Source organism: Nocardia sp. CA-151230, assembly GCF_050942175.1.
In the GTDB taxonomy this organism is placed as follows: Bacteria; Actinomycetota; Actinomycetes; order Mycobacteriales; family Mycobacteriaceae; genus Nocardia.
Genome location: NZ_CP192061.1, coordinates 6071867 through 6129537 on the forward strand (window position 1 = coordinate 6071867; position 57671 = coordinate 6129537).

12 protein-coding genes, 1 tRNA gene and 2 pseudogenes (2 of these 15 running past the window's edge) are annotated in these 57671 nt (G+C 68.1%); 4 read left to right on the forward strand and 11 right to left on the reverse strand.

Features of this window, described 5'->3' with window-relative positions:
- The 3 genes in view from ACQP1O_RS28835 to ACQP1O_RS28845 are tightly spaced (at most 52 nt apart) and all read right to left on the reverse strand, a layout consistent with a single transcriptional unit that may run on beyond the window.
- Positions 1-618: the 5' portion of an SDR family NAD(P)-dependent oxidoreductase gene (locus ACQP1O_RS28835; protein WP_433561582.1), read on the reverse strand. Its footprint begins 20733 nt before the window's first position; the window shows 618 of its 21351 coding nt (coding positions 1-618); it begins with the start codon at positions 616-618; its stop codon lies off the left edge, out of view.
- Positions 619-670: 52 nt separating this feature from the next.
- Positions 671-16465, reverse strand: a complete 15795-nt coding sequence (locus tag ACQP1O_RS28840) for a type I polyketide synthase (protein ID WP_433561583.1) — start codon at positions 16463-16465, stop codon at positions 671-673.
- Positions 16462-30195 (reverse strand): type I polyketide synthase, encoded by a 13734-nt coding sequence (locus ACQP1O_RS28845; RefSeq protein WP_433561584.1) that lies wholly within the window; start codon positions 30193-30195, stop codon positions 16462-16464. The genes ACQP1O_RS28840 and ACQP1O_RS28845 overlap by 4 nt, the downstream gene beginning before the upstream one ends.
- A gap of 966 nt (positions 30196-31161) precedes the next feature.
- Between ACQP1O_RS28845 and ACQP1O_RS28850 the strand changes: the two genes are divergently transcribed.
- A tRNA-Pro gene (locus ACQP1O_RS28850) sits at positions 31162-31238 on the forward strand.
- 730 nt (positions 31239-31968) lie between these two features.
- On the opposite strand, the gene ACQP1O_RS28855 is transcribed toward ACQP1O_RS28850, so the two are convergent.
- Entirely contained in the window at positions 31969-32238 is a 270-nt protein-coding gene (locus ACQP1O_RS28855; protein WP_433561585.1) for a hypothetical protein, read from the reverse strand.
- Between the two features lie 602 nt (positions 32239-32840).
- Positions 32841-33014 (reverse strand): hypothetical protein, encoded by a 174-nt coding sequence (locus tag ACQP1O_RS28860; protein WP_433561586.1) that lies wholly within the window; start codon positions 33012-33014, stop codon positions 32841-32843.
- Positions 33015-33573: 559 nt separating this feature from the next.
- Here ACQP1O_RS28860 and ACQP1O_RS28865 point away from each other — a divergent pair.
- On the forward strand, positions 33574-33828 hold the full coding sequence (locus ACQP1O_RS28865) for a trypco2 family protein (protein ID WP_433561587.1): 255 nt from the start codon (positions 33574-33576) through the stop codon (positions 33826-33828).
- 584 nt (positions 33829-34412) lie between these two features.
- Here ACQP1O_RS28865 and ACQP1O_RS28870 read toward each other — a convergent pair.
- From ACQP1O_RS28870 to ACQP1O_RS28895, 6 genes and pseudogenes are all read right to left on the reverse strand, one after another.
- Positions 34413-35099: a DUF6875 domain-containing protein gene (locus tag ACQP1O_RS28870; RefSeq protein ID WP_433561588.1), complete on the reverse strand. Its 687-nt coding sequence runs from the start codon at positions 35097-35099 to the stop codon at positions 34413-34415.
- The gene (locus ACQP1O_RS28875; protein ID WP_433567828.1) at positions 35096-39079 is read right to left on the reverse strand and encodes an amino acid adenylation domain-containing protein; all 3984 of its coding nucleotides are present in this window, start codon (positions 39077-39079) and stop codon (positions 35096-35098) included. Before ACQP1O_RS28875 ends, ACQP1O_RS28870 begins: the two co-directional genes overlap by 4 nt.
- A pseudogene (locus ACQP1O_RS28880) lies at positions 39080-42310 on the reverse strand (amino acid adenylation domain-containing protein); the annotation flags it as partial.
- Between the two features lie 51 nt (positions 42311-42361).
- Positions 42362-52273, reverse strand: a pseudogene (locus ACQP1O_RS28885) (amino acid adenylation domain-containing protein); the annotation flags it as partial.
- Positions 52274-52653: 380 nt separating this feature from the next.
- Entirely contained in the window at positions 52654-53523 is an 870-nt protein-coding gene (locus ACQP1O_RS28890; protein ID WP_433561589.1) for an SDR family NAD(P)-dependent oxidoreductase, read from the reverse strand.
- Between the two features lie 30 nt (positions 53524-53553).
- Positions 53554-55188 carry a GMC oxidoreductase gene (locus ACQP1O_RS28895; protein ID WP_433567829.1) on the reverse strand — a complete coding sequence of 545 codons (1635 nt, stop codon included), beginning with the start codon at positions 55186-55188 and terminating at the stop codon, positions 53554-53556.
- 104 nt (positions 55189-55292) lie between these two features.
- Between ACQP1O_RS28895 and ACQP1O_RS28900 the strand changes: the two genes are divergently transcribed.
- Both ACQP1O_RS28900 and ACQP1O_RS28905 read left to right on the forward strand, forming a co-directional pair.
- Positions 55293-56576: a cytochrome P450 gene (locus ACQP1O_RS28900; RefSeq protein WP_433561590.1), complete on the forward strand. Its 1284-nt coding sequence runs from the start codon at positions 55293-55295 to the stop codon at positions 56574-56576.
- A 166-nt stretch (positions 56577-56742) separates the two neighbouring features.
- Positions 56743-57671, forward strand: the 5' portion of a protein-coding gene (locus ACQP1O_RS28905; RefSeq protein ID WP_433561591.1) for a fatty acyl-AMP ligase. It continues 817 nt past the right edge of the window; only the first 929 of its 1746 coding nucleotides appear in the window; it begins with the start codon at positions 56743-56745; its stop codon lies off the right edge, out of view.

The following is a 57671-nucleotide window of genomic DNA, read 5'->3' on the forward strand; positions in this document are numbered from 1 at the left end:
CGCGGAATGCATGGCCACCAATGACGACGAGCACGCCGTGTCCACGGTGACCGACGGCCCTTCCAGGCCGAACACATATGAGACCCGCCCGGAGGCAATGGATCCCGAATTCGCATTGGCCGGATAGTCGTGGTACATCATGCCGACCCACACGCCGGTCCGGCTGCCCTTCAGTGAGCCGGGGTCGACACCGGCCCGCTCGAACGCCTCCCATGAGGTCTCCAGCAGCAGGAACTGCTGCGGATCCATGAGTGCGGCCTCATTGGGACTGATATTGAAGAACGCGGGGTCGAATTCCCCTGCGGAATGCAGGAATCCGCCCTCGCGGGTGTAGGTGCTGTTCGGTGTATTCCCGGTCGCGTCGTAGAGGCGATCGATATCCCAGCCACGATTTCCGGGGAACTCCGAGGTCGCGTCCGTCCCCTCCGCGACCAGATTCCACAGCTCCTCAGGCGAACTGACCCCGCCCGGATACCGGCAGGCCATACCCACAATCGCGATCGGTTCGCGAAGAGCCGCGTCGAGCTTGCGATTGCGGGCACGCAATCGCTCCGTCTCCTTGAGTGAGACGCGCAATGCCTGAGCGAGCTTCTGAGTATTGTCTTCGGGCTTCGTCATTAGTGTGCTAGCTCTTCCTAGGGTCAGCGTGACTCGTCGGCGAATGTCGCCGTCAGTCTTCTGAGGAGTTGTTGTAAGCCAGGTCGATCAGGTCGTCGATATCGAGCTCGTCGATCGATTCCTCGGTGATGCTCTGCTCGATGTCGCCGGGGCTTTCCTGCCCGCCGGCGAGTTTCATGAGGGCATCCAGCAGGCCCGCGTCGCGCAGGCGGGTGAGCGGAATCGTCTGGAGAGCTCGGCGAATATCGTTCTCCGACAGATCTGTCGATTGGCCGGTGTGGTGCTCGTCGGTGAACTCGTCGGCCAGGTATTCGGCCAGCGCCTGCGGCGTCGGGTAGTCGAATACCAGCGTCGCCGGCAACCGCAGGCCCGTCACGGCTTTGAGGGCATTGCGGAACTCGACCGCGGTGATCGAATCGAAGCCCAGCTCGCTGAAGGCCCGGTCGGCCGCGATCGCATGCGCGTTCTGATGACCGAGTACGGCCGCGACCTGACCGCGCACGATTTCGGCGAGCACACCGAGGCGTTCGCTCTCGGGGGTATTCGCCAAACGAGTCCGCAGTGCCGCGGGTGCGTCCGAGGCCGCTCGGCGGCGCGCGGGAACCAGGCCGGACAGCAGTGCCGCGGCGAACCCCGCGTTGCGGAGGCTCTCCAGATCCAGACGGGCGAGGATCGGAGCCGCCGTATCGATTCCGGTGGCCGCAGCGAACAATGCCAGACCCTGATCCTCCGACAGCGGCAGCATGCCGGAACGGGACATGCGCTGCCGGTCGACATCGCTGAGCTCCGTGGCCATACCGCCGTCGGCGCCCCACAGACCCCACGCCAGCGACTGACCACTACGCCCGGATGCTCTGCGGTGCAATGCCAAGGCGTCCAAGCAGGCGTTGGCCGCGGCATAGTTGCCCTGACCGGGGTTGCCGAACGCACCGGCCGCCGAACTGAACAGCACGAACGCCGTCAACGGCAGATCGGCGGTCAGCTCGTGCAGGTGCAGGGCGGCGTCGACCTTGGGCCGCAGCACCGTGTCCATGCGATCCGCGGTGAGCGAGCCGATGGCGCCATCGTCGAGCACACCGGCCGTGTGGAACACACCGGTGAGCGGGCGGTCCGCCGGGATACCGGCCAATACCTGCGCGAGCGCGCCACGGTCGGTGACATCGCAGGCGACGAACTCGACCTCGGCACCGAGAAGCTCCAGTTCCGCGCGCAACTCTGTTGCGCCCGGGGCGGATGCACCGCGCCGGCTCAGCATCAGCAGGTGACGGACGCCCCGGGTGGAGACCAGATGCCGTGCGAACAACCCGCCGAGGAAGCCACTGGCTCCGGTGATCAGAACGGTTTCGTCCGGACCGAGAGCGGAACTCGGCGCTGAAGCGGTCGACGCAGCGGCTCGGGCGAGTCGCGCGACATGCACCTGCCCGCCACGGACGGCGGCCTGGGGCTCCCCGGAGGCCAGAATTCCGCCGAGCAGCCCGTGCGGGTCGGAATCGGTGTCTACCAACACGATCCGGCCAGGGTTCTCCGCCTGCGCGGAACGCACCAGACCGCCCACGGCGGCACCGGCCAGGTTCGTAATGTCCTCCCCGGCAACCGAAACCGCGCCGCTGGTTCGAACCACCAGCACCGACCCGGTGAACCGGTGATCGGCGATCCACGACTGAAGTGCTTGCAGCACACTGTGAGTCGCGGCACGAACGCCGACGGGATCATTGCTCGCCGGGCAATCCAGTACTACCGCGGCCGGAACCTCGTCACCGAGATCCACCCAGGACACAGCGCTGACCTCGGTCTCGGATACCGAGAGCGGTGTCCAGTCGATCTGGAACAGCGCGTTGCCGGCGGTGGATGCGCCGGTGGTCAGCTGTGCGGGATCGATCGGCCGGGAGGCCAGATGCCGCACCGACGCCACCGGAGCGCCGGTCGGATCCGCCAGATCCACCGCCACCGCATGCTCGCCGACGCGGGTCAACCGGACGCGCAACGCGCCCGGTTCCGCCGCGTACACGGTGACGCCGGACCACTCGAACGGCAATGCCGGTCCGCTTCCCTCCCCGGACAGGTAGCCCGCCGAACGCAGTGCGTGCAGCGCGGCATCGAGCAGCGCGGGATGCAGCCCGAAACCCTTGGCGTCCTGCGGATCCGGAAGGGCGACCTCGGCGAACACGTCATCGCCGCGCTGCCATGCCGCCTGCAAACCCTGGAAGAACGGACCATAGCCGTACCCGGCATCGAACAGCTCGTCGTAGACGCCGTCGATGGGCAGGGGCTGCGCACCGACCGGAGGCCACGAGGTGAGGTCGACAGCGGTTGCCACCTCGTCCAGTGCAAGTGCGCCTTCGGCATTCAGCGTCCACGACGTCGCGGAATCGACGTCGCCATCGGGGCAGGAGTAGATCCGCACCGCGCGACGGCCGGTCTCGTCCTCGGCCGCGACCACGATGCGCACCGCGACGCCGCCGGATTCCGGCAGCACCAGCGGAGCCTGAAGCACCAGGTCCTCCAGACTGGTGTGGCCCACTCGCTCCCCGGCATGCAGGGCGAGTTCGACCAGACCGGTACCGGGGAACAGCACGGTGCCCAGGACCCGGTGATCGGCCAGCCACGGATGGGTCTCCACCGAGAGGCGACCGGTCAGGATCACCGCGCCGGAGTCCGGTTGTGTCACCATCGCCGAAATCAGGGGGTGCCCGGTAGCCGCCAGACCCATGGCCCGGGCGTCACCGGCACCCGCGAACCCCTCGCGCATCCAGTAGCGGCGGCGCTGGAAAGCGTAGGTGGGCAAGTCGATTCGCTCGGCTCCCGTCCCGGCGTACACACCGGCCCAGTCGACCGGCGCGCCGGCCACGAACAGCGTGGCAACCGCGTTCAACACGGCCGCCGCATCGGCATGGTCGCGCCGTGCCAGCGCCACCACCGTTGCGGCCGAGCCATCCCCGTCATCGAGGGTCTGGGCGACCATCGGGGTCAGCACAGCGTCCGGTCCGACCTCGACGAACCGCGACACACCCATACCCGCCATCGCCGTAACCGCATCAGCAAAGCGGACGGTCTCGCGAACCTGATCCACCCAGTACGACGGATCCGACATCTCATCACCGATCCGGACACCGCTCACCGTCGACACCAACGGGATGCCCGCACGGGCGAACACCACACCCTCGATCGCCGAAGCAAACTCAGCCAGCATCGGCTCCATCAACACCGAATGGAAAGCATGCGAAACACGCAACCTGTGCGTACGCCAACCCTGCCCGGCACAACGATCAGCGACAGCCACGACAGCGGCCTCCACACCGGAGAGCACCACCGACGACGGACCATTCACCGCCGCGATCGACACCTCACCAGCGGGCACGTCACCGGCCGCCAGCAGCGCCCGAACGTCGGTCTCGGACGCACCCACGGCGACCATCGCCCCACCGGCGGGCAACGCCTGCATCAACCGGCCACGGGCAGCCACCAGCACACACGCATCCGCCAGAGACAACACCCCCGCCACATGCGCGGCAGCCACCTCACCGATCGAATGACCCGCCACCACATCCGCACGCACACCCCAGGATTCGAGCAGACGGAACAACGCCACCTCGAACGCGAACAAACCCGCCTGCGCAAACACCGTCTGGTCCACGAGGCCAGCACCGGCCAACGCCGCATTCAACGAAACCGACTGCCCCAGCAGCGGATCCAGCTCGACGACGATCGCGTCGAACACCTCGGCGAACACCGGATACGCCGCACGCAGCTCGACAGCCATACCGGCCCACTGCGCACCCTGACCCGAGAACACCACACCCGTCGAACCCGCGACCACACGACCGGACACCACACCGGGGGCCTGCACACCGGCAGCCAGTGCCCGCGCTCCCGCGAGCAGACCATCACGGTCCTCGGCCACGATCACAGCGCGGTGCTCGAAAACGGCGCGCGTCGATGCCAGCGAAAAGCCGACATCGATCGGATCATGTTCGGCCGCATGCGATGTCAGACGGGCGGACTGATCGGCGAGCGCCTCGCCGCTGCGTGCGGAGAGCATCCACGGCACCACAGTCGGCACCGAATCCGCCACGGGAGCCTGTTCCACCGTGGGCGCGGTCACCGGGGCCTGCTCCACGATGACGTGCGCGTTGGTGCCGCTGATCCCGAACGAGGACACACCCGCACGACGCGGACGATCCACCTCCGGCCACGCCACCGACTCGGTCAACAACCGCACATGGCCCCCGGACCAATCCACCTTCGTCGAGGGCCGATCCACATGCAGGGTCTTGGGCAGCACGCCATGGCGCATCGCCATGACCATCTTGATCACACCACCCACACCGGCAGCAGCCTGGGCGTGACCGATGTTCGACTTCAACGACCCCAGCCACAACGGACGATCCGCCTCACGATCCTGCCCGTACGTCGCCAAAAGCGCTTGAGCCTCAATCGGATCACCCAGAGTCGTACCCGTGCCGTGCGCCTCCACCGCATCCACCTCGACCGGCGAGACACCGGCATTCGCCAGCGCCTGGCGAATGACACGCCGTTGTGAGGGACCGTTGGGCGCGGTCAGACCATTCGACGCGCCGTCCTGATTCACCGCCGAACCGGCGATCACCGCGAGCACCTGATGACCATTGCGCTGCGCGTCGGACAACCGCTCCAACACGAGAACACCAGCGCCCTCGGACCAGCCCACACCATCGGCCGCGTCGGCGAAGGACTTGCACCGCCCATCCGGGGACAGACCCCGCTGACGGCCGAACTCGAGGAACATGTCCGGGGTGGCCATCACCGCGACACCACCGGCCAACGCGAGATCGCACTCCCCCGACCGCAGCGACTGCGACGCCAGATGCAGTGCCACCAGCGACGACGAGCACGCTGTATCCACAGTGACCGCAGGGCCTTCCAGGCCGAACACGTAGGACACCCGGCCCGAGACCAAACTGCCTGCGGCGCCGCTACCGGTACCGGTCGCCTGGGCGTAGTCGTGGTACATCACGCCGGTGAACACACCGGTCGAGCTGCCGCGCAGCACCGCCGGATCCACACCGGCGCGCTCCAGCGCCTCCCACGACACCTCCAGCAGCAACCGCTGCTGCGGATCCATCACGGTGGCCTCATTGGGGCTGATCCCGAAGAAGTCCGCATCGAAATCCGCTGCGGAGTGCAGGAATCCGCCCTGTCGGGTATAGGTCTTGCCCGCCTTGCCGGGTTCGGGGTCGTAGATACCCTCGATATCCCAGCCGCGGTCCATCGGCATGTCGCCGGTGGTGTCGATACCCGAGGTGACCAACCCCCACAGGTCCTCGGGCGAGGCGACGCCACCGGGGTAGCGGCAGCTCATCGCCACCACCGCGATCGGATCATCACCGGTACGGACCCGGCTGACCGCGACCTCCTCGACGGCTACGCTGCCGGTGAGCTGGGAGTCGATGAACTCGGCGACGATCTGCGCATTGGGGTAATCGAAGACGAGCGTCGCGGGCAGTTGCAGACCGGTCGCGGCATTGAGCTTGTTGCGGAACTCGATGGCGCTCAGCGAATCGAAACCGAGCTGCTGGAAAGCCTGCTGGGGTTCGACAGCTGCCATGGAGGCGTGCCCGAGAATCTCGGCGGCCACCGATCGGACGAGGTCGAGCTGAGCGTTCCTGCGATCGGCGTCCGACAGTCCGGCCAGCGTGCGCAGGAAGGCCTGGCCCGCCGCCGGAGTCCGGCGCCGGACCGGGGCCGGGACGAGCGCGCGGACCAGGGCGGGAATCTGCTCGCCCCGGGTCCGGAGCACGGCCTTGTCGACCCGCAGCGCCACCAGCTGGGCGGTATCGGTCAATACCGCCGCATCGAACAGCGCCAGACCCTCGGCCTCGGAGAGCGGCGGGAAACCCTGCCGGCGCATCCGGTCGAAGTCGTCCTCGGACAGTTGGGTCCCGAGTCCGCTCGATCGCGCCCACATTCCGTAATCCAGGGACGTGGCAGGCAATCCCAGGCCGCGGCGATGAGCCGCGAGCGCATCCAGGAAGACATTCGCCGCGGCGTAGTTCGCTTGGCCGGCAGCCAGCACCAGGCCGCCCGCGGACGACACCAGCACGAACAATGACAGCGAGAGATCGCGAGTGAGCTCGTGCAGATGCCAGGCCGCGTCGACCTTGGGCCGGAAGACGCCGTCGATGCGATCCGCGGTGATCGACTCGATCACACCGTTGTCGGCGGTTCCCGCCGCGTGCACCACACCCGTCAGCGGATGCTGATCCGACACACTGTCCAGCAGTGCCGCGAGCGCGTTTCGATCGGACACATCGCACGCGGCGACGGTGACCTCGGCACCGAGCTCGGCCAGCTCCGCACCCAGCTCGGCAGCCCCAGGCGCATCCAGGCCACGCCGAGACGTCAGAAGCAGATGGCGCACACCGTGTTCGGTCACGAGGTGCCGGGCGATCACCGCGCCCAGACCACCCGTGCCACCGGTGATCAGGACCGTGCCCGGTGCGACCGATCGATCGATCGCACCGGGTGCGTGACCGTGGAGACGCGGCACCAACACGCTCGCTCCCCGGAGGGCCACCTCCGGCTCCGTCGCGACAGCGGCGGCCACGGCCGCCACAGCGGACGGATCACCGTATTCATCCAGATCGAGAAGCTGGAAACGACCCGGGTTCTCCGCCTGCGCGGCACGCAGCAGGCCCCAGACCGGCGCCTGCGCCAGATCCACGGACTCTGAATCATCCACGGACACTGCGTGTTTGGTGAGCACCACCAAGCGGGAACCGGCGAAACGAGTGTCGGACAACCAACCCTTGACGGCGTCGAGGACACTGGTCGCGACCTGCCGTGCGGCGTGCGGCGGCACATCGTCGAAATGAGGGCATTCGAACAATACGATCCCGGGAACAACCGAATCGGGATCGGCATCCAGATCGGCGATCAATCCCGCGAGGTCACGATGATCGACAGTCGTCGGCGACGGCGCGACCGCGACCCAATCCACCCCGAAGAGGGCTTCCGACACCCGGTCCGCGCCGAGGCGTTCAGCCGATACCGGCCGAGAGACCAAGGCCCCCACCGACATCACCGGTTGTCCCTGCTCATCGGCGAGCTGCACAGCGAACCGGTCATCTTCACGCGCAATGCGCACCCGCAGCGCGGCAGCACCGGCCGAGTGCAGCACGACCCGGTTCCAGGAGAACGGCAGCACGGCGCCGCCACCGCCACGGCCGTGAACGATCCCGACATGCAAGGCGGAGTCGAACAGTGCCGGATGGATCCCGAAACCCTTGGCGTCCTTGGGGTCCGGCAGCGTGACCTCGGCGAACAACTCATTGTCGCGCTGCCAGGCCGCCCGCAATCCTTGGAAGAACGGGCCGTAGCCGTACCCGATGTCGAGCAGCTCGTCGTACACGCCATCGACGGGCAACGGCTGCGCACCGGCCGGAGGCCAGGAGGTGAGGTCGAAGTCGGCCGGCACCTCATCCGGGGCGAGAACACCTTCGGCGTGGAGCGCCCACGGGCCCTGTGCCGTCTGCTGCGAATGGACGGTCAGCCGTCGACGACCGGCGTCGTCGGCGGCGGACACCACCACCTGTACTGCGACACCGCCGTCGGCCGGCAGCGTCAGCGGGGTGTGCAGCACGAGTTCCTCCACCACCGCGCAACCCAGCAGACCAGCGACGTGGCCGGCCAGCTCGACGAAGCCGGTGCCCGGCAGCAGCACGGTGCCGAGCACGCTGTGGTCGGCCAGCCATTCGACGGAGTCCAGCGACCAGCGGCCGGTGAAGCTCACCGCACCCGAGTCCGGGTGCGGCACCAGGGCACCGAGCAGGGGATGATCCACCGCGTCGAGCCCGACCGAGGTGACTCCGCCCAGTTCGGCAGCGAGCCAGGACTGGGCCAGCATCTGCCGGGCATCGAGCCAGAAGCGCTCGTGCTGGAAAGCATAGGTGGGCAGGTCGATTCGCCGAGCCCCGGTACCGGTGTAGAAACCGGCCCAGTCCACCTCCGCACCGGAGACGAACAGCCCGGCCACCGCACTCACCACGGTCGCGGCGTTCGCGTTGTCACGCCTGGTCAGCGCGATTGTGGTTGCGGTATCGAGAGTTTGGGCGATCATCGGGGTCAGCACCGCATCGGGGCCGACCTCGGCGAACCTGCCCACGCCCAGGCGGGCCATTGCGGTGACCGCGTCGGCGAACCGCACCGTGTCACGGACCTGACCGACCCAATACGACGGGGCCGACATCTCGTCGCCGACCTCGGCGCCGGTCACCGTCGACACCAACGGAATACGCGGACTGCCGAAGGTCAAACCCGCTATTGCCGTGGCGAATTCGGCCAGCATCGGCTCCATCGACGCCGAATGGAAAGCATGCGAAACACGCAACCTGTGCGTCCGCCAGCCCTGCTCGGCACACCGCTCGACGACAGCGACGACAGCGTCCTCGACACCGGACAACACCACCGATGCAGGACCGTTCACCGCCGCGATCGACACCTCACCAGCCAGCAACGCCAACACATCGGCCTCGGACGCACCGACCGCGACCATCGCCCCACCAACAGGCAGCGCCTGCATCAAACGGCCACGCGCCGCCACCAGCACACACGCATCCACCAGAGACAACACCCCGGCCACATGCGCGGCAGCCACCTCACCGATCGAGTGACCGGCCACGACATCGGCACGCACGCCCCAGGATTCGAGCAGACGGAACAACGCCACCTCGAACGCGAACAAACCTGCCTGCGCGCATACCGTCTGGTCGATTAGATCACCGTCCGCCAAAGCATCGCTCAGCGAAACCTGCTGCCCCAGCAGCGGATCCAGCTCAGCAACGATCGCGCCGAACGTCGCGGCGAACACCGGGTACGCCGCACACAGTTCGGCGGCCATGCCGGCCCACTGCGCGCCCTGACCCGAGAACACCACACCCGTCGAACCCGACACCACGCGGCCGGTCACCACACCGGGTGCCTGCTCACCGGAAGCCAAGGACCGCACGCCCGCGAGCAGACCATCACGGCCCTCGGCCACGACCACCGCACGGTGCTCGAAAACACTGCGCGTCGACGCCAGCGAGAAACCGATATTCACCGGATCCTGTTCGACCGCAGACGATGTCAACCGCTCGGCCTGAGTGGCGAGAGCCGCGCTACCGCGCGCCGAGATCACCCACGGCAGCACTCCGCCGGCCGGGACGGTCTCGACCGCAGCCGGTGCCGGGTCCGCCGCCGGAGCCTGCTCGACGATGACGTGCGCATTCGTGCCACTGATACCGAACGAGGACACACCCGCACGACGCGGACGATCCACCTCCGGCCACGCCACCGCCTCGGTCAACAGCCTGACATGGCCCTGGGTCCAATCGACCTTGGTGCTGGGTGCATCGACGTGCAGCGTCTTGGGCAGCACACCGTGGCGCATCGCCATCACCATCTTGATCACGCCACCCACACCCGCGGCAGCCTGCGCATGACCGATGTTGGACTTCAACGAGCCGAGCCACAGCGGACGATCCGCCTCACGCTCCTGCCCGTACGTGGCCAGCAGCGCTTCGGCCTCGATCGGATCACCCAGAATGGTGCCGGTGCCGTGGGCCTCCACCACATCGACGTCGACCGAGGACACCCCGGCATTCGCCAGCGCTTGGCGGATCACCCGACGCTGTGAGGGACCGTTGGGTGCGGTCAGACCATTGGACGCGCCATCCTGATTCACCGCCGAACCGGAAACCACCGCGAGAACGTCATGACCATTGCGGCGGGCGTCGGACAGCCGCTCCAGCACCAGCACGCCGGCGCCTTCGGACCAGGCGACACCGTCGGCGGTGTCGGAGAAGGACTTGCTCCGCCCGTCCGGGGCCAGCCCGCGCTGGCGGCTGAACTCCACGAACGTTTCCGGCGTCGCCATCACCGCGACACCACCGGCCAATGCCAGATCACACTCCCCCGACCGCAGCGACTGCGCGGCCAGGTGCATCGCCACCAGCGAGGACGAACACGCCGTATCCACGGTGACCGCCGGGCCCTCCAGCCCGAACACATACGAAACCCGTCCGGAGGCAATGGATCCCGCGTTCGAGTTGACCGGATAGTCGTGGTACATCATGCCGGTGAACACCCCGGTCGAACTGCCGCGCAGTTCCGCCGGATCGACTCCGGCCCGCTCCAATGCCTCCCAGGAGGTTTCCAGCAGCAGGAACTGCTGGGGATCCATCACCGCGGCTTCATTGGGGCTGATGCCGAAGAATGCGGGATCGAATTCGCCTGCGGCGTGCAGGAATCCACCCTCGCGCGTGTAGGTGGTGTGCGGCGTCTCGCCGGTGGGGTCGTACAGGCGGTCGGTATCCCAGCCTCGGTTCACCGGGAACTCCGACGTCGCGTCGGTCCCGTTCGCGACCAGATTCCACAGCTGCTCGGGAGAACTCACGCCGCCCGGGTACCGGCACGCCATGCCGACGATCGCAATCGGTTCATCGTCGGCGGCCTTGGTGGCGGTGACGGCGATATCGCGCCCGGTGCCGGTGAGCTCGTCGGCCAGATAGGCGGCCAGGGTGCGCGGTGTCGGGTAGTCGAAAACGACTGCGGCCGACAGTGACAGGCCGGTCGCGGTCTTGAGCCGGTTGCGAAGCTCGACCGCGCTCAGCGAATCGAATCCCAGATCCTGGAAGGCGGAATCGGGTTCGATCGCGGACGCGCCGTCGTGACCGAGGACGGCCGCGATGTGGGTGCGCACGGTCGCGAGTACCGCCTGCCGCTGCTGATCGGCATCCAGACCGGTAAGTCGTTGCCGGAGACCGGATGCCGCCGCCGAGGTCGCCGCCGCCGGACGCCGGACCACCGCCGGCGCCAGTTCCCGCAGCAGTGGCGGCAGGAGTCCCGCCTCTGCGCGAGCGCGAATCGCGGTGGTGTCCACGGCCGCGATCACCGCCAGCGCCGTGTCCCGCGCGAGCGCCGTATCCCATCCGGCCAGCGCCTGCTCGTCCGGCATCGCGGTGAAGCCGCCGCGGCTCATCCGGGCCACATCGGTCTCACCCAGGTGCCCGGTCATGCTGCTCGAGCGCGCCCACGGACCCCAGGCCAGCGATTGCCCGGCCAGTCCCCGTGCGCGCCGGTGCGCCACCAGGGCGTCGAGGAAGGTGTTCGCGGCCGCGTAGTTGGCCTGCCCGGGTCCGCCGATGGTGCCCGACACCGAGGAGAACACCACGAACGCAGCCAGATTCAGATCCGTTGTCGCCTCGTGGAGGTGCCAGGCGGCGTCTGCCTTCGGTGCCAGGACCGCGTCCAGCCGTTGCGGGGTCAGGGACGCGATGATCCCGTCGTCGAGCACGCCCGCGGCGTGGATCACGGCGGTCAACGGCTCGGGTGCGTCGGCCAGGAGTCGGCCCACCGCGTCGGGGTCGGTGACGTCACAGGCCGCGACTCGCACCTGTGCGCCCAGGTCGTTCAACTCGTCGCAGAGCGCTGTCACGCCCTCGGCCTGCGGACCGCTGCGGCTCACCAGCAGCAGCGACCGGACGCCGTGCTCGACGACCGCGTGCCGGGCCACCACCGCACCCAAACCGCCTGTGCCGCCGGTGATCAGCACCGTTCCCGCGCCGAAGGCGGACTCCTCGCCCGGCGTGGGGGACATGGGTGTGGGCCGGGTCAGTCGAGCGTTGTGTGTGACACCGGCGCGCACGACCACCTGGGGTTCGTCCACGGCCAGGGCGATGGCCGCGAGTCGCTCGTCGAGACCGGTGTCCGCGTCCACCAGGACAATTCGGCCCGGATCCTCCGTCTGCGCGGTACGCACCAGGCCCCACACGGCGGCACCCGCGAGATCGGTGAGGTCTTCACCGGGCAGCGCGACCGCGCCGTGCGTGGCGACCAGCAGGGTGCTCGAGGCGAACCGGTCCTGATCCAGCCACGCCTGCACCACCGCGAGGATTCGTGCGACCTCGGTGTGGGTGGCGGTCACCACGTCGATGCCGGTGTGTTCGCTCCACCCGGACCCGGCCTCGACGATCACCACCGGGGGTACCGGTGACTGCGGATCCAACCGATCCCACCGGCCCGCAACGACATCCGCCACCGTGGACTCGGACGCGATCGGCGACCACACCAGTTCCAGCACCGCATCGGCGATGCCGCTCGCACCGGCGGCGGCCAGCTGTGCCAATGGCATCGGGCGGGGCGTCACCGAGCCCGACAGCACGGGTTGTCCCTGCTCGTCGTCCGCCGACACCGATACCGACGATCCGCTCGTGGTCAGACGCACGCGCAGCACCGACGCTTCGGCCGCGTACAGCGACACCGACTCCCAGGAGAACGGCAGCACCACCTGGCCCGCCGCGACCGCGAACGGTGAATCCGGCCGTCCTGCGGCATCTTCGGACACCTCGGCCAGCAGTCCTGCCTGCAAGGCCGCGTCCAGCAGTGCCGGATGGATCCCGAAACCCTCGGCTCGCATCCCGGTGTCCGTATCGATGGCGACCTCGGCGAACACCTCGTCACCGCGTCGCCACAGCGCCCGCACCCCCTGGAAGGCCGGGCCGTAGTCGTAACCACGCGCCAGCAGGGCCGTGTACGCCGCTGAGACATCGAGACCGGTCGCCGCGGCAGGCGGCCACGTCTGCGATCGGGGTTCGGTGGCGTCGTCGCGAATGGTCAGGACGCCCCGGGCGTTGAGTACCCACTCTCCGTCGCGATCGTGTTCGGCGCGAGAGTAGATCGATACCGGACGCCGCGTGAGCTCGTGTTCCGGACCGCCGACGACGACCTGGATCTGTACACCGCCGGTCGCGGGCAGGACGAGGGGCGTCCGCAGCGTCAGTTCCTCGATCGCCGGGCACCCGGCTTCGGCACCGGCGCGCAACGCCAGCTCCACGAACCCGGTCCCGGCCAGCAGGACCGACCCGGCCACCGCGTGATCGGCCAGCCAGGGGTGGGTGGCCACCGACAACCGGCCGGTCAGCAGCACGCCACCGGATTCGGGTTCCGAGACCACCGCGCCCAGCAGCGGGTGCTGCACCGCGCCCAAACCCGCGGACTCGACACCGGCGGTGCCCTGCGCAGCCTCGAGCCAGTAGCGGCGGCGCTGGAAAGCGTAGGTGGGCAATGATACTCGCGACACCGTCCGAGCGGCGAGCAACGCCGTCCAGTCGACCTCGACGCCGACCGTGTGCGCGTGGGCCAAGCAGGTGACGAACTGCTCGACCTCGGCCCTGCCGCGGCGGGCTCCGGCGATCACCGACGACTGGGATTCGAGGTCCTCCGGCAGGGATTGCCGGGTCATGGCCGTCAGGACCGCATCGGGACCGATTTCCACGAATCGGCGCACACCCGCGGCCGCGAGGGTCTCGACGCCCCGGGCGAACCGAACGCTCGCCCGCACCTGCTGGACCCAGTACGCGGGCTCGAGTACCTCATCACCGGCGATCCGGCCGGACAGATTCGAGACCAGGGGTATCTGCGGGCGGCGATAGGTCACTTCCCGTGCGACAGTGGCGAACTCGGCCAGCATCGGGTCCATGCGGTGGGAATGGAACGCATGCGACACCCGCAACCGCGAGGTCTTGCGGCCACGGTCGGTGAACCACTGCTCGAGCGCCGTCACCGCGTCCTCGTCACCGGAGACCACCACGGCCGCAGGCGAATTCACGGCGGCGATGGACGCACGGCCCGCATGGTCGGCGAGCACCTCGGACACCTCGCGTTCGGTGGCCGCGACGGCCAGCATCGCGCCGCCCTCGGGCAGCCCGCCCATGAGGCGGCCGCGCGCCGCCACCAGCCGGCACGCGTCCGGGAGCGACCACACACCGGCGATGTACGCGGCGGCCAGCTCGCCGATCGAATGGCCGATCAGGAAATCCGGTGTCACACCGAAGGATTCGAGGAGTCGGCACAGCGCGACTTCGTAGGCGAACAGCGCGGGCTGGGTGAACTCGGTCCGATCCAGCACGCCGGTTTCGGCAGCGCCGACCTGCCGGCCGGTGAACATCACCTGCTTCAGCGAACCGCCCAGGAGCGGATCGAACTGCGCACACACCTCGTCCAACGCGGCGGCGAACGCCGGGAACGCCTCGGCCAGTTCACGTCCCATTCCGGCCCGCTGTGCGCCCTGACCGGTGAACAGGAAGGCTGCCTTGCGCGTGATCGCCTGCGCCGCCGTCACGCCCGCGGCGGTGCTCGCCGATCCGTGTTCCGCGAGCGCTGCCAGTCCGGTCAGCATGGCGTCCCGGTCGCCGGCGACCACCGTGCCCCGCCAGTCCAGCCGGGCGCGGGTCGTCAACAGCGAATAGGCGATCTCGTCGATGGTCAGGTCGGGGTGTGCGGTCACCCACTGCCGCAGTTTGCCCGCCTGCGCGCGCAGGCCGTCCTCGGTCTTCGCCGAAACCAGCCAGGCGGAGACATCGGACGCCACGGCCTGCGCACCCTGATCGGGGGCCTCGTCCGCTGGTTCGGCGGTGGCCTCCTCCAGAGCGGGGGCCTCTTCCAGGATCAGGTGCGCGTTGGTGCCGCTGGCGCCGAAGGAGGACACGCCGGCGCGACGCACCCGCTCCCCCACCGGCCACGGTTCGGCCTCGGTGAGCAGTCGAACCGAGCCCGCCGACCAGTCCACGTGCGGGGTCGGAGCGTCGACATGCAGTGTCGCGGGCAGCGTTTCGTGCCGCAGCGCCTGCACCATCTTGATCACGCCGCCGACACCGGCCGCGGCCGAGGTGTGCCCGATGTTCGACTTGAGCGAGCCCAGGCGCAGCGGAGCTCCGACGCGACCGCGACCGTAGGCGGCGATCAGGGCCTGCGCCTCGATCGGGTCGCCGAGAGTGGTCCCGGTGCCGTGCGCTTCGACCGCATCGACGTCGGCGGGCGTCAGACCGGCATTGGCGAGGGCCTGCCCGATCACCTTTTCCTGCGACGGACCGTTCGGTGCGGTCAGGCGATTGCTGGCGCCGTCCTGGTTGATCGCGCTGCCGCGGATGACCGCGAGGACGGGGTGGCCGAGACGGCGGGCATCCGACAGTCGCTCGACCGCGAGCATGCCGAGGCCCTCGGAGAATCCGGTCCCGTTCGCCGCCGCCGCGAAGGCTTTGCACCGCGCGTCCGGGGACAGCGCGCGCTGCCGGCCGAAGGCGATCAGCAGGGCGGGGTCGGACATCACGGTGACACCGCCGACCAGGGCGAGCGAGGTGTCGCCCTGCCGCAGCGCCTGGCACGCGAGGTGCAGGGCGACCAGCGACGACGAGCACGCGGTGTCCACCGAGAGCGCCGGGCCCTTGAAACCGAAGGTGAAGGCGACCCGGCCGGAGAGGATGCTGGAGGAAACACCCAGGTAGGCATGGCCTTCCGCCTCGGCGGTCAGGCCCGGCGAACCCACGCGGGGGCCGTAGTCCTGATGGATCACGCCGGCGAACACACCGGTGTCGCTGCCGCGCAGCGACACCGGATCGATGCCCGCGTCCTCCAGGGCCTCCCAGGCCGCCTCCAGGAACAGGCGCTGCTGGGGATCCATCGCCAGGGCCGCGCGCGGGCCGATCCCGAAAAATCCGGCATCGAAATCGCCTGCCGCATCCAGGAATCCGCCTTCGCGGGTGTAGATGGTGCCCGGCGTATCGGGGTCGGTGTCGAACAGCCGCCCGAGGTCCCAGCCGCGGTCGGCCGGGAAGGGCCCGATGGCGTCGGTGCCGGAGGCGACCAGATCCCACAGCTGCGCCGGAGTTTCGACCCCGCCCGGATAGCGGCAGCTCATGCCGACGATCGCGATCGGTTCGCCGGCCCGGTCTTCCAGATCCTGGATGTGCTTCTTGGCGGCGCGGAGGTCTCCGGTGAGCTTGCGCAGATACCGGCTGAGCCGTTCCTCGTTGCTGGTGCCGGGGTTGCTCATGCTGGGCCAAACTCCTCGTCGATCAGATCCAAGAGCTCACTGTCGGATAGCGCAGTGTCGGAATCGAATTCGAGATCGTCATAGCCGCTGCGCGACCACGTGCCACCCAGGTGGGCGACGAGGCGCTCGTTGACGCCCCGCAATCCGGTGACGATCTCGTCGTTGTCGCTGCCATTGGCGATGATTCGCTCGAGCAGAGCCTCGAGCCGCGCCAGGTCGTCGGCCGTCGCCGACGCCGGTTGCGCCGGCGCCGTCACCACGGTCTGCGCCAGCAGGTAGTCGGCGACATCACCCGCCGTCGGATAGTCGAATACCAGGGTCGAGGGCAGCGACAGCCCCGTCACCTTCGCCAGCCGGTTACGGAATTCGACGCCGCCGAGGGAATCGAATCCGAGTTCGTTGAAGCCCCGATCGGGTCCGATGTCGTCGGCCGAGCCGTAGCCCAGCACCGCCGCCACATGCTCCCGCACCAGGTCCAGGACGAACCCGCGGCGCTTCGCCTCCGCCACACCGTGCAGACGGTCCCCGAGCGACTGCACACCGCTCGGCGCGGAGACCGACCTCGCGCGGGTGCGAACGAATCCGCGCAGCACCGCGGGCACCGGACCGGAATGCGATTCCATGCGCAGTTTGTCGGTATCCAGCTGCACCAGCACCGACACCGGTTCCGCCGTGGTCAGCGATTCGTCGAACAGACGCAGGCCCTCGGCACGATCCAGCGGGGCCAGCCCCAGTCGCTCCAACCGGTTCATGGCGGCGCGATCCAGGACGCCGGTCATGCCGATGTCCTGCTGCCACGGCCCCCAGGCGAGCGCGAGCGCCGGTAGTCCCGCGGCGCGGCGCTGCACCGCGAGGGCGTCCAGGAAGCTGTTCGCGGCAGCGTAATTCGCCTGCCCGGCCGAACCGATCATGCCGGCGATCGACGAGAACATCACGAACGCCGACAGCTTCATGTCCCGGGTGAGCTCGTGCAGAGTCCACGCCGCCTCGGCCTTCGGTGCGAACACCCGGTCGATCTGGTCACCGGTGAGCGTGTGGAACGCGCTGTCGTCGAGCACGCCCGCGGTGTGGACGACACCGGTGAGCGGATGCTCCACCGGCACGGCGGCCAGCAGCTCCCGCAACGCGTCGCGATCGGTGACATCGCAGGCGGCGATCCGCACCTCGGCACCGGATCGGGACAGTTCGGCCGCGAGTTCCGTTGCGCCGTCCGCACTCTCGCCACGACGCGAGACGAGCAGCAGGTGTCGTACCCCGTGTTCGGCGACCAGGTGACGGGCCAGCAGCGCGCCCAGTCCCCCGGTACCGCCGGTGATCAGCACCGTCCCGGGACCGAACGACACCTGCTCGGCCGCCGCGGATGTCAGCGCCTGTAGTCGCGGCACCAGGACACCATTGCCCCGCACCGCCGCCTGCGGTTCTCCGGTCGCGATCACGGCTCGGATCGAATCGGCCGAAAGGTGCTGCACACCAGCGGATTCCTCGACGTCGAGCAGCACGATCCGCGCCGGATACTCGGTCTGGGCGCTTCGTATCAGACCCCACACCGCGGCCGATCCGGTATCCGGTGTCTCTCCGGGCAGCGCTGCCGCCCGGCCGGTCACCACGACCAGCTGCGACCGCGCGAATCGCTCGTCGGCCAACCAGTCCCGCATCACGCGCCGGGCGGCATCGACCCGATCGCGCGCGGAGGGCTGCGAACCATCGTGCAGCGCAGCGGCTTCGGACCACACCACGACGTCGGGAACGATCGGAGCCGAGGCGAGTGCCGCCAGATCCGGGTACTGCTCATCGATTCCGGCCACCTGCCCGGCCCCGAGCACGGCCGTGCTCGCGGCCGGGGCATCGTGGGGCACCTCCGCGGGCGCCCAGCGCAACCCGTACCGTGCCGCGCGGCCGCCCGGCAGCGCGGCCCGGAACTGCTGGACGTCGTAGGAGCGCATGAGCACTTGGTCGATGCTGACCACCGGGTTGCCGTCCTGGTCGACGGCCACGACGGAAATCGCCTCACTGCTGCGCTGGATGGCCATCACCCGCAGCCTCGTCACCGTGGACGTGGTGTGGAATTGCGTTCCGCCCCAACGGAACAGCAGTTTGCCCTCGGAGGCGTCGCCCTGGTGGTCGGGCCAGATCAGGCAGGCGAGTCCGGCATGCATCACCATGTCGAACAGCGCCGGATGCAGCTGGAACCGGTCGGCTGGGGTGTCCTCGGTCAGGGTGACCTCGGAGAAGACCGTGTCACCGCTGCGCCAGGCGGCCTCGATACCGAAGAACGCGGGTCCCCATTCCAGTCCGGCAGCACGCGCCACCTGGGCCGGAATCCACTCGGGGTCCACCGGTTCGGCGTCGGCGGGCGGCCAGGAACCGGCGCGCACCATGTCCACCAGCCCGATGTCGATCAACTGCCGGGCGCTCAGCACGCCGCTGGCATTGCGGGTCCACTCGCCGTCGGCGGCGTCGCCGGTCAGGCGGTAGTGGAAGGTGAACGATCGGCGTCCCTCGGCGTCCGGTTCCCGCACCAGGACCTGGAGTTCGACCTCGCCGTCCGCCGGCGGCAGGATCGGCGCCTCGAGGGTGAGCTCCTCCACGGCGTCGCAGCCGATTCGGCGGCCCGCGACCAGCAGCATCTCCATGAGCGCGGCGCTCGGGACGAGCACCACGCCGTAGGTGGTGTGGTCGGCGATCCAGGGATCGGTGCGCAGCCCGAGCCGCCCGGTGAACAGCCACTCGTCACGGTCGGCCACTCGCACCACATCGGTGAGCAGCGGATGGTCCGAGGAAACATTGCGGGGCTGGTCGAGACTGGGTTCGAGCCAGTACCGCCGATGGTCGAAGGCATAGGTGGGCAGGGCGATTCGCGCCATCGGGCGGGCGGTGAACAGCTGGTTCCAGTCGACCGCCACCCCGGCGTTGTGTGCCTGGGCGAGCATCGTCAGGAACTGTTCGGCCTCGTCGTGGTCCCGGCGGGCGGCCGCGGCCACCATCGATCGGGCCTCGGCCTCTGCGGGGAGCGTCTGCCGGGTCATCGCCGCCAGCACCGCATCAGGGCCGATTTCGAGGAACCGCCGCACGCCCGACGCCGTCAATGTCTCGACACCGTGGGCGAAGCGGACCGCGGCGCGCACCTGTGACACCCAGTACCCGGGCGCCAGGATCTCGTCGCCCGCGATCCGGCCGGAGACGTTCGACACCAACGGAATCCGCGGTGCATCGAACGTCACGCGCGCGGCGAGGGTCTCGAACTCGGCCAGCATCGGCTCCACCCGAGGCGAATGGAACGCGCGCGACACCCGCAAACGGTTCGTCTTGCGTCCCTGCTCGGTGAACCGCTGATCGATCTCGTCGACGGCGTCCTCGTCACCCGAGACCACCACGGCCGCAGGCGCATTCACCGCGGCCACCGATACCCGGTCACCGAATCCGGCGATCATGGCACCGACTTCGGTCTCGGTCGCGGCGACCGCGAGCATCGCACCGCCCGCGGGCAGCGCCTCCATCAGTCGCCCGCGGGCCGCGACCAGCTCGCAGGCGTCGTCCAGGGACCACACACCGGCGACATACGCTGCCGCCAGCTCGCCGATCGAGTGCCCGATCACCAGGTCGGGGACGAGACCGAACGACTCCAGAAGCCGGTACATCGCCACTTCGAACGCGAACAGCGCGGGCTGGGTCAGGCGGGTCCGATCCAAGATGCCGGTCTCCGCGGCGACTCCGTGATCGTCGATCAGGTGTCCGGTGAACATCACTTGCTTCAGCGAACATCCGAGCAAGGGATCGAACCGGGCACACACCTCGTCCAGGGCCGCGGCGAACACCGGGAAGGCGGCGGAGAGACCCGCGCCCATGCCGACTCGCTGCGCGCCCTGACCGGTGAACAGGAAGGCGGTCTTCCCGGAGCCCACCGTGCCGGAAACGACTCCGGCAGAGGCGGATCCGGCTGATAGCTGCGCAAGCCGCGCCACCAGCTCGTCGCGATCACCGCCGAGGACCGCTGCCCGCCACTCGTGCCGCGCACGTGTCGTGACGAGCGAGTAGGCCACGTCCGCCACATCGGCGTCGGGGTGATCGATCAACCACCGGCGCAGCTTCGCCGCCTGGGCGCGCAGGGCGTTCTCGCTCTTGGCCGACACCAGCCACGGCAGCACCGTGCGGGGGTTGTCGGCGGCCGGTGACGAGACGACCGGTGCGGCGGGCGCTTCCTCCAGGATCAAGTGGGCGTTGGTGCCGCTGACTCCGAACGACGACACGCCGGCCCGGCGGGCCATTCCCCCGGCGGGCCAGGGCTCCGGGCGGGTCAGCAGGCGCACCGCCCCGGCCGACCAATCCACATGCGGGGACGGAGTTTCCGCGTGCAGGGTCGGGGGCAGGGTCTCGTGGCGCAGCGCCTGCACCATCTTGATCACGCCGCCGACACCGGCGGCCGCGACGGTGTGACCGATATTCGATTTGATCGATCCCAGGCGCAGCGGCTCGCGGTCGCCGCGATCCTGCCCGTAGGCGGCGATCAATGCGTTGGCTTCGATGGGATCGCCCAGCGGGGTGCCGGTCCCGTGCGCTTCCACCGCATCCACGTCCGCGGGTGTGAGCCCGGCATTGGCGAGGGCCTGCGCGATCACTCGCTCCTGCGACGGGCCGTTCGGCGCAGTCAGGCCGTTGCTGGCACCGTCCTGATTGACCGCGCTGCCGCGGACGACGGCCAGGATGTCGTGGCCCAGTCGCCGCGCGTCCGACAGCCGCTCCAGGACCAGGACGCCCACGCCCTCGGCGAAGGCCACGCCGTCGGCTGTGGCGGAGAACGCCTTGCAGCGGCCGTCCGGCGACAGCCCGCGTTGCCGCGCGAAATCCACGGAGAGATACGGGGTTGCGGCCACGGTGACGCCGCCGGCCAATGCCAGCGAGGTCTCGCCCTGACGCAATGCCTGACACGCCAGGTGCAGCGCGACCAGTGAGGACGAGCAGGCGGTGTCGATGGTGACCGCCGGTCCCTCGAGGCCGAACACGTAGGCCACGCGGCCGGAGACGACGGAGTGGGTGGTGCCGGTCAGCCGGAAGCCCTCCAGGTCGCCGGTGACATTGTCGACATAGCCCGAGGCGCACGCTCCCGCGAACACGCCGGTATCGCTGCCGCGCAATGTGATCGGGTCGATGCCGGATTCCTCCAGCGCCTCCCAGGAGGCTTCCAGCAGCAGCCGCTGCTGTGGGTCCATCGCCAGGGCCTCGCGCGGGCTGATTCCGAAAAATCCGGCGTCGAAATCTCCTGCGTCGTCGAGGAATCCGCCTCCGCGGCTGTAGACCGTTCCGGGCTTGTCCGGATCCTGGTCGATCAGGCGCTCGAGATCCCAGCCGCGATCGTCCGGGAATTCCGTGGTGGCATCGGTTCCCGATCGGACCAGGTCCCACAACTGCTCCGGGGTGTGGACGCCGCCGGGGAATCGGCAGCTCATGCCGACGATCGCGATGGGCTCGTCCACACGGGCGCGGCGCGAGACGCGGGTCGGCCTGGAACCGGACTCGGTTCCCTCGATCTTGCTGTGCAGCAGGGCGGCGACCGCTGCGGCGGTGGGGTGATCGAAGACCAGGGTGGACGGCAGTTGGACACCGGTGGCCTTCGACAGCCGGTTGCGGAATTCGACGCCGCCGAGCGAGTCGAATCCCAGGGCGTCGAATCGTTCGGTGGGACTGATGTCTTCGGCGGAACCGTGTCCGAGGACCGCTGCGGCGTGCTCGCGGACCAGGTCGAGCACCACTTCGGCACGTTCGGCCTCGGGCACCCGGCTCAGGCGCGCGCCCAGCGAACTCGACGGGGCCGCAGCCTGAGTCGTGGTGCGGGGCAGGAAACCGCGGAATACCGACGGCACGGCACCGTTGCCCGCTTCGCGGCGCAGTTCGGCCGGGTCGAACCGGATCGCGGCCAGGTGCGCGGCGGCGCGGCCGGTGGCCGCATCGAACAGCCGCAGGCCTTCGTCGTGCGCGAGCGGGTGCAGGCCCAGCCTTTCCCAGCGGGCGAGGGCACTGCGGTCCAAGCCACCGGTCATGCCACCGGCGGAGTTCCAGGGCCCCCAGCCCAGGGAAATCGACGGCAGCCCTTCGGCGCGGCGACGGTGCGCCAGGGCGTCGAGGAAGGCATTGGCCGCCGCGTAGTTGCCCTGTCCCGCCGAACCGATCGTTGCGGCGACCGACGAGAACAGCACGAAGGCGGACAGGTTCCGGTCGCGGGTGAGATCGTGCAGATGCCATGCGGCGGCGGCCTTCGCGGTGAACACGCGCCGCAGTTGCTCGGCGGTCAGGCCCGCGAGGGTGCCGTCGTCGAGGACACCCGCCGCGTGGACCACGCCGGTCAGCGGATGATCGGCGTCGAGGGAATCCAGCAGCGAGACGAGGGCTTCCCGATCGCCCACATCGCAGGCCGCCACGCGGACGGCGGCACCGGCTTCCGACAGCTCGCGGACCAATTCGGGTGCGCCATAGGCAGTTTCGCCGCGCCTGGACACCAGCATCAGATGGCGGACGCCGTGCGCGGCAACCAGATGCCGAGCCAGCAGTGCGCCGAGGCCACCGGTGCCGCCGGTGATCAGGACGGTGCCGGTGCCGAACGAGGATCCGGGCTCGGCGTCGTGGTCGGCTCGTGTCTTCGCCAGCCGGGGCACGAGCAAGGCTCCGGCGCGCACCGCGACCTGCGGTTCGCCGGTCGCGATCACTGCGGCGAGCAGCGTCTGGTCGACAGCAGGCGCGTCGGCCGACGGGTCGGTGTCCAGGAGAACGAATCGGCCCGGGTATTCGGTTTCGGCGCTGCGCATCAGGCCCCAGACGGCTGCCGCGGCGAGATCCGGTGTCTCGCCGGTCAGCGCGGCGCCGTTCGCGGTCACCACGACCAGTCGGGAGTCGGCCAGACGTGGTTCCGCGAGCCAGGACTGCACCGTCGCCAGCACCGATTCCAGGTAGCCACCGACGGCCGCGGGATCGCCGGCCGCGGCGCCTTCTTGCGGACGCCAGGCCACGATATCCGGAACCGATTGTGCTGCAGCAAGTTCCGATGGTGTCGGCGAGCAGGTGTCGATTCCGGTGACGGGTGCCGAACCGAGCACCGCCATCCGGTCCGCGGCGGGGCCCGGTGTCGCGGGCGCCGTCGGCGTCCACTGGATGTCGTAGAGGTCGGCGTCGTCCGCGGCGAGGGTGCCGCGCATCTGTTTCACGTCATAGGGCCGCATCACGACCGCGTCCACGGAGACCACAGGCCGACCCGAATCATCAACGGTCGCAACGGAGATCGTCTCCGGGCCGCTCTCGACGGCGATGACCCGCAGCGTCGTCGCCTTGACCAGCGGCTGGTGCAGTCGCGCACCTCCCCAGCGGAACAGCAATCGGCCGATATCGGGGTCGCTGTCCTGATCGCGCCAGATGAGCCCGGCCAGCCCGGCATGCATCACCAGGTCGAGCAGGGCCGGATGCAGATCGAATCGCTCCGGCTCGGGCGCGGCGGCCGTATTCAGGGTGATCTCCGAGAAGACGGCCCCGTCCCGCTGCCAGGCGGCGTCGACACCGAGGAATGCCGGGCCGTATTCGAGTCCGGATCCCTTCGCGATCCGCTCGGGAATCCATGCGGTGTCGAGGGTTTCGGCGTCGGCCGGCGGCCATGCCTCGTCTCGCAGCTGGTCCAGCAGGGCGTCGTCGCCGTCCCAGGCGGGGGCCAGGACACCGCTGGCGTTGCGGACCCATTCGCCCGCGCGGCCGGCCTTGCGGAAGTAGAAGCTGAACTGGCGGCGGCCGGTCGAATCCGGCTCCTGCACCGATACCTGGAGTTCGACCTCATCGGTTTCCGACGGGAGGATCGGAGCCTCCAGGGTCAGCTCCTCGACGACGCCGCAATCGATCCGGCTGCCTGCGACGAGCAGGAATTCGATCAGGGTCGCGCTGGGCAGCACCACGGTGCCGTAGGTCATGTGGTCGGCGACCCACGGGTCGGTGGGCAGCGAGAACCGGCCGGTGAAGACGAACTCGTCCTTGCCGGCCACCGGGAACACACCGGTGAGCAGGGGGTGGGCAAGGGGGTCGCCGGTGGCTTCGCGGCGCGGCGGCAACCAGAATCGCTGGTGCTGGAAGGCATAGGTGGGCAGGGGAATTCGCCGGGGCGACCGGCCACCGAGCAGCGGCGTCCAGTCCACCCGCCCACCGGCGGTGTGAGCGTGCGCCAGCATCGTCGAGAACTGTTGGGGCTCATCGTGATCCCGGCGCACGGCCGCGGCCACCACCGACGCGGACTCGGCGTCCTCGGGAAGGGTCTGCCGGGTCAGCGCCGCCAGCACCGCGTCAGGGCCCACCTCCAGGAATCGGCGCACCCCCGAGGCGATCAGTGTCTGGATACCCGGCGCGAATCGCACCGCGTCCCGCACCTGGCGAACCCAGTACTCGGGTTCCATCATCTCGTCCCCGGCCAGCTGACCGGACACGTTCGACACCACGGGAAGCCGGAGCGGGTGGTAGGCCAGATCCTGTGCGAGAGAATCGAATTCGGCCAGCATCGGCTCCATACGATGGGAGTGGAAGGCGTGGCTGACCCGCAGCCGCGACGTCCTCGCACCACGATCGGCGAACAGAGCCTCGATCTCGGCGACGGCGTCCACGTCACCCGAGACCACCAGGGCCCGCGGCGCATTCACCGCGGCGACCGAGACGCGGCCCGGATAGCCGGCGACGACCTCGTTCACCTCGGATTCGGGCGCTCCGACGGCCAGCATCGCGCCGCCCTCGGGCAGCGCGCCCATGAGGCGGCCGCGCGCCGCCACCAATCGGCAGGCGTCCTCGAGCGACCACAGACCCGCGACGTACGCGGCGGCGATCTCGCCGATCGAATGACCGATCACCACGTCCGGGGTGACGCCGAACGACCCCAGCAGGCGGTACAGGGCCACCTCGAAGGCGAACAAGGCGGGCTGGGTGAACTCTGTGCGGTCCAGGACGGCAGTGCCACCGTCGGCGGAACCGTTGAACATGACGTCCCGGAGCGAGCACTCCAGCAGCGGATCGAAGTGGGCGCACACCGAATCCAGCGCGTCAGCGAACACCGGGAAGGCCTCGTACAGCCCGGCTCCCATGCCGATCCGCTGAGCACCCTGCCCGGTGAACAGGAAGGCCGTCGTCCCCGCGCCGACGGAACCCGCGACGACACCGGCGCCGGTCCCCGATTCGGCGAGACTCGCCAGCCGCTCGAGCAACTCGGCGCGATCACGACCGAGGACCACACCGCGGGCATCCAGCTGCGCCCGCGAATTCGCCAGCGCCTCGGCCGCATCCGCGATATCGATTTCGGGGCGCTCGGACAGCCAGGCAGCCAGTCGGGCGGCCTGCGCGCGCAGACCTGCCTCGCCCTTGCCGGACACCAGCACCGGGATGAGCGGTGCGGTACTGCCCGGCTGGTCCTCGGCGGCCACAACCGGTGCGGTAGGCGCTTCCTCGAGGATCACGTGGGCGTTGGTGCCGCTGATCCCGAACGACGACACACCCGCCCGGCGAACCCGATCGCCCGCGGTCCACGGTTCGGCGTCGGTCAGCAGGCGCACCGCGCCCGCGGCCCAATCCACGTGTGGCGACGGCGTTTCGGCGTGCAGCGTCCGCGGCAGGCGCTCGTGCCGCAGCGCCTGCACCATCTTGATCACGCCGGCCACACCGGCGGCGGCCACGGCATGGCCGATGTTGGATTTCAGGGAGCCGATCCGCAGCGGTTCCCGCTCGTCGCGATCCTGTCCGTAGGCCGCGATCAACGCCTGGGCCTCGATCGGATCGCCCAGGGCCGTGCCGGTTCCGTGCGCCTCCACGGCGTCCACGTCGACCGCGGTGATGCCCGCATTGGCGAGGGCCTGGGCGATCACCCGCTGCTGCGACGGACCGTTCGGCGCGGTCAGGCCATTGCTCGCGCCGTCCTGGTTGACGGCGCTACCGCGGACCACGGCCAGGACGTGGTGGCCGAGCCGCTGGGCGTCCGAGAGTCGCTCGAGGACGAGCACACCCGAGCCCTCCGACCACGCCACACCATCGGCGGCCGCCGAGAACGCCTTGCATCGGCCGTCCGGCGACAGGCCGCGCTGGCGGGCGAAGTCCACGTACAGATGCGGGCTGGCCGCGACGGTCACACCACCGGCGAGCACCAGCGAGCTGTCGCCCTGGCGCAGCGCCTGGCATGCCAGATGCAATGCCACCAGCGACGACGAGCACGCCGTATCCACCGTCACCGCCGGGCCCTCCAGGCCGAACGCGTACGCGACGCGGCCCGAGATGACGCTGTGCGACGTACCGGTCAGGCGGAAGCCCTCCAGGTCACCGGTCACCCGGCCGGCGTATCCGGACGAGCAGGCGCCGGCGAAGACACCGGTGTCGCTGCCCCGCAACGACACCGGATCGATGCCCGCGTCTTCGAGTGCCTCCCAGGAGGTTTCGAGCAGCAGCCGCTGCTGCGGGTCCATCGCCAAGGCCTCGCGCGGGCTGATGCCGAAGAATCCGGGATCGAAATCACCTGCACTGCTGAGGAATCCACCATGGCGGGTGTAGACCTTGCCCGGCTTGTCGGGGTCCGGGTCGAAGAGCCGGTCCAGGTCCCAGCCGCGATCCTCGGGGAATTCACCGATCGCGTCCCGGCCCGCCGCGAGCAGGTCCCACAGGTCCTCGGCGGAACGCACACCGCCGGGGAATCGGGCGGCCATGCCGACGATCGCGATCGGTTCGTCCGTATTCGCGCGCCGCGAGACCCGGCGCTCCCCCCGGTCTGATCCGGTGACCCGGGCCTGCAGCAGCGCCGCAACCGCATTCGCGGTCGGGTGGTCGAAGATGAGCGACGACGGCAGGGGCACACCGGTCGCGCGCGTCAGGCGGTTCTGCAGCTCCACGCCGCTGACCGAGTCGAAGCCGAACTCGGTGAAGGGCAGGTCGGGGTGAATGGATCGGGCCGACTCGTGGCCGAGGATCGCGGCCGCCTGCGCACGGACAAGGTCGAGAACGACAGTGCCGCGCTGATACACGGGGGTCGCCTGCAGTGTGCGTGCCAGCGGGCTGTCATCCCACGCCTGCTCACCGCCCTCGGGCGTGCGGTCCTCGGCGACCTCGACGATGTCGGTCGAGCCACCGGACATGGCCGGCGCACCGGCCCAGAAATTGCGGCGCTGGAAGGCGTACGGCGGCAGGTCGATCCGCGCCCCGCCGGAGACCAGCGCACCCGGATCCACCTGCACGCCGGCGCAGTGGGCCTGTGCCAGCGACGCCAGGAAGCGCTCCGGGCCACCCTCGCCACGCCGCAACGAGCCGACAACAGCGACGCTCTCGGCCGCACCGGCGGCCTCGGCGGTCACGCCGATACCCATTGTGAGCACCGGATGCGGGCTCGACTCGATGAATCCGTTGACACCGTCGGCGATCAGCGCCGTGACGGCGTCGGCGAATCGGACCGGCTCGCGCAGGGAGCGATACCAGTATTCGGCGTCCAGTTCCGCGGTATCCACCCGGTCGGCGGAGACCGTGGAGAAGAACGACACCGACCCCGATTGCGGGCGGATCGGCGCCAGTTCCGCGAGCAGACGATCACGCAGCCGCTCGACCGCCATCGAATGCGAGGCGTAATCCACCGGAATCGGGCGGGCCCACACACCATCGCGGGCGCAGGCGGCGAGGAAGTCCTCCATCGCGGCGACGTCGCCGGCGATCACGGTCTGTGCCGGACCGTTCACCGCCGCGAGCGAGAGCCGATCCCCGTACACCGCCAACCGTTCCCGGACCGCATCGGCACCGAGTCCGATCGAGGCCATACCGCCCTGACCGGCCAGTTCCTCGGCGACCGCGCGCGAGCGGAGCGCCACCACGCGCGCCGCATCGGACAGCGAGAGTCCGCCGGCGATATAGGCGGCGGCGATCTCGCCCTGGGAGTGGCCGATCACCACGTCCGGCTCCACGCCGGCCGCGCGCCACATCCGGGCCAAGGAGACCATCACCGCGAACAGCACCGGCTGCACCACGTCCACGCGATCCAGCGGGGGCGCGCCGATCTCGCGACGCAGCACCGCGGTCAGCGACCAGTCCACGTACGGCGCAAGCGCCACTTCACAATCCGCGATCGACTCCGCGAACGCGCCGCCCGCGTCCAGCAGGCCCAGCGCCATACCCTCCCACTGGCTGCCCTGCCCGGGAAAGACGAACACGATGCGGCGCTGCTCGGCCCGCCCGATGGCGGGCTCGATCGTCGCGGCGGGCGCGGTCGGGTCGGCCAGGGCTGCCAAACCGGCCAGCAGCTCGGAGCGATCCCGACCGACAACGCTTCCGCGCCACTCCATCTGGGCGCGCGTGGCCAGCAGCGAGTACGCCACATCGACCGCGGTCGAATCGGAATGGCGTAGCAGCCACTCCCGCAGCCGGGCCGCCTGCGCACGCACACCGGCCTCGCTGCGGGATGACACCACCCACGGCACCGCACCGGCCTCGCCGCCCGCGGCGGACCCGACGGCGGGCGCCTCCTCCACGATCACGTGGGCATTCGATCCACCCATGCCGAACGACGACACAGCCGCTCTGCGCACGTCGGTCACGGGCCAGTCCTCGGTGCCCGTCACCACCCGTAAACCCAGTTCCGCGAGCGGAATTCGCGGATTCGGCGTCTCGAAGTTCAGGCTGGCCACCAGTTCCTGGTGACTCAGGCAGAGCACGGTCTTGATCAGGCCCGCGATACCGGAAGCACCTTCCAGATGCCCGATATTCGTCTTGACCGATCCGACGGCCAGCGGGGCGTCCTGCGCCCGGCCCGCGCCGTAGGTCTCACCGAGCGCGGCGGCCTCCACCGGATCACCGGCGGGTGTTCCGGTGCCGTGCAATTCGACGTACTGCACCGACGGCGCCTCGACGCCCGCCGCGGTCAGGGCATCGCGAATCGCCGCGGCCTGCGCATCCCGGCTCGGGGCGCTCAGCACTCGGCGCTCATTGCCGGTGTTGATCGCGCTGCCGCGGATCACGCCATGAATCCGGTCGCCGTCGGCGATAGCCTGCGCCAGGGGCTTCAGCAGCACCATGCCACCGCCCTCGCCGCGCACGAACCCGTCGGCCCGCGCATCGAAGGTGTAGCAGGCACCCAGCGCCGACTGCGCGCCGAACTGTTCGATCCGCTCACCGCTCGTCGGCGACAGAATCAGGTTCAGGCCACCGGCCAGGGCCACGTCGCTCTCGCCGCTGCGCAGGCTCTCACAGGCCAGATGCACCGCGACCAGCGAGGATGCCTGGGCGCTGTCGACCACGATGCTCGGGCCGCTGAAACCGAAGTAGTTCGAGATGCGGTTCGCGATGATGCCGCGTCCCACACCCCACAGCGAGTGGCGGCTGACCCCAGGGCCGCCCCGCGAGGCCAGAATTTCAGCGAAATCGCTTCCGGTGCAGCCGAGGAACACACCGCACCGCCGGGCCTCGCGCGCCGTGGCGGCCAGGCCCGCGTCCTCGAGCGCCTCCCAGCTCAGCTCCAGCGCCAGCAGCTGCTGCGGATCGAGTGCCCGCGCCTCGTTCGGCGAGACCCCGAAGAAATCCGCGTCGAACTCCCCTGCGGTGCCGACGAATCCGGCCCGCTCGGTAATACTCCCCCGGCCCTCGGGAGCCGCGCCTATCGCGGCGCGCCCCTCCGTGAGCAACTGCCAAAAACTGTCGAGATCGGCCGCCCCCGGCATCCTGCAAGACATACCCACGATAGCGACGGCAAACGCCGATCCGGTCACCTCTGAAAATCCTTCCTCACGGCACGCACCCTCTTCGCGCCCTCATCCACCGCCGGACAGTCGAAGACGACGGCGGCCAACAAGTTCCGTTCTTCTACCCTGGCCAACCCGCGGTTAAACGCCATCGCACAGAGCGATCGGTGTCCGGATCCAGTCGACGACATGCCGACGACACAGATGATTCCTCTTTCGACACAACGGATTTCGATGCGACAGCGACCTAGAGAAGAGCCCGCATGATATGGGGTGCTTCCGCAGGGACCCTGGCCGAGGAGATGTTTCAGACCAGGTCAACTGACCCAGCTGTGCCGCCAGGCTCAGTGCAACAATTGATCAGCAATGATGCTGAAGACTGCCACGCTACGTGGCCATGCCAACCGAATGAGGCATGTGTACCAGGGGTTTTCGAGCGGCGGGGGTCATCGTACTGAACAGTAGTTCGAACGATCTTGACTTGTCAATCGTCCAGTAGCCCCCGAAACCACCGGCAGCACAGGCGAGGCAACCCACCCCACCCAGACCCCGAGAGCGGCAATGAAAACCGCACCCTTTTGCACTTTATTACCCTGCCGCACAAACGATTTCGAATACATGTCGAAGCGATTGCCGTCCCATGACCGGTGCCGCAGACAGTCAGGTCCCCACCGATACGTCGAGCACCTATGCCGCACCCCTCCGACGCATGGAACCGACGTAGTTCGCGAAGGCGTCCGACCACCTTCGCCAGCGAGGGATCGTGAACCGAAGCGTCGGATCACCCTCGGCTCGGTATGCCCACCCGATGCCGAGGCAATCCCGGACCACGCGGTGCGTCGAACCCGAGCATCAGATGAACCCGATCCTGCGACCGCTCGACCCCCGGTCAAGCGCGTCCCACTACCCCGCCACACGCCAAGTACCAGCCGATTTGGATGTTCAGGGGGGTCCTGGGGTAATCTCATCGAGCACGAGCGAGAGCGAATGCAACGGGCTGTGGCGCAGCTTGGTAGCGCACTTGACTGGGGGTCAAGTGGTCGCAGGTTCAAATCCTGTCAGCCCGACCAAGAAATCCCCTCCGACCTGGGTCGGAGGGGATCTTTTTTTGCCGACGAACTCTCGAATTCGGCCGGATCTCACAGAAATCTCACGTTTCGGCCGATCGCCCCGCGCCCACTGCTCGAGAACCTCGCGATCGTCCTGTGCCGTTTCGGGGATGCGATGTAGTGAGCCTTCGCCACCGCGTTGGTGTTGCCCAGTTGTCGCGCGGCACGCTCGGGATCGCTGTAGGTGTTGTCGACTGCCATGCCGACCCCACGCCGGAACATCCGCGGAGTGACACAGGAGTAGTTCTCCCCACGTGCGGCACGCCAGCTGCGCCCGAAGTTGTCAGGGTTGCGAAGGGAACCGTTGCGCGCGGGAAACAGGACCCCGTGGGGGGATTCGGTTGTCCGGTGACCTCGAGATCTTTCAGCTCCTCGAGGCAGCTGGCCACTACTGCCACCGCTGTGACTACTGCTTCTGGCCCCTACGAGCCTGCACCTGGCGTCCCGATACGACATGCGCCGACGCTCACGCCGCTACGCCGCGGACCGGGTCGCGGCCAAACACGCGGGGCAGTCGTCACGATCGGTCACACAGAAACCGCGACACCACGTTTGTGGGCCTCGAGGTCACGACGAACCACACCGAATTCGCGACGCCGAAACTGGGCGGTGGTGCGCACCGCCTACACGGCCATCCACGTCGGCGTCCGTGTGCGAGTGTCGGCGCCGGCAGTCGCATTGGAACGCTGTGCTAGTCCCAGTCCCAATCGAAGAACTCGAACGGCAGTAGCTTGTGGAACCATCCCGGAGGGATTCCCCAGCCCGGCGGGAAGAATCCCCAGCCCGGCGGGAAGAAGTGCTTACTTTCCCAGCCGTGGTCCCAGTGCTGATCGACAGGGGCGGGGGTGTAGTTGGTGACCACATCGGCCTGGACCGGCACGGTCACGGCGGTGACCGGAGCCACCGCAATCGCACCGGCGAGGACGGCCCGAGCCACCGTTTGCCTGGTCATTGCGAACATTGCTGATCCTTCTAATGATCCATTCAACTCGATTGCACCAGGGCCATCCCCGTGCAACGTGCGTGGATGATTACTCGGTCGACTGCTACCGAATCAGCAGTGGAAATACGGGCCGATCCATCCGCAGCACGGCGAATAGCTCAGGCAGCGCCACAACCATAACCCCGGCGGATTCTTCCGAGCAATTGATCGCTGCCTTTCTCTGGGGTTCCGGTAGCAATCGCCGAGACTCCAACGAAGTTCGGGCATATCCCCTGGTAGGGGGATCCGGCGGTCGCGCCTGTTCGGACCCGGCCCCACGACCGATAGCACCCTCAGCTGCGGTAACTTCGATATCCGCCCGATTTTCGGCGAGTACTACGGTGATCTCAAGGGGCAGCGGCCCTGGCGCAGCGCACAGGGATTTCGTCATGAGGACTGCACCTGCGGGGCCGGGTTCTACCGGTGGGAACCGGTCGGGTGGCTGGAAGTGCTCGGACGCCCCGATCCTCGGTAGCCACTCCGGCAGAGACACGGCGGGGCTCCAGTTGCCTGGAGCCCCGTCGTCGTCTGAGTTGAGGGTTATCGGAGCGGAATCCATCCGAGAGCGAGGTTTCCGGAGGTCACTGCTTCGCCGAACCCGGGCCGTGCGGCGAACGCCCGATCGGGGATGTAGGCGGTAGCTCTGGCAGTTCGACCGGCCACACATTGCGGCCGATCGCGTGCAGCGTGCTGGAGTCCAGCCTCGACACGATCGGCTCGTCCACGACGAACGGGTATGAGTTGGACTTGCTCATCGGGTCCAATCCCCTTGAATCCGAGATAAGGGCCAACCGCCGACCGACTCGGCCTCCGGCCGTAGTATGCGCGAGTTTGCCAACAAAAACTGTTTGCTCGCACCATCATTCAGTCACAAGGGCACGACCGGTCAGAATGACAGCCGGATCTCACGCCTACATGTCGAGAGCGCCGATCAATGTCGTTCTGCTGCTCAATAATTCGGCGATGGGGATGCAAGGAAAGCGAACGGTCGACATCGGCTGTTCGCCCGCAGCTTCGGCGACGGCCCCGCACCGGAGATCGTGCCGCCCGGTGAGAGCGGCCTCATCCGGTAGCGGCCCCCATCCCGGGCCGGGCCACAATCGCGCGTCGTCGTCCCTGCCGCGGGCGTATACGGGGTAGCCGATCAGCCGGGACCGGTATTCAGGTAGTCGGAATTCCGAGTGGATAGGCGGGTCGTCGTCACCGATTGCGATCCGGCGCGTCTCGACGTACGTCGGGGCAGCGGTCGAATATTCTTGGGTTCGACCCCCGGACCCGGCTTGAGAAGAACCGTCAAGCGAGAGGCAGCGCGGCATGACCATTCCAGCCGATGGCGCGATCGAACTTTCGGACATGATCCGCTATCTCAAGTCCGAACTGACCGAGGCCCAAGCGGGCTCGGGCGACAAGTTGACGCTCGACGAATGCGCCATCGAGCTGAACATCGCCGTGAAAAACGAGGCCAAGGCGGGCATCAAGGCGTACGTCGTCACCATCGGCGGCGGGATCTCCTCGGCGCAGACGCATACGGTCAGCGTGAAGTTCAAGCCCGCCGCCGGGGGCGACTGACACATGGCCGTCGTGCTGGGTCGGTACCCTCGGATGAAGTCGGCCAGCGCGTCGAAGACGTGGAAGACCAGGCGCCCGCCGGGGGTGGCGGTGTCGAGGGCTTCATGCAAGGCCAGAGGGGCGCATCAGGCGATAGGGGAGCCTCTACCGGACTTCTTGCGGACACCGAGAGCATCATGGACGAGCACACCGCCCGGGTAACGGAATACGGTGTGGCTTTCGCGGGCGCGTCGACCACGGCCGGACGCCATGCCGCGCAACCGAATCCGACACGCGGCAAACGAATCACAACGACATGAGTCGCGGTCCAAGCGCGATCGCGATGTACCGGGGCCACCTAACCGTGTGGTGCACAGCATCTTTCATCTTCCAACCTCGCGCTCGCGGGTCCGAATAGCGTGCTCGATGGGATCGAGCGCCGCGACGGTGGTCCGCTACCCACGAACGGTTCGGAGCCACTGGCGCGAATCTCTGTGCCCGATCGGCGGGTCACCGGGATGCCGGATCGGCGATGGTGCGTCTCCCGATTCAGTTGCAGCCGAACCTTTTTCGGGCCGTAGAAGATGAGCGGTTGAGACGGATCGTTACCGGCCATCAGGGCCGAGGTCGGTCGGCGCATCGGGGGTCACGACGAGTCTGTCGGACATGGCGGTGGCGATGAACTTGGGGATGGCGGGGGCGAAGATTTTCAGGTAGAAGTTCATCCATTCGTGGCGGGAGCTGAGGAATGGGAAGTCGGTGGGGGCCATGTAGCGGATGGCGAGCATGGGGAGGGGGGCGTCGAGGGCGGGGAAAGATAAGTTGTGGAGGCCGGCGACGGTGCAGCCTGGGTAGAACTGGCCGAGCATCAGGCCCTGTTCGACGAATTTGGTTTTCTGGTCGTGCTGGACGGTGTCGATGTCGGCGTATTCGGTGAGGTCGGGGAAGACCGCGATGACGGCCTTGAGTTTGGAATCGGGTTCCTTCCGGGGTGGCAGGGTGGGAAACAGGTCGTAGAGGTCGGCGACTATCGCGCTGATGCGCGAGCGGTCGATATCACGACCAGGGATGAATGCGGCCCACAGGGATCGCAGTGCGATGGCATGGCTGGTGTAGGGACAGACATGGCCGGGCCGGCCCAGGTCGGGGTGGGATTGGCACAGGTACTCGACCATCCACCGGCGCAGTTCGGCAAGGTGAGGGTGCATGCCGTTACCGGCCGCCACATCGGGGTCGAACAGGTTGACTGGCTCGACGCCGGAACGTGTTCCGACGAATCGGTCGGTGCTCATGGTCGGCTTGTCCTTGCTGGGGTTTGTGACTCCGTGGGGGCGGTGTGGATGGACCGGAAGTGCTCGGTGAGGACGAAACCGATGGCGCGGAGCGAATCCTGATCGGTCATCCGTTCGTGCTGAACGGGAATCCGGTGCTCGCTGATACGACCGGTGATGTGGTCGTTCCAGGCATGAGCAGGGGAGGACCCGTCGACATGGTGGTCGGCGGCGCTGAAGTAGATCAGATCACCGTCGAACAGTCCCGGCCGATGGCTCCAGGTGAGGTCGATGAGCCGGGTGTAGTCGCGTTGCAAGCTCACGAGATGTTCGGAGGTCACCTCGGTGAAGAGTCCGCCTTGCCGGTGCAGCAACTCGGTTGCGGCTTCGACGCTCAGTTCGGTGTGACCGTCCGGAACGGCGAAACCGCCGAACTCGGCGAGCATCGTCGCCACGGAGGGTGTGGGACCCCGGAAGCTGTCGGCCGTGACGACGCGGGTGTCCATCATGGCCAGCGTCGCGACAGAGTCGCCGTCGCGGCGGAGCTGGACCGCAATCGCGTGCGCGATGGTGCCGCCGAGCGAGTAGCCGAGCAGATGGTAGGGACCGTGCGGTTGGACGGACCGGATCTCCTGCACATAGCGGGCGGCGAGTTCGTCGAGCGTGTCGAACCGCACGGTGGGGTCGGACAGCGCGGGAGATTGCAGCCCTCGGACGGGACGGTCGGGATCGAGGTACTGCACGAGTCCGGTGAAACCCCAAGCCAATCCGACCGCCGGGTGAATACAGAACAGTGGCGGCTCGGATCCGGCCGCCCGCAGAGGCAGCATGACGGCGAGCGCCCCGTCGAGATCCTGTCCGTCGACATCCGGCCCTGCGAGGCCGTCGCGGCGGCTCTCGATGCGGCGGGCCAGCAGTTGCGGCGTCGGATCGGTGAAGAGCCACTGCAGCGGCACGGTGACACCGGTGGACTCCGCGAGCCGCGCCACCAGTTGGGTGGCGGCCAGCGAGTTGCCACCGAGAGCGAAGAAGCCGTCGTCGACTCCGATTCGTTCGACGTCGAGGGTTTGGCCGAAGGCTTCGCACACGGTGGCCTCGAGCGGGGTGGACGGCGCGCGGAACCGAGGCCGACTGCGCAGGTCGGGTGCGGGCAGGGCGTTGTGATCGAGTTTGCCGGTGGTCGTGAGCGGAATCCGGTCGAGCGTCACGATGGCGGTCGGGATCATGTGGGTGGGCAATCGGGTAGCGAGGTGCCTGGTCAGCACCGCGGCATCCGGTGTGGTGTGCGGGGCGGGCACCACGTAGCCCGTGAGCTGGTCGACGCCGTCGGGCCGGGTATGGACCGCGACGGCGGCGCGGGAGACGTCGGGGTGGCTGCACAACGCGGTTTCGATATCGCCGGGTTCGATGCGATGGCCGTTGGCCTTGATCTGCAGATCGCTGCGGCCCAGGTATTGCAGCCTTCGGTCGCTGGTCCAGGTGACCAGATCGCCGGTGCGGTACATGCGGGTCCCGGCCGGCCCGTACGGGTCGGGGATGAATCGTGCTGCCGTGAGTGCGGGTTGCCCGTGGTAACCCCGGGCGATGCCCGGTCCGGACAGATACAGTTCGCCGACCACTCCGGGCGGGACCGGGCGCAATCTGCGGTCGAGCACGACGGCGGAGAACCCGCGGGCCGGGCCGCCGATCGGCGGCGGACTGTCGGCGGTTGTGGTCCGGAGGACGTCGGTGCAGCTCTGGATGGTCGTCTCGGTCGTCCCGTAAGCGTTGATCAGCGTGCGGTCAGGGGCCCATCGGGTTGCCAGATCCGGTGAGCATGTCTCGCCGCCGAGGATCAGGGTGTGAAGGGTATCGAGTCCGTCCGGGCGCAGCGATGCGAGCACGGTCGGAGTGACGGCCGCATGGGTGACCTGTGCGGCCTCGATCAGCTCGGCCAGTTCGGCGCCGGCGACCACACGCTCCGGTGCGAGCACCAGGGTGGCTCCGGCGGCGACGGCGCCGAGCCATTCGAGGATCGACACGTCGAAGGTCGGCGAGGCCGCGGCCAGCATTCGAGAGGACGAGGTGAGGCCCAACTGCTCCCGCGCTTCGGCCGCCAGATTCGCAATCCCGGTATGGGTGACCACGACGCCCTTGGGGGTCCCGGTCGAGCCCGAGGTGTAGATCAGGTAGGCGGGGTGCTCCGGCCGGAGCGTGGCCGTACGCTCGGAATCGTCGATCACGTTGGTGGACAACGACATTGCCTTCGCGGCGAATCCGGGACTGTCGAGGCTGAGCCACGTGGTGGTCTCCGGCAGCCGGTCTCGATAGGTCTCGGCGGTCAGCCCGGCGATGGCACCGGCATCGGCGAGAATGCCGCTGATCCGGTCTTCGGGCTGGGTGGGGTCGATCTGCACGAACGCGGCGCCGGTCTTGGCGACCGCCCAGACGGCGATCATGGCGTCGATGGAGCGCGGTAACGCCACGGCCACAAACGATTCCGGTCCTGCTCCGGCGCCGATCAGTATCCGCGCCCACCGGTTCGAGACTTCGTCGAGTTCGCGGTAGGACGACCGTGCACCGTCACAGACCAACGCGTCCGCGTCGGACGTCGCTGCGGCGGCCAACACCTGCGGCAACGTCGATGTCTCCACGCTGGGCCTACCGCGAACGGGTGCGAAGGTGGCCAGCTCATCCGACGACAGCAGCTGGACGCGCAGCAGTGAGAGATCGATGTCATCGGTGATGGCGTCGAGCACGCGCAGCACCCGGCCGGCGAGGGCGTCGATCTCGTCCGGTGAGAACAGTCCGGACTGGTATTCGAAGGTCAACTCGAGCCGGGTACCGAGATGGACGATCAGACCGAGCGGGTAGTGCGCGGCGTCTCGTCCCTGCACGTCGAGGACGTGCATCCCGGCGATGTCGGTGTCTTCGGACAACCCGGCCGTGTCGACCGGGTAGGACTCGAAGACGGTCACGGTGTCGAACATCGCGCCGAACCCGGTCACCCGCTGGATCCGGGCGAGTCCGAGGTGGTCGTGATCGAGCAGCGCAGCCTGTTCGGCCTGGATTCGCCGGAGCAGCTGAGCGAGACTTTCGCCGTAGTCGAGCCGGACCCGGACGGGCACGGTGTTGACGAACAGGCCGATCATCGATTCGATGCCGGGGAGCTGTGGGGGGCGTCCGGAGACGGTGGTGCCGAAGACGACGTCTTCACGTGCGGTCGCGCTCGCGAGCACGATCGCCCAGGCGGCTTGGACGACGGTGTTGAGGGTGCTCTCCTGCTGGTGGGCCACCGCGACCAGGGCCGCCGTGCGGTGCTCGCTCAGCCGAACTCGGACTTCGCGCGCGGCCGCGCTGTGCCGGCGGCCGCGGTCCGCATACGCCAGCAGGGTCGGCTCGGTGACGCCCTCGAGTGTCCGCGCCCACGCCGCTTCCGCCGCATCCTGATCCTGGGCCTCCAGCCACATCAGGTAGTCCCGGTAGGGACGAACCGGGGGCAGTGCACTCGGGTGGCTGTCGCCGGCGTAGAGGATCAGCAGTTCCCGGATCAGCAGTGGGGTGGACCAGCCGTCGATCAGAATGTGATGCATGCTCAGCAGCAGCGTGTACCGCTGCGGGGAAGTGCTGATCAGTGTGAGGCGCAGCAGCGGCGCCGAGGTCATGTCGAAGTGCCGGTCCGCGTCCATGAGCTGATCGAGCGCGGCCGCGGTATCGGCGCCTTCCGCGAGGTCGATCCGGGTGAACGGTACGTCGACGCGGGGGTGCACGACCTGGACCGGCTCGCCGGTACCGTCTTGAACGAACGTGGTCCGCAGATTCGGATGCCGTCCGATGAGAGTCTGTGCGGCGCGGCGTAATCGGTCCGCGTCGACGCGCCCACCGAGTTCCATCCGGAGTTGCACGATGTAGTCGTCGCGGGTGCCGTCGGCGAGCTGGGCGTGGAACAACAGCCCCGCCTGGAGCGGCGTCAGCGGCCAGATATCGTCCAGCTCCGGGTATCGGGCCTCGAGCCGGTCGATCGCGGCCTGGTCGAGGTCGACGAGTCCGACGTCGGACGGCGTCAGCCCGCCGGCGCCGGGGCGGGACGCGTGGGCGGCGAGAGCCGTCACCGCATCGCGCCACAGTTCCGCGAGCTCGGTGACCTCGGCGGCGGTGATCAGGCCGGCCGGGTAGTCCCAGGCCGCGGTCAGGGCAGGTCCGTCCGGCGTGTCCTCGGTGGCCGCATTGATGCCCAGCACGGCTGCCACGGATGCGTCGGGGTGCTGGGCGCCGCCCGCGGCATCGTCACCGGCGGGCATCCACCCGGTGTCGCGCAACGCGTCGGGAATCGTGTCGAACCGGCCGAGGTAGTTGAAACTCACCTGCGGGTCGGGCAGCGCGCCCAGGATGCGGGCGGTGTCGGTGTTGAGGTAGCGCAGCAGCCCGTAGCCGATCCCGTGGCCGGGGACCCGCCGGAGTTGTTCCTTGACCGATTTGACGACCGCTCCCGCGGCAGCGCCGGCGCCGAACGCGTCGTCGATGTCGATATCGGACAGGTCGAGCCGCACCGGGGAGGTGGTGGTGAACCATCCGACAGTGCGGGTGAGGTCGGCACCGGGCAGAACCGTGTCGTCGCGCCCGTGGCCTTCGAGAGTGAGCAGTGTGTCGGAGATGTCGTCGCCGTGGCGGCGTCGCCACCGGGTCAGAGCCAGTGCGAGCCCGGCGATGAGTGCATCGTCCACATTGCCGTGGAACGCCCGGGGCAGGGTGGTGAGTACCGCGCGGGTCACCGCGGTGGGCAGCGTCACCCGAACGGTGGCGACGGTGGCCTGCAGGTCCACGACCGGGTCGAGCGGGCGCGTCCCGATCGGCGGATCAGCGCCGGCGAGAGTGGAACGCCACCAGTCGAGTTCATCGAGGTTCGCGGCAGCGGTGTCGAGAGCGTGCGCCCAGCGTCGCATCGACGTGCCGACGGGCATGAGTTGCGGCCGTTGCCCGGCGCTCACCTGGGCTCCGGCGACAGCAAGGTCGGGAATGAGGATCCGCCACGACACTCCGTCCACCACCAGGTGGTGCGCGACGACCAGGAGCCGGCCCGGCCCGGCGGCGCAGGCGAACCAGACCAACTGGAGCATGACTCCCGCGGCGGGGTCGAGGCGTTCGGCGGCCGCGCGTGCCTCGGCGTCGGCGATCGCGGCGAACGCGCTGCTGTCGGGTGCCGCATCCACCGGCACCCGCCGGATCAGTCCGGCGGCGGATACCCCGGTCGGCTGCACCTGCACGGCCCAGCCCGATGGGTGTGCGGGGTCGGGCTGTAGCCGGGCCCGCAGCATGTCGTGATGATCGATCACCGCTTGCACGGTCGCCGCGATGGCGGTCTGCTCGATGCCGTTCGGCAGCGTGAGCATCACCCACTGGCAGAAGCGGTCGAATTCGCCGCGCTCGAACATCCAGCACATGATCGGCGTCGACGGCATCGGCCCCACACCTCCGCCGGGCAGTTCGGCCGGAATGGAGGTTGTCGCGGCGCTGTCGCGGACCGCGATCTGGGCCAGTCCGGCAACCGTTCTGCGCTCGAACACCTCACGCACCGACAGCACCAGACCCGCCGCCTTGGCCCGAGTCACCAGCTGGATCGACATGATGCTGTCTCCGCCCAGGGCGAAGAACGAGTCGTCGAGTCCGATCGTGTCGACCCCCAACACCTCGGCGAACAGTCCCGCGAGCGTCGTCTCCGTCTCGGTGACCGGTGCCCTGAATTCGGTTCGGCCCGTGCTGAAGTCGGGCTCTGGCAGCGCGAGGCGGTCGATCTTGCCCGTCTCCGTCGTCGGCAGCGTGTCGAGCACCATCACGGTCGCCGGCACCATGTGCGGGGCGAATCGTTGCCCAGCGAACGCGAGGACCGCGACGGGGTCCAGCTCGGCGCCGGGCTCGGGCACCACGTACCCGATCAACCGATCGCCGGTGTCGGAGCCGCGGTGCACGGTCGCCACCGCACGAGCCACTCCCGGGCAGGCCAGCAGACCCGCTTCGACCTCGCCGAGCTCGATGCGGAAGCCGCGAATCTTGACCTGGAAGTCCGACCGGCCGACATAGTCGAGGGTCAGACCTCCCTCCGATGACCGCAGCCATCGCACCAGGTCCCCGGTCCGATACATGCGCTGCCCGCGGCCCGCGAACGGATCGGCGACGAACCGCGACGCTGTCAGACCTGTCCGGTTGTGGTACCCGCGAGCCAGTCCCGGACCGGTGAGGTACAGCTCGCCGACGACGCCGAGCGGCACCGGACGCAACCATGCGTCGAGCACGACCTCACGGACGCCACGGATCGGGCCGCCGATCGTCGCGGTCTCACCCGGCACCATCGGCGCACCGGCATCGGTCTGGATCGTGGCCTCCGCCGGACCGTAGGTGTTGAACAGTTTCCGGCCCGGCGCCCACCGTGACACCAGTTGTGGTGGGGGCGCCTCGCCGCCGATCACAACGGTCCCGAGGCTCCGCAGCCCGGCCGGGTCGACCGTGCCCAGGGCCGTGGGTGTCAGCGCCGCATGGGTCACCGAGTTCTGCGAAATGACCTGCGCCAGTTCGATTCCGCCGAGGACGTTCGGTGGCGCGATGACCAGCCGCCCGCCCGACGTGAATGCCCAGAGCAGTTCCAGGACCGCCGCGTCGAAACTGGGGGACGCGGCGTGCAGCACCCGCGCGCCCGGCCCGAGGTCGAACCGCGTGCGCTGCTCGGCCACCAGGTTCGCCAACCCCAGGTGCGAGACCACCACGCCCTTGGGCACACCCGTCGAGCCGGACGTGTAGATCACGTACGCGGCGTGATCGACGCGGACCGGCCGGGTGCGCTCGGCATCGGTCACCGGCATGGCCGGCAACCCCTTCGCCTCCGCTTCGACCGCCGGCTCGTCGAGGACCAGCCACGGCACCGATCCGGGCAGTCGATTCCTCTGCTCCGACAGCGTGATTCCCGTCGCGACGCCCGAATCGGTGAGCATGTGCTGGATCCGGCCCCCCGGATTGCGTGGATCGACCGGGACGAATGCCGCCCCCGACTTCGCCACCGCCCACACTGCGAGCACCGACTCGTAGGAGCGCGGCAACGCAACCGCGACACTCGTCTCCGGCCCGGCACCTCGGCCGATCAGTAAGCGCGCCAAGCGATTCGACTCCGCATCCAGCTCGCCATAGGTCCACTGCCGGTCGCCACACACCACCGCCACCGCCCCCGGATCCCGCGCCACTGTCGCCGCGAACAGGTCCGGCAACACCCGCTCCGGCATCGCGGGATCACCTGATACCGGCGCCAATTCGCGGTATTCCTGCGGCGAGAGCAGATTCATCCGGACCAGCGGCAGATCCGGGTCGGCGGCAATGTCGCCCAGCACGCCCAGGATCCGACGCAGGGTCGCGGCGACGGTGTCGTGATCGAAGAACTCGGGCAGGTACTTGATCTCGAGGTGCAGTCGCGAATCGACCCGCCCGACCACGCCCAGCGGATAGTGCGCCGCGTCGGCGCCGGTCACGTCGACCAGCCGCATGCCGGCGATGTCGGTGTCCGCGGTCAACCCATGGCGGTCGACCGGGAAGGACTCGAACACCGTCATCGTGTCGAACACCGCCCCCGGCCCGGCCGCCCGCTCGATGTCGGCCACACCGATGAACTGGTGATCGAGCAGCGCGGCCTGCTCCGCCTGGATACGGTCGAGCAGTTGCCCGAGGGTCTCGGTGGCATCGAGTCGGACGCGCACCGGGACCGTGTTGATGCACAGCCCGATCATCGATTCGATGCCCGCGACCTGCGGGGTCCGTCCGGAGACCACGGCACCGAACGTCACGTCCTGCCGGGATGTCAACGCGCCCAGCACGATCGCCCATGCCGCCTGGATCATGGTGTTGAGCGTGATGCCGTGGGACCGTGCGCGGCCGGTCAGCGCCGCGGTCTGCGCCTCGGTGAGTTCGCCGAGCACCTCACGCGATTCGGTGTAGTGACGGCGTGGATCGGCCGCGGCCACCAGGGTCGGCTCGTCGGCACCGTCGAACGCACGGGCCCAGGCGTCGAGCGACGCGGCCGGGTCCTGCCGGGCGACCCAGGTCAGGAAGTCCCGGTAGGGGCGCACCTGCGGCAGCATCGTGGCGTCGCAGTCGGTGGCGTAGAGCACCAGCAGTTCCTGCAGGAGCAGCGGCGTCGACCAGCCGTCGAGCAGCAGGTGATGATTGGTCAGCATCAGCCGGTACTGCTCCGGCCCGGTGGTGACCAGCATCCAGCGCAACAGCGGGGCACGAGCCGGGTCGAACCGGGTGGCGCGGTCCGCCGCCATGAGCCGCGTCCACTCGCGTTCGCGTGCACCATCATCCAGCCCGGACAGGTCCAGCTCCGTCCATGGCGCCTCGGCGTCGTCGTCGACCACCTGTACCGGTCCGGCGTCGGTGACGAAGGCGGCGCGCAGATTCGCATGCCGGTCGAGGAGTACGTGCACGGCTCTGCGCAGCCGCCCCGGATCGACCCGGCCGCGCAGCTCGAGGACCAGCTGCGTGATGTAGGCATCCACCGACTGCTCGGACACCAGCGCGTGGAACAGCAGCCCCTGTTGCAGTGGAGCCAAGGACCAGACGTCGCTCAATGCCGGATACCGCTCCTCGAGCCGCTCGATCTCGGATTGTCCGAGCCCGGCCAGCGCCAGATCCGACGGCGTCCGTCCCCCGCTCCCGGCACGGCGGACATGCGCCGCCAGCGCGGTCAGTACCGAGCGCCACGACTCCGCCACCTCACGCACCGCATCGGCGGTGAGGACACCCGTGGGATACGACCAGATCGCTCGCAGCCGTTTACCGTTCGCGTCGTCCACGACGACGGCATTGATGTCGAGCACCGCGGGCACCGGCATATCCGGAGGCTGTGTGCCGGTGAGCTCTGCCGCACCCGAGGCATCGCCGGCGTCCACCGGCACCCATCCGGCCGCCGGAATCGCTTCGGCGCCAAGGTAATTGAACGCGATCTGGGGCGGCGCGGTGGCGAGGATCGGTCCGGCATTCTCGTCGAGATACCGCAGCAGGCCGTAGCCGATCCCGTGGTCCGGGACGGCGAGGAGTTGCTCCTTGACCGACTTGACCGCTGTCCCCAGCGCCGGCCCGCCCGCATACGCATCGTCGACATCCATGCCCGAAAGATCGAGGCGCATAGGGAAACTCGTGGCGAACCAGCCGACCGTCCGTGCCGGATCGGAGCGCGGGACAATGCCTTCCACACGGCCGTTTCCTTCGAGACGGATCGTCACGTCCGCGGGTGGGCCCGCGGAAGTCGCGGTCTCGTGCTCGCGCCGCCACCTCGCGATCGTCACCGCCAAGGCGGCCAGCAGCCCGTCGTCCACACTGCCGTGGAAAGCCGCGGGCACCATGGTCAGCAGAGCCTCGGTCGTCTCGGGATCGACCTCGACCTTGACCGTGCGGGCGGTCGCGACCACGTCGATCGCGGGGTCGAGGGGCCGTGACCCGAGCATCGGATCGTTCCCGGCGGTCATCGTTTGCCACCGTGCGAGCTCGGCGGCGCGCTCCGGACGTTGGGCCGCCTCGACCAGCCCGTGCGCCCAGCTGCGCATCGACGTCCCGGTCGGGGCCGAGTCGGGCGGCTCGCCGGAGGCGGTCCGCGCCCACGCGGCCGTGAGGTCGGGTACCAGCACCCGCCAGGAGACGCCATCGATCGCCGAACGATGAACGACAACCAGCACCGTGCCCGGCTCCGCCGTGTCCACCGGGTCGAACCAGACCACCTGCGTGACGATCCCGGCTCCCGGATCGAGCCGGTCTGCAGCGGCATCCAGCTCGGCCTCGGCCAACGCACGGAACTCGCCGTGCCCCGCTTCCATCGGCACCCGCACGAGAACGTCGTCGGCGCGAATCATTCCGGCCGGCAACACCTCCCACGTCCACTGCCCGTCGGTACCCTGGGTCAGTTGCGCACGCAGCATGTCGTGCCGATCGAGTACCGCCTGCACGGCGTCGGTCAGCTGCCGCCGGGCCATCCCCGCCGGCAGGTCCAGCATCATCGCCTGCGAGTAGCGGCCGCACGCCGACCCCGCCCGCTCGAGCAACTCTCGCATGATCGGCGTCAGCGGTAGCGGGCCCACGCCTGCGCCGGGCGGTTCGGCCGGGAGGGAGGTCGCGGCAGCGCCCTCGTGGATGGCGACCCGGGCGAGTCCGGCGACAGTTTTGTGCTCGAACACGTCGCGCGGGGAGAACACCACGCCCGCTGCTCTGGCCCGAGTCACCAGCTGGATCGACATGATGCTGTCCCCGCCGAGGGCGAAGAAGGAATCGTCCACACCGACCGTTTCGGCACCCAGAATATCCGCGAAACACCGGGCAATAGTCTGCTCGGCCGATGTCCGAGGCGCCCGGAAAGGCTTGTCTCCAGCGAACACCGGCTTCGGCAGCGCCTTACGATCCAGCTTCCCCATCGGCGTCAACGGAATACGATCCACCACCATGATCGACGCCGGAACCATGTAGGACGGCAACCGATCACCCAGATACTCGGTCAACACCGCCGAATCGATCGAACAACCCGGCGCGGCAACAACATACGAAACCAACGACTGAGCCCCGGAATCACCACGACGGCCAACGGTCACCGCATGACCCACAGCGTCGTGAGCCGCCAGCGCCGAATCGATCTCCCCCAGCTCGATACGCAGACCCCGGATCTTCACCTGGAAATCCGAACGACCCAGGTGCTCGACCACCCCGTCGGCCGTCCACCGAGCCACATCCCCGGTCCGGTACATCCGCTCACCCGGTATCCAGGGACACGCGACAAAACGCTCCGCGGTCGTACCCGCCCGACCGTCGTACCCGCGAGCCAACAGACCACCCGCGATGTACAACTCACCAGCCACACCGACCGGCACCGGCTGCAACCGCTGATCCAGAATCCATTCCGACACACCGCGGATCGGACCACCGATCGTCACCACATCACCCACCACCAACGGCGTGCTCAGTGTCGCGGCAATGGTCGTTTCGGTGGGCCCGTATTCGTTGAACATGGCGCGGCCGTCACCCCAGCGCCGAACCATTTCGGTGCCGTAGTCCTCGCCGCCGACTATCAGGTGCGTCAGCTCTGGTAGGGGCCAGCGGGTGTGGTCGATGGTCGACAGCGTGGACGGTGTCATGAGGGCATGGCTGACCCGTTCGCGGGCGATCAGGTCGGCGAGTTCGTCGCCGCCGTAGACATCGCTGGGCGCGATGATCATGGTGGCGCCGGCACCCAGCGGCAACAGCGATTCCAAAACCGACACGTCGAAGCTCGGCGAAGCCATATGCAGTGTACGAGAATCGGATTCGATGCTCAGGGCATCGCGGTGCTCGACGACGCAGTTGTGCAGTCCTCGATGCGTGACCGCGACACCCTTGGGTAGTCCGGTCGATCCGGAGGTGTAGATGACGTAGGCGATATCGTCGATACGCAGTGGACGTATCCGTTCGCTGTCGGTGATGGGCCGGTCGTCGGCTGCCTCGACGGTGTCGGTGCGGTCGAGGTCATCCGTTGTCAACCAGTCGATATCGTCGGGCAACTGGGCGCGCACAGACGGCGCGGTCACCCCGATGACCGCCCCCGACTCGGTCATCATGTGTGTGGTGCGTTCCCTCGGATGGCCCGGATCGATCGGCAGGAAAGCCGCCCCCGATTTCGCAATCGCCCATATCGCCAGCACCGAGTCCGGGGAACGCGGCATTCCGATCGCGACCGTGTCCTCTGGACCGATACCTCGGCGAATGAGCAGTCGCGCCAACCGATTCGAACGCTCATCCAACTCCCGATAACTCAGCTGCTGCCCCGCGAACACGATCGCCGACGCGTCGGGATCCCGCGCAGCCGCCGCGGTCAGCAGATCCGGCAGCGTCATCGGAGCCGCTGCAACGGCACCGCGGCGGGTCAGCAGATCGGCGCGCTCGGCAGGCTCGAGCACGTCGATCGCCCCGACCGGAACCGTCGGGTCGGTGGCCACCGACTCCAGAATCCGGATCCACCGGCGGGTAAGAGAATCGATCGTCGCGGCATCGAACAGGTCCGTGGCGAAGGTGAGCGCGACGGTCATGGCGCCGCTGTCGTGGTCCTGCGAGAGTATGAATTGCAGGTCGAAGCGGGAAACGTTGTTGGGGAGGTCGACCACCGACAGTTCGAGATCGGGCAGTTCCAGCTTCACCGGTTCCAGGTTCTGGAATGCCAGCATCACCTGGAACAGCGGATGGCGAGCCTGGGATCGGTGCGTGACCAGCTGATCCACCACTTGCTCGAACGGGATATCGGCATGGTCGAAGGCATCCAGGTCGACCCGCCGCACCCGGCCGAGCAGATCGGCGAACGACTCCCCCGGATCGATCTGAGTCCGCAATACCAGCGTATTGACGAACATCCCGACCATATCGTCGAGCTCCGCCACACCACGCCCCGCCACCGGCGTGCCGACCGGAATATCGGCGGACCCACTCATCCGGGCGAGCAACACCGCCAACGCACCATGAATCACCATGAACAGCGAAGAATTGTGCTGCCGCGCAGCGTCTTCCAACGCTCGAACCAACCGCGCGCGCAACGTGAAATTCGCCGTCACGCCCTGATTCGACATCACCGCCGGACGCGGCCTGTCGAACGGCAGATCAAGCTCGTCGGGAACTCCGTCCAGTGCATCTGTCCAGAATCGAATCTGCTGGGCGCTCAGCGATTCCGGTTCGTCCGGCGAGCCGAGGGTAGCTCGCTGCCACAGCGCATAGTCCGCGTACTGAACGGGCAGCGGTGTCCACGAGGGGGCCTCACCGCGGATCCGGGCGGCATACGCGGTCGTCACGTCACGAGCCAGTGGTGCCATCGAGAAGCCGTCCGCGGCAATGTGATGCACCACGACGGCGAGCACGTATTCCGGCTCCTCCGCATCGGCCACGTGGAACAGCCGGGCGCGCACCGGCACCCGGGTGCTCACGTCGAAGCCTTCGGTCACGAATTCGGTTATTGCCGGAACCAATTGGCCGAACGAGACCGTCGTCAGAGTGGGTTCTCGGTCCACGCGGTCGACGGATTCGATGACCTGGATCAGCATTCCGTCGTGATCCGGGTACCGCGTCCGCAGGGATTCGTGTCTGGCCAGCACATCGATCAGAGCCAGCCGCAGGGCATCGACGTTCAATTCGCCACGCAGCCGAAGGGCGATCGGCATGTTGTATGCCCCGGAGGCGGTGTCGTATTGATTGAAGAACCACATTCGTTGTTGCGCGGGCGCCAACGGCACGAGATCGGGGCGCGCACCGGCGATCAGTGGTGGGCGGGGTCGCCGCCCCGTCAGTGCCTCCTGCTCCATCCGGGTGGCCAGTTCCGCGGTCGTGGCCGCATCGAACAGCAGTCGCACCGGAAGTTCGATATTCAGCGCGGCTCCGAGGCGCGCTGCGACCCGGGTCGCGACCAAGCTGTCTGCGCCGAGGGCGAAGAAGGAGTCGTCGATACCGATGGTGTCGAGGTGGAGCACATCGGCGAATGTCTCGGCGATGAGATGCTCGGTCGGTGTTCGCGGTGCCCGGTACGGTTTGGTGTCGGCGAATACCGGTTCCGGCAGCGCCTTGCGATCGAGCTTGCCCGTGGGTGTCAACGGGATCCGGTCCAGCGCCACGATCGAGGACGGAACCATATACGACGGCACACGATCGGCGACATACTCCGCCAAAAGTGCTGGATCGATCGAATACCCCGGCGCGGCAACAGCATACGAGACCAGCGACTGAGCTCCCGATTCGGCGCGATAGCCGATCGTGGCGGCATAACCGACACTCTCGTGACCGGCGAGCACGGAATCGATCTCACCGAGCTCGATACGGAGACCGCGAATCTTGACCTGGAAATCGGACCGGCCGAGATACTGGATCTCACCATCGGGCGACCATCGGACCACATCACCGGTCCGATACATGCGCTCACCCGGCAACCACGGACACGCCACGAACCGATCCGCCGTCAACCCGGCCCGGCGGTAATACCCCCGCGCCAACAGGCCACCGGCGACATACAGCTCACCCGCCACACCGACCGGCACCGGCTGCAATCGCTGGTCGAGGATCCACGTCGAAACACCGCGGATCGGATGGCCGATCGTGACCAGCTCCCCTGCCGCCAGAGAGGCCAGCGTGACCGCGATCGTGGTCTCGGTGGGCCCGTATTCGTTGAACAGTTCGCGATCACCACTCCACCGTTCGACCAGGTCGGTGCCGATGCCTTCGCCACCGACGATCAGATGCCCCAAATCCGGTAACAGCCAACGGGTGTGGTCGATGGTCGACAGTGCCGAGGGTGAAATACACGCATGGCTGACGTGTTCGCGGTCGAGGAGTTCGGCGAGTTCGTCGCCGCCGAAGCTGTCGCCGGGTGCGACAACCATCGTCGCGCCCGAGCACAGCGACAACAGCAGTTCCAGGACCGAGACATCGAAGCTCGGTGAAGCCAGATGCAGTGTGCGGGATCGGTTTCCGATGCCGATGGCATCCCGGTGCGTGACGGCGCAGTTGTTCAGTCCTCGATGAGTGACCGCAACGCCCTTGGGCAGCCCGGTCGATCCGGAGGTGTAGATGACATAGGCGACATCGTCGACACGCAACGGACGCACCCGATCACCATCGGTGACCGGCCGGTCATCGCCCTCATCGAGGTAATCCGCTGTCAGCCAATCGATGTCATCGGGTAACCGTGCGCGGGCGGATGCCACGGTCAGGCCGACCGCCGCCCTCGAATCGGTCACGATGTGGGCGACGCGCTCGACCGGATAGGCCGGATCGATCGGTAGGAAGGCAGCCCCCGACTTGGCAACCGCCCACACCGCCAGCACCGAATCCGCAGAACGCGGCATACCGATCGCGACAACATCTTCCGGACCGATACCCCGCTCGATCAGCTGCCGAGCCCACCGATTCGAACGCTCGTCCACCTCCCGGTAACTCAACTCCCGGCCGCCGGACACGATCGCCACCGCATCAGGATCCACCGCGACCGCGGTGGCGAGCAGCTCGGGCAGGGTGACCGGTGCCACCGCGGGCGCACCGTGACGCGCCAGCAGATCGGCGCGCTCGGCGGGCTCGAGCACGTCGATCGCTCCGACCGGAACCGTCGGATCGGCTACCACGGACTCCAGAATCCGGATCCACCGACGTGCGAGAGAATCGATCGTCGCGGCATCGAACACATCCGTGGCGAAGGTGACCGCGGCGGTCATGTCGCTGCCGCCGTGGTCTGCCGACAGGACGAATTGCAGGTCGAAGCAGGATATCTCGCTGGAGAGGCCGACCGCCGGCAGTTCGAGGTCGAGTTGTTCCGGTTCGACAGGTTCCGGGCTCCGGAATGCCAGCATCACTTGGCACAAGGGATGTCGCGACCGAGACAGCTGGTCCACCACTTGCTCGAACGGGATATCGGCATGATCGAACGCATCCAGATCGACCTGCCGGACCCACCCGAGCAGATCAGCGAACGACCCCCCCGAATCGATTTCGGTCCGCAACACCACGGTATTCGCGAACATCCCGATCACATCGTCGACCGCTGTGCCGACCGGAATATCGGTGCCACCGCTCATCCGCGCGAGCAAGACCGCCAACGCACCATGAACCACCGTGAACAACGAAGAATCATGCCGCCGAGCACAATCCTCCAACCCCCGAACCAAGGCCGCATCCAACGAAAATTCCGCAGTCGCACCCCGATTCGACATCGCCACCGGTCGCGGTCTGTCGAACGGCAGACGAAGCTCCTCGGGAAGATCCGCAAGGGTATCCCGCCAGAACGCCAGGTTCTCGCGGTGGCGGCGGATCGCGGCGCTTTCGGCGACACTTCCGGGGTCGACCTGTCCGAGCTCGGTATCCGATGTGGCGGCGGCGAATTCGTCGAGGAACGCCGCGAATCCGGTGCTGTGCGCCGACAGTTCGAGGTCGGTGTACAGGTTGGGATTGGCCAAGAACTGGAGGAGCGTCCGCGGCGGATCCCCGGTCCGATACACGTCGACCAGTACATCCTCGACCGGGCCGGAGCTGAGGATATGGAATTCGCCGGCCACCGACCCGAGTCGGAGCTTCTGGTCGAAGAGCATCACATTCACGACAGGGCCCGCGAAGCGGTGCTCTGCGCCACGGGTCCCGATGGCGGCGCGAATGTCGGTGAGGCCGCACCGCTGGTGCCGCAACACACCCACCAGATCGGATTGCACCCGCAGCTCCAGCGCCGCGACGGTGCCCCCTGGATCGAGGACGATCGGAAGCGGTGCCACGTTGACGAATACCCCCGCGGATCGCCGCAGCACGGCGGTCGTGCGACCCGACACGGGAATGTTGACCAGGACCTCGTCGCGGCCGGTCTTCCGGCCCAGGTAACAGCCGAATGCGGCGATCACCACCGCGGCCGGGCTCGCCCCCACCGCTTTCGCCGAATGTTCGATCCGCTCCACCGTCGCGGCCGACAGTTCGGTGATTGCGACAACACTGTCCGCGCACGCGGGCGCCTGCCCGGCAGCCAGGCTGGAATCCTCACAGACGCCGGTGAGTCGGTCCACCCAATATGCCTGGTCGTCGGTGAACCTCTTCGACTCCCGGTAGCTGCGCTCGGCCTCGTAGAGGGCGCGGATGTCTGCCGGCCGATTGGGCTCCGCGGTGTGGCCCTGCGCCGCCGCCGTGTACAACTCGGCAATCCGGTTCACGATCATCATCGCGCCGTAGCCGTCCAGTGCGACGTGATGACTCCGGCAGTACAGCAGATAACGCCGATCCCCCACCTGCACAATCGCCGTTGCGACCAACAGGTCCCGGGTCATATCCAGCGGTGCCGTGTACTCCCGGCGCATCCATTCCACGCCGGCTGCGACGGGATCCGGTGCACCACGGACATCGATGACCGATTCCGCCATCTCGAGCGACGGGTCGTACCACTGATACGGCTCACCGTCGGTCTCGACCAGTCGCAGATACCCGGACTGGAACTCGTGGCCGGCTCGAATCGCCGCCTCACGCAGCAGATCAACGTCGAAGTCGCCATGGAACTCGACATACTGCGCCTCGGATATCGGCACATCCGGACTCAATTTCTGCGCCAGCCACAACCCCTGCTGCCCGGCAGACAGCGGTATCAACTGTGTGTTTGACGCGCCCGGCTCGGCATTTCCGCTCGATCCTCGGCCAGGGTCGGGCTGCGGTCGCGGTGCAGTCATTACATCCCTCGTTTAACCCTGGACCGCGCTTTATTCGCGCCTTATTTCCTGCAAACCCCGACCGCGGCCAGTATAAGCCGAGCGGTACGTTCGTGTACACCGCCGCACGCCGGGATAGTTTCCATATCCACAAGGAAGGTGCGCGGTGCGCTGGGCACTCCCCCGACGACTTCACCAGGAACACCGCTACGACCGAACAGCAACGATTCAGTGACTTCCCACGTTCGATTCGACGACTAAATATCTCTTCATTCCCGCATTTGCGCCGGTCGGCCTTCGAAATTATCCGGTGCGATGCAATGGCTATACATTTGCGATAAGAATGCCGCCGAAAAGTAATGGGGACGACACGCCGGCGCGGCCCGCCCGCGGTCCGGTCTTCAGCGGCGGAACCTGCGTTCCATGAAGCGCTGGACCTGGTCGCGGTGGACGGCGGACCAGGCTTGGACCCGGACTGCCCACCATGGGGCGATGTCGCGGGGTTTGGCGGTGACGGCGTGCGTGACGAGGTCGGAGGCTTCGTCGACGGTCAGAGCGGGCATCCGGCCGAAGTCGGTGGGGGCGCTCATTCTGGTGTGGACCAGCGGCATGTAGACCGAGGTGGTGGTGACATCGTCACCGGCGATTTCGGGGGCGACGCTGCGCAGCCAGACGTCGAAGGCCGCTTTCGAGGCCCCGTAGGCCGACCAGCGCGGACTCGGCGGCATGAGCACACCCCAGGTGGAGACGTTCACGATGTGCCCGTGCCCGCGTGCGCGCATATCGGGCAGCAGGGTCAGCAGCAGCCGCACCGGGCCGAGATAGTTGATGTCGATGGTGCGGGTGAAATCGTGGAAACGGTCGTAGGACTCGGCGATGGGGCGTCGAATCGACTTGCCCGCGTTGCTGATCACCACATCGATGTGCCCGTACTCGGACAGCACCGTCCGGCCCAGCCGATCGACGGCATCCGGGTCGGTCAGGTCGGCCGGGTGGGCGTGGGCTACGCCGCCGGCGGCCGTGATGTCGGCGGCCAGCCGTTCCAGTTCGGCCCGGGAACGCGCCACCAGCAGCACCACCGCCCCCGCGGCGGCCAGCTTCCGCGCACTGGCCTTGCCGATACCGTGTGAGGCCCCGGTCACCAGCACCACCTTGCCGGCGACGGCCTCCCGTAAGGACTCCGCGGTGGGCCGGAATGTCGGGTACAGCAGCCGGATCGCCACCCGCTCGGCGAGCGACCGCCGACGGTGTGCGACCGGAGTCTCGTCCACAGCTCTCGACTGTATCGCCGGACTGTTCCACTACCCGCCAGAACGAATGATCTGTTCGATATTGCGCTCTGCCAGCGCGCTGATCGTCAACGCGGGGTTCACCGTCCCGGTGCTACCGGGCACCGCCGCCCCGTCCATCACATAGAGGTTCCGGTAACCACGCACCCGGCCGTACCCGTCCGTCGCGCGTCCGATCACTGCGCCGCCCAACGGATGGGCGGTGAACGACGCGTCCGCATCCAGGCCCGATCGCGCAAAAGGCTGACCGTTGCCGATCATGGTGGCGTTGACTTCGCGCGCTCGCGCGAGATAGCCGGCGGCGCCACCGGGTGGCCACAGCAGGTCCACACGCCCGTCGGCCGGGTTGCAGACGAACCGGCCGCGGGTGTTGTCGAGCACGATGCCCAGTGATCCGAGCAACCCGATGTCGAAGGGCGTCGTGCCGGGTATGAACCAGCTCTCCAGCGTCACGGGTGCGCCCGCCTCGTCCAGAATCCGGCTCGCCGAAGGCGCACCCTGCGTGCCCACATCGAGCGCGGTGAACGGGCGGGCCAGGGCGACGTCGCCGTTGGTGCCCCAGCCTTGGCCGACGTGCTCGTTGAGGTTCGGCAGCGCGCCGGTCGCCTGCGCGCGCACCAACAGCTCGGAGGTGCCGAGGGAGCCCGCGGCCAGGAACAGCATGTCGCAGGTCAGCGTCCGGGTGCCGAGCACCTCGCCGGTCGGGGCGAGTTTGGTCACGGCCACGGCATAGCGGCCGGGCGCTCCCGGCACCTCGGCGATGGTGTCCACACGGTGGCCCGGGTAGATCCGGGCGCGGCCGGTGTCCTCGGCAAAGCGCAGGTAGTTCTGGTTCAGATCGAATTTCGCGCCGTTGGAATTGCCGAGGTTCGAACAGCCCACCGTCGCCGAGGCCGTCGATCGCCCGGCCAGCTCGTCGCGGATGATGTCCCATCTCCAGGTGCCGTCGATGGGCTGCGGTGTATATCCGGCCGCGCGGACCTGTTCGTCCCAGGCGCGGGAGTGCGTGAATGCGTAGGAGCCGTAGATGTCGTCCGGTATCGGGCTCGGCCGCAACATCTCTCGGACCCTGGGGTAGTAGATGTCATGCATCTGGCGATAGTCGACCGTGCCGCCGAACACCCGATCGAAGAACCGCTGCTCCGGCTCGATCATCACCCCGGTGAAGACGACCGAGCCACCGCCGACACACGCTGCGCGCCACACGTCGATGCCCGGATAGCTGCGAACATCGAGGACCCCGCCGAACGGATCGACAGGCACCGGGATCCGGTTCACCCCGGTGAAGGTGGTGCGATGCCAGAAGCCGCGGCCGTCCGGAATCGTGTCGATGACAAAGATGTTGCGCCACGGATCATTCGGCCAGCGCGATCCGCGCTCGAGCACTGCGACGTCGATCCCGGACTGCGCCAGGCGGAGCGCGGTGACCGACGCCCCGAACCCTGATCCGACGACGATCGCGGGTACATGGTCGGCGGGATCCGGCAGGGGTGCGAAGATCTCCGGCACCAGCACGCGATACATCGGTGTCTTCGGGCTCTGGCCGAAATAGTCTGCCCGTGCGACAGACGTGGCCGCGCCTACGCCCGCAAGGCCCAGCATCGCCGCAGCCGCGCCGACGCCCTTGACGAAACAACGCCTGCCCATGGTGGGCCCCTCGCCCGATCCGAACGTCACTCCATCACCCCCAGCAGCTGCGAGAGTCCATAGCGAATCACTATCATAGGGAGCCCTAGGGTGTGGAGGTGACGATGTTGACTCGCACATGGACTCGGTGGCTGCTCATGCACGGCTTCCTGCGGACCTATCTCCGATGGTCGGCGCGTCGGGGTGAGCCGCTGGGGAATCTCGCCCTCTATCCGGACAGCTTGCTCGGCTCATCTCCGTATATCGAGGAGATCCGGCAGCAGGGCCGGATTCCCCGGATATCGGGGGTGCACATCACCGCAGACTACGAAATCTGCCGACTCATCCTGCGAGACCGGCGCTTCGGCGTGGTCTCGCCCAATCATCCAGCCCTGCCGAAGCCGATCCGCTGGATGCTGGCCAAGACGGATCCGGGACTTCCCAACATCGGGGAACCGCCCTCGATGCTGGTGACCGACCCGCCGGATCACACCCGGTACCGGCGCATGGTCGGGCACGCATTCGGCCCGAAGGCGATCGCGGCACTCGAAGAGCGAGTTGCCGAAGTGGCCGATGACCTGATCGACCGCCTGGATTCGAATCCTCGACCCGATCTGATCAGCGATTTCTCCGCGCAGATGCCGGTCACGATCATCGCCGAAATTCTCGGGCTGCCGGAGGACATGCATCCGACCCTGCTGAAATGGGGAGACTCGGGTGCGCCGCTGCTCGAACGCGGCCTGGCCTGGACCACCTATCGCGACGCCGTCAAAGACCTGGCCGAAGTCAAACAGTACTTCGACCAGCAACTCGATCGGCTCGAAGCCGAGCCGCGCGATGACGTGCTCAGCATGCTGGTGGCGAACGACGAACTCACCCGCCGCGAGCAGGTGGCCAATGCGGCCCTGCTCCTGGATGCCGGATTCTTGACGACGGTGAACATGCTCGGCAACGGAATCGCCTTGCTGACAAACCATCCGGACCAGCTGGAACTGCTCTCCGCAAGGCCGGAGCTGTGGCCGAACGCGGTCGAGGAAATCCTGCGCTACGACGGTCCCGTACGGATGACCGGCCGGGTCGCCAACTGTGACGTCGACATCGATGGTCAGCACATCAGATCGGGTTCCCTGGTGCTGCTGTCATTGGCCGGAGCCAACCACGATCCCGCGGTCTTCCCCGACCCCCAGCAATTCGAAGTGACCAGGGACAACGCCGCGGAGCATCTCGCGTTCAGCAGCGGGATACACGGCTGTCTGGGAGCCCGGCTCGCGCGGTTGGAAGGCGCCATCGCGCTGCGAGCCCTTTTCGAGCGGTATCCGGATCTACGCCTGGACGGCCCACCGATCCCGCATCCCCTGCGAAACCTGCACGCCTACCGCTCCATGCCCGCCAAGGTATCTGCCGGGTAGCAGGGCCCCTCCAGCGGGAATGTGGCCCCAGGGGGTGCAGGTGGTCTCCACCTTTGGTGGCTATTCGGCACAACCGCCGACCCGGAAGATTCTTTTCCAAGTAGTGCGACAAATGCCAGCAAATCTGTCGCACCTGGTGCACGAATCAAAGCCCGGGAGTTCACGAATGCAGTCCACCTTCGTCGCGCACATTCGCGAGCAGGCCGCTACCTACGGCGACACCCGGCGCTACACCTATCTGCGCGAGCAGGGCCGCGAATTGATCGAGCAGCCGGCGAGCTATCGCGAACTCGACCGCGATGCCCGGGCGATGGCGGTCTGGCTGTCGCGACGCCCGGAGGCCGACCGGCCAGTGCTGCTGCTGTATCCCCCCGGACTCGAATTCCTGCGGGCCTTCCTCGGCTGCCTGTACGCGGGAGTGATCGCCGTACCCGCCCCGGTACCGCACGATGCCCGCAGCATGCAGCGAGTAGCGGGGATCTTCGCGGACACCGGGACCGGTTTGGTGCTGACGACCGGTGAATTCCGGGATCCGCTCGCCGCCTGGGCCCAGGAGGCGGGCGTGCACGTGTCGGTCGCCGCGACCGACGCCGCTGAGCTCGGTGATCCGGAGGCCTGGGTGATGCCCGAGATCGATTCCGGCACAGTCGCATTCCTGCAGTACACCTCCGGCTCCACCAGTGAGCCCAAGGGTGTGGTGGTCACCCACCGCAATCTCGTGCACAATGCGGCCGCCACCAGCTCGGTCCTGAACGCCACCGATCTCGACACCACGGTCGGATGGCTGCCGCACTTCCACGACATGGGATTGATCGGCATGCTGCTGCAGCCGATGTACCACGGCGCGAACTTGGTGTTCATGTCACCGATGACGTTCCTCAAGCGACCGGTGAGCCTGCTCGAGGCCATCCACCGCTACCGCGCCCGCGCCACTGTCGCGCCGAACTTCGCCTACGACCTGATCGCCCGGCGCGTGAGTGACGCGCAGCTGGCGGAGCTCGACCTGTCGTCGCTGCGGGGTGCCCTCGTCGGTGCCGAACCGATCCGGCCACGGACCCTCGAGGCGGTGATCGAGCGGCTGGGCCCGGCCGGATT

What these genes read in the sequence shown, in the direction of transcription:
- ACQP1O_RS28840 (WP_433561583.1), bottom strand. Translation starts at nt 16,465, where the DNA reads ATGAGCAACCCCGGCACCAGCAACGAGGAACGGCTCAGCCGGTATCTG.
- ACQP1O_RS28855 (WP_433561585.1), bottom strand. Translation starts at nt 32,238, where the DNA reads ATGTTCGCAATGACCAGGCAAACGGTGGCTCGGGCCGTCCTCGCCGGT.
- ACQP1O_RS28860 (WP_433561586.1), bottom strand. Translation starts at nt 33,014, where the DNA reads ATGAGCAAGTCCAACTCATACCCGTTCGTCGTGGACGAGCCGATCGTG.
- ACQP1O_RS28865 (WP_433561587.1), top strand. Translation starts at nt 33,574, where the DNA reads ATGACCATTCCAGCCGATGGCGCGATCGAACTTTCGGACATGATCCGC.
- ACQP1O_RS28870 (WP_433561588.1), bottom strand. Translation starts at nt 35,099, where the DNA reads ATGAGCACCGACCGATTCGTCGGAACACGTTCCGGCGTCGAGCCAGTC.
- ACQP1O_RS28895 (WP_433567829.1), bottom strand. Translation starts at nt 55,188, where the DNA reads ATGGGCAGGCGTTGTTTCGTCAAGGGCGTCGGCGCGGCTGCGGCGATG.
- ACQP1O_RS28900 (WP_433561590.1), top strand. Translation starts at nt 55,293, where the DNA reads ATGTTGACTCGCACATGGACTCGGTGGCTGCTCATGCACGGCTTCCTG.